This is a genomic window from Pseudophaeobacter sp. A-200-2 (genome assembly GCF_041008815.1).
GTDB classification, from domain to species: domain Bacteria; phylum Pseudomonadota; class Alphaproteobacteria; order Rhodobacterales; family Rhodobacteraceae; genus Phycobacter; species Phycobacter gallaeciensis_A.
The window spans coordinates 57170-113420 of record NZ_JAXGFU010000005.1 but is presented as its reverse complement, the minus strand read 5'-3'; the positions used below and the strand labels follow the sequence as shown (position 1 = coordinate 113420).

Sequence of the window (56251 nt, the reverse complement as noted above, 5' to 3'; positions counted from 1 at the left end):
TGCCTTGCAACAGTCGCGGCAGATCGCCGGTCAGCCCGGCGGCTTCGCGCATGAAGCCGCGGCGCAGGCCCGGGACGGCGCCTGCCAGACCCATGCCGATATCGCGACCAAGCCGCAGCAGCGGGTTGTCGTTCGAGAACAGCTTGTTGAAGGTATCCGTCGCCAGCGCCAGCGTTGCGGTGTCAAAGCGGCGCCACTGCTGATAGCGGTCCAGCACCAGCGATGATCCGATATCCTCGCCGCGCCGAGTGGCCTCGGTCAACACCTCGGCGAGGGCGCCAACATCGCGCAGCCCGGCGTTGAGACCCTGACCAGCAATTGGATGCATGCCGTGGGCCGCATCGCCGATCAGCGCCATACGGTCCCCGATAAAACTGTTGGCGAGCGTCAGGTTCAGCGGATAGGTAAAGCGCTTGCCCGCAAGAGAAATCTCACCCAGGAAATCGCCAAACCGGGGTTTCAGTGCGGCGATGTAATCGGCGTCGTTCAGGCCCTGAATGGCTTCAGCGGTCTCAGTCTTTTCACTCCAGACGATGGAGGAGCGGTTGCCGGGCAGGGGCAGGATGGCCAGCGGCCCCGCTGGCATGAAGAACTGATGCGCGATGCCGTGGTGGGGTTTTTCGTGGTCGATGGCGCAGACCAGCGCGGTCTGGCCGTAGTCCCAGCCGGTGCGTTTGATCCCGGCGCGGGCGGCGGTGCCGCTTTTGCGTCCGTCCGAGCCGACCAGCATGCGACCGCGCAGCTCGGCGCCATCATCCAGCGTCAGGGTGACGCCGCTTTGATCCGGTGCCTGCGCCACCACGCGGCGGCCATTCAGCGTGGTGATCCGGGGCGCGTCCTCCATCGCCTGCTGAAAGGCGCGGCGCAGAAAGCGATCCTCGACCATATAGCCCATCGGCCCGTCTTCGATCTCGGTATGGTCGAAATGGATGAAGAACGGCGCGGGCCCCTCTCCGGCGTGTCCGTCGGAGGCCTTGATCTCCAGCATCGGCTGCGCATTGTCCGCGACGTGTTGCCAAACGCCGATCCGGTCGAGCAGACGTTTGGAGGCCAGCGCCAGCGCATAGCCGCGCCCATCGAAGCCTTCGTCCTTCAGGGCGACCTTGGGCAGCGCATCAATGACGGTGACGCTGTGGCCAGTCTGGGCCAGCGCCAGGGCCAGGGCAGGGCCGTTCAGCCCGCCGCCGACAATCAGGATATCGGAGCTGTTCTTCATGCCCTGCAATATGCGCCTTGCATTCGGAATGTCCATCGCATTGTCCGGTCTTGCAGGTGCGCGGGATTGTCCCTCAGCGCTGCTGCCGTTACCGTCCCCGGCAAAACATATGGAACACGCGACGGGAGACTTTGCGGATGCAGGACTGGCTGAAGATGACGGCTGCGGATCTGGGGCGCGGCATTGGGGCAGGGGAGATCGATCCTGTTGCGCTGACCAAATGCTACCTGGAGGCCATTGACGCGCATCCGCTGCGCGACCGGATCTATACCGTGGTTACGCATGAGCGCGCCCTGGCCGAAGCGGAAGCCGCGGCCGAGCGGGCGCGGATGGATTTGCGGCGCTCGCCGCTGGATGGGGTGCCGATCAGCTGGAAAGACCTGTTCGACAGTGCCGGAACCGGTACCGAGGCGGGATCGGACCTGCTCAAAGGCCGGGTGCCGGATCAGGACGCACGGGTTCTGGCCAATGCCACCGCCATGGGCACCGTCTGCCTGGGCAAAACTCACATGAGCGAGCTGGCCTTCTCCGGGCTGGGACTGAACCCGGTTAAGGAAACCCCGCCCTGCGTCAATGATGAGGGCGCGGCGCCGGGGGGATCGTCCTCTGGCGCGGCGGCTTCGGTGGCCTTTGGTCTGGCGGCCTGCGGTATTGGCTCGGACACCGGCGGTTCGGTGCGCATCCCTTCGGCCTGGAACAACCTTGTGGGGCTTAAGACCACGGCAGGTCGGATCAGCCTAGAGGGCGTGGTGCCACTGTGCCTGAAGTTCGACACTGTCGGTCCGCTGGCGCGTTCGGTCGAAGATGCGGGCCTGATGCTGGGGCTGCTGGAGGGCACGGGGGGCCCGGACCTGCGCAACCCAGCGTCGCTGCAGGGGCGCCGCTTTGCCGATCTGCGCACCGTGGCGCGCGATGATCTGGAGCCTGAAGTCGCCGCTGCCCATGTGGAGTGTCTGGGCAAGCTGAAGGCAGCCGGCGCTGAGATCGTACCGCTGGAGGTGCCGGAGCTGCAGGACGCCATGGATCTGAGCGGAATTCTTTATACCACAGAGGCTTATGGTCTGTGGAAGGATGTGATCGAGGCGAGCCCGGATCTGATGTTTGCCGAAATCCTGGAGCGGTTCCGCGCTGGCGGCCAGCACAGTGGTCCCGATTATGTGGCCGCCTGGGCCAAGCTGGAACAATGCCGGATGGTCTGGGATCAGGCGGTGGCGGGCTTTGACGCGGTGCTGACGCCCTCCTGCCCGATTCTGCCGCCGAACATGGTACAACTGCAAAGCGATCATGTCTATTACGTCCGGGCCAATCTTCTGACCCTGCGCAATACCCGGATCGGCAACCTGATGGGGCTTTGCGCGCTGTCCTTGCCCACGAGTAAACCCAGCTGCGGCTTGCAGCTATTGGGGCAACCGGATTGCGAAGAGGCACTGTTGCGGATCGGGGCCAGCGTCGAGGCGGCGCTGTGTTGATCTGACGGCTGCTGCACGTTGTTGCAAAAGCACAACTGGACCGTGGGTGCCCTATGCGGCTGGACGCAGGCGCCCACGCTCTGTACCTTATCTGCAAACGGGGCACGAATGATCCCGAAACTGAGGCAATTGTGATGAACTTCCCAGAGCGGTTTTCGAACCTGCCGCCCTATGCGTTTCCGCGTCTGCGGGCGCTGCTTGACCACCATACGCCCGGCGGGGATGTGGTGCATATGACCATTGGTGAGCCGAAACACACCTTTCCCGCCTGGGTCACGGATGTGATTGCGGAGAACGCGGCCGGGTTTAACAACTACCCGCCAAACGAAGGCTCCGAGGAACTGCGCGGCGCAATGTCTGACTGGATCGCGCGCCGCTATGGCGTGAAGATGGATGCGGACCGGCAGGTGATGGCGCTGAACGGCACCCGCGAAGGGCTCTACAATGCGGCGATGGCCCTGTGCCCGGAAACCAAGAACGGCGCCCGTCCGGCGGTGCTTATACCGAATCCCTTCTATCAGGTTTACATGGTGGCGACGATTTCCGTCGGCGCCGAGCCGGTGTTCGTGCCTGCCACGGCCGAAACCGGCCATCTGCCCGATTACGCCAGCCTGCCCACCGAGGTGCTGGACCGCACAGCGGTGGCCTATATCTGCTCGCCTGCCAACCCGCAGGGCGCAGTGACCACGCGCGACTACTGGGCCGATCTGATCCGGCTGGCGGAAAAACACGATTTCCGCATTTTTGCGGATGAATGCTATTCCGAAATCTACCGCGATGCTGCGCCCGTAGGCGCGCTGACCGTAGCGCAGGAACTGGGCGCCGATCCCGAACGTGTGGTGCTGTTCAACTCCCTGTCGAAACGTTCGAATCTGCCCGGGCTGCGTGCCGGTCTGATCGCGGGCGGCCCCGAATGCATTGCCCGCATCAAGCAGCTGCGCGCCTATAGCGGCGCACCGATGCCCGGCCCGTTGCAGGCTGCGGCAGCGCGTGTCTGGGCCGATGAGGCGCACGTAGAGGAAAACCGTGCGCTCTATCAGGAGAAATACCAGATCGCCGATCAGGTGTTTGACGGTCTGGATGGCTACATGTCCCCCGAAGCGGGGTTCTTCCTGTGGCTGCCGGTCAAGGACGGCGGCGAGGCGGCAGCGCTGAAGCTCTGGAAAGAGACGGGCGTGCGGGTGCTGCCAGGCGCCTATCTGGCGCAAGGCGCGCCGGGGCAGAACCCGGGCGAAGGATATATCCGCGTGGCGCTGGTCGCCCCGGCGGAGGCAACACAGACGGCGCTGACCACCCTGCGCAGTTGTCTGTACTGATACGACTGCCACGCGGCCCCGGCTGGGGGCGCGCGGCCAAAATCAATAGACCACCGGATGCCAGGATCCCGCGGCACAAGCGGGGCAGGCGCCGAAAAATGGAACCGAGGTAGGCATGGCATTTCAAACCCGCAGCCGCGATCCGTTGCTTGACAGCAACATGCAGGCAGCCATCGAAAAGCGCGGTAAGGAACTGATCGGGATCGCTCTTCTGGGGCTGGGCCTGATGGCAGCCGCGATGATCGGCTCTTATACGCCGGATGATCCCAACTGGATGGTCTCCACCGATGCGCCGGTTCAGAACTGGATGGGCCGGATGGGGGCTTCTGTGGCGGCGCCGCTGTTCATGGTTGTCGGTTGGGGCGGCGTGGCCCTTGCGGTGACGCTGCTGGCCTGGGGTGTTCGCTTCCTGCTGCATCAGGGTGCCGAGCGGGTCATCGGGCGGATTGTCTTTGCACCGGTTCTGATCGCCGTGGGCTCGGTCTATGCAGCGACGCTGGTGCCGGGCGCAGAATGGCGCGCCACTCATAGTTTTGGCCTTGGAGGTCTGTTTGGCGATACCGTGATGGGGGCGCTTCTGACGCTGGTGCCGATCAGTTCGCATTTCGCGGTCAAGCTGATGTCGCTGCTGATGGCCATTGGCATGCTGGCGCTTGGCACGTTTGTCTGCGGCTTTTCGCGTGCGGAACTGCAGCGGGCCGGACGGTTCCTGCTGGTCGGTCTTATCCTGGCCTATGGCACGCTTGCCAGCCTTCTGGGCCGTGGCGCCTCCAGCGGTGTCCAGGCGGCGCTGTCCTATCGTGAAAAACGCGCTGCCGCCGCAGAACAGGCAAGGGCCGCCGAAGATGATACGGCCTGGTTCGGACAGGAGGAGGAAGAGCCTCAGATGTTCGAAACCGATGTGACTGCGCCTCCGCCGATCGAGGTCGCAGCGCCTGCCGCACCGACAAAAACCGGATTGTTCTCTCGGGTGCCCAATCTGATCCGCCGCGCTGATCCCGATTTGGCTAATGCGCCGATGCCGCAGCCCGAGTTGGTCGAGAGCGCACCGCAGATCAGTGATGAGGATCTGCCGGGTGATGACCGGATTTCGCAGAAGATCGCAAATGCCGTGCGTGTGCGTCGCGCTGCTGGGCAGCCGCCGGAACCCGATCCGAACCTGCCCCTGACCAAGGGGCGCGGTCGCCGTCCTGAGCCGCTGGTCTTCAATCCCGATCCCGCGCCCCATGCGGGGCTGCCGCCCGAACCACCACTGACCGCAGCGCATGCCCCTGCTGCTCCGGCAGAATTCAGTGCCGAGGCGCCTGCCGCCCCCGGGCTGTCGCAGGTTCCGCCCGCGCCGACCGTTGGGGCGCCTGCAGCAGACACCGGATATGGCGCCGATCTGGAGCCCGATCGGGTCCCAGCCGAGGAGTTGCCGACCTACGCGCCTGCTGAAGCCGCTGAGCCCGCGATCACGGCTCGCGCAGAGCAACCCGCCGAGGGCCTGACCATCCCGGTGGCAGAGCCGCGCAAGGTGGTTGTGGAGCAGCCCCAGCGCCGCGCGCCGGAGCCATCGACCCGCGCCAAGGCGGAAGCCCAGCCGCGGCTGGCCTTTGAAGAGAACGATTCTAGTGATTTCGACCTGCCGCCGCTGTCGCTGTTGGCCAATCCTGCGGCGGTCGAGCGTCATCATCTGAGCGATGAGGCGCTGGAAGAGAACGCGCGGATGCTGGAATCGGTGCTCGATGACTATGGCGTCAAGGGGGAGATCGTCTCGGTCCGTCCCGGCCCCGTCGTCACCATGTACGAACTGGAACCAGCGCCGGGCCTGAAGGCCAGTCGGGTGATCGGTCTGGCGGATGATATCGCCCGCTCCATGTCGGCCCTGTCGGCGCGTGTTTCGACCGTGCCGGGACGTTCGGTGATCGGCATCGAATTGCCCAATGAAAAACGGGAAATGGTCAGCTTCCGCGAAATCCTGTCGAGCCGCGATTATGGCGATGGCACCCAGAACCTGCCGCTGGCGCTGGGCAAGGATATCGGTGGCGACGCCATGGTGGCGGACCTTTCGAAGATGCCGCACCTATTGATCGCGGGTACCACCGGGTCCGGTAAATCGGTGGCGATCAACACCATGATCCTGTCGCTGCTGTACAAGCTGACACCGGATGAATGCCGCCTGATCATGATCGACCCCAAGATGTTGGAACTCTCTGTCTATGATGGCATTCCGCATCTTCTGTCGCCCGTTGTGACCGATCCGAAAAAGGCGGTCGTCGCCCTGAAATGGGTCGTGGGCGAGATGGAAGACCGCTATCGCAAGATGTCCAAGATGGGCGTGCGCAATATCGCAGGCTACAATGGTCGCGTGAAAGAGGCGCTTGCCAAGGGTGAGATGTTCTCCCGCACGGTGCAGACCGGGTTTGACGATGACACGGGCGAGCCAGTGTTCGAGACCGAAGAGTTCGCACCCGAGGCACTGCCCTATATCGTTGTGATCGTCGACGAGATGGCCGACCTGATGATGGTGGCTGGCAAGGAAATCGAAGCCTGCATTCAGCGTCTGGCGCAGATGGCGAGGGCCTCGGGCATTCACCTGATCATGGCCACTCAGCGTCCCTCGGTCGATGTGATCACCGGTACCATCAAGGCGAACTTCCCCACCCGGATTTCCTTCCAGGTGACAGGTAAGATCGACAGCCGCACCATCCTTGGCGAAATGGGTGCAGAGCAGCTGCTGGGGATGGGTGATATGCTCTATATGGCGGGCGGCGCCAAGATCACCCGCTGCCACGGTCCCTTCGTGTCGGACGAAGAGGTCGAGGAAGTCGTCACCCATCTGAAGCAATTCGGCCCGCCTGCCTATGTGGGCACGGTTCTGGATGGCCCGGATGACGAGAAGGCCGACGACATCGACGCGGTTCTGGGGCTGTCCACCGGCGGCAATACCACGGGCGAGGATGCGCTGTATGACTCCGCCGTGCAGATCGTGATCAAGGACCGCAAGTGCTCTACCTCTTACATCCAGCGCAAACTGGCGATTGGCTATAACAAGGCCGCGCGTCTGGTTGAGCAGATGGAAGACGAAGGGCTGGTGTCTCCGGCGAACCACGTCGGCAAACGGGAAATCCTGGTCCCCGAACAGTAGATCGGCGGATGGGTGCGCAGGGTCTCCCGCAGCGGCGGGTGGCTCTTCCTTTTCCACAGTCAGGGCTTATCTAAGGGTCATGAAACAGATTGCACTTGTCGCGGCGCTGATCCTGTGTGCCCCTGCTGCCTGGGCGGCAGAGAAGCTGAGCCTGTCGGAACTGTCGGCTTACCTGAACGCCCTGACCACGGCCGAGGCCAGTTTTACCCAGATCAACGATGATGGCACGCTGTCCACCGGCAAGCTGTATATCCATCGGCCGGGCCGGATGCGGTTCGAATATGATGGCGAAAATGGCGCCACGGTGGTGGCCGGGGCCGGGTCGGTGGTGATCCATGATCCGAAATCGAACCAGCCGCCGGAGACTTATCCGCTGAAGCGTACGCCGCTGTCGATCATCCTGGCCAAAACTGTTGATCTGGGGCAAGCCGATATGGTTGTGGGCCACCAGTTCGACGGAACGACAACGATCCTGCAGGCGCAGGACCCGGAGAACCCCGAATACGGCGGGCTGGAGCTGATGTTCACCGATGACCCGGTCGAATTGCGCAAATGGGTTGTGCATGACAGCGCCGGGGGCCGCACGACGGTGGTTCTGGGCGCTCTGGAAACCGGGGGCAAGCTATCCTCCTTCCTCTTCACTACGGGCGCAGGCAGCGGATCCCGCTGACTACTGTCGAGCCTGACCTTGTCTGTAGGTAGGCCGTCAATCATACAGCTGAAGGCTCCCGCCCCCGCAGGTGCCCGGGCTTTGCCCGAACCCCTTGGCGGTGTTGGGCCGGGCGCCACGCCAGGGCGTGGCGCGCTCGGTTATATCTGAACATTCTGTGGAGCACTGGCGCCCGTGGCGCGGGTCGCACCGCCGTCAGGCGGTGCCGGGCCCAACGGGGGAGGACCCTTCACAGAAGGGTTCGAGACTGGCGGGAGTGCCCCCCCTTAAGCGTTTCCCTGGGGCAGCCCGGAAGGGAACCAATTCGTTGTGGCACGTGCCTGGGGGGTCAGCGGAACTTACGGCAGGTGGCCAGCTGCGCCTGATACATCAAGGAGCGAGATTCCACCTTGCTCGCCACCCGCATCAGCCAGGATTTCGCACGATAGCTGCCGCGGGCATAGCCGCTGTGCCCTTCGTGATAGGCGAGATACTGATTGCGCGCGTCATAAAGCGCGATGCCGTTCTTTTCGCGGCTCTTGTTCATGTACCAGCCCATGAAATCCGCGGCATCCTTGATCCGGTCGCGCTTGGCCCGACGGCGTCCTGTGTCGCGCCGGTAATCGTCCCAGGTGCCGTCCAGGGCTTGGCTGTAGCCATAGGCGCTGGACTGGCGGCCCATCGGGATGACGCCCAGAAGATAGTTGTGCGGCGTGCGGGCATCGCCGTCAAAACGGCTCTCGTGATAGATTGTGGCCATCTGCACGTGCACGGGAACACCCCAGCGCCGTTCGGTCGCGCGGAAGGCTTTCAGGTATTCAGGCCGCTGTTTGATAATGCTGCAGGCATTATCAAGATTGCGCGGCGGGGACTTGTACCCACCCCCACAGGAGGCAACCGCCAACAGGAGGATCAGGGCGACGATGATTCTGCTCATTGCCTCTGCCTTTTTTATTTTGGCGGCAGTCTAGCGAATTGCGCCTGTGGATGAAATCACATTTCCAGAAGCAGGGACAGCAGGAGAGGCAGAGCTGCAACGGACATCAGCGTGGAAACCACCACCATGCCAGCAACCGCCTGCGCATCGGCTTCGAATTTCTCGGCCAGCAGGTAAGACGTCACCGCCACGGGCGTTGCCAGCTGCAGCACCAGAACGCCGAATGCCGTGTAATCGAGCCCGAATGCCAGCCCCAGCCCCCAGCCGATGGCCGCGCTGAGCGTCACCTTGATCAGCGACAGCAACACGGCCAGGCCGGTCTTGCCCGGTGTCAGCCGCGCCACCGCAACGCCAAGGGTGATCAGCATCAGTGGAATTGCCATTTGCCCAATCAGATCCAGCGCATTGGTCAGGAATTGCGGCGTCTGCCAGCCCTGCCACAGAAAGAGCGCGCCCAGAAGCGTGGCCCAGACCATCGGTTCACGCAGCGCCTTGCTGCCGCCGCCTTCACCGGCGACCAGATAGATGCCAAAGGTGAAGGACAGCACTGCAGAAACCGCGAGCATCGCTACCGCATAGCCAAGGCCCGCCTCGCCAAAGGCAAAGAGCGACAGCGGAATGCCAAGGTTGCCAGTATTGCCGAAAATGAAGGGCGCCAGATAGCTGCGCCGCTCCAGCTGCATCACGCGCACCAGTGCTGCGCCTGCCAATGCCAGCAGCGCATGCCCGGCAAGGGCAGCCAGCACGAACCAACCGATCGCGGCCTTGTCCAGCTCGGTTTTCATCAGCGCTGTGAAGATCAGGCAGGGCACCGCCAGCGTCATGGCCAGACGGGTAACAAATTGAATCCGATACTCAAATCCAAGCCGCACCCAAGCGAACCCGACCCCGGCAAGCAGGAAGACGGGAGCCACGATTTCAAGCACTGTCAGAGCAAGGTTCACAGTCTGTTTCCTCGAAAATTTGCCTCAAGAGTTGGACATCTGCCGCGCATCCGCGTTAGTAACAAAAGACGGGGGCAGCAAGACCATGTTGAGAACGCGCGCAAAATATAACCTGGGCCAGGTCGTCCGCCACCGGAAGCATCCCTTCCGCGGGGTGGTGTTTGACGTCGATCCAGCCTTTGCAAATACCGAGGAATGGTACGAATCCATTCCCGAAGAAAGCAGGCCGGTGAAGGATCAACCCTTCTATCATCTGCTGGCCGAAAACGATCAGACCTACTACGTGGCCTATGTGTCCGAGCAGAATCTGGTTGCCGATTATTCCGGCGAACCGATCAGCCATCCGGATCTTTCGGAAATGTTCGGCAAATTCGACGGCGCGGCCTATTCCCTGCAATACCAGCTGAACTAGCCACCGGATCGCGTCCGGTGCCCCGCTGCGCCTTTGCTGCAGCGAAGCACCGGTGAGGCCGGATCAGTAGCCGAGCGCGCAGCCATCCTTGCGCGGGTCGCTGGCGCCTTCCAGCAGATCGCCATCGTGGATGCGGATGCCCTGCGAGCCGCCAATCGCCGTTTCGGGGATCTCCACCTTGTGGCCCATCTCGGTCAGCTCCTGACGCACCTTGTCGGAATAGCCACGCTCGACCTTCATGACACCTGCGTCCGAGAAGCTACGCGGTGCGTCCATGGCGGCCTGCGGCTCCATGCCGAAATCAGTAAGGTTGGAGACGAAACGCGCGTGGCCATTGGGCTGATAGGCACCGCCCATCACACCGAAAGGCATCGTCACACGCCCGTTCTGGCGCAGCATGCCGGGGATGATCGTATGCATCGGCCGTTTGCCACCGCCCAATTCGTTGGCGTGGCCTTCTTCCAGGGTGAAACCGGCGCCCCGGTTCTGCAGCAGGATGCCGAATTTGTCTGAGGCGATGCCCGAGCCAAAGCCATGGAAGATCGAGTAGATCAGCGACACGGCCATGCGGTCCTTATCGACCACGGTGATATAGATCGTATCCTTGTGCACGGCCTCGCTCAGCGGGGCGGCGGCGGCCATGGCGCGTTTCGGATCGATCAGTGCGGCCAGTTTGGCCGCGGTTTCGGGCGCCAGCATGTGGTCCAGCCGGGTGGTATGATCGGCATCGGCGATGAAGCGGTTGCGGGCATCATAGGCCAGCTTGGCGGCTTCGGCCTCGATATGGGCGCGTTCGGCGCCAAAGGGGTCCATGCCCGCGATGTCGAAATGTTTCAGGATATTCAGCATCAGGATGGCGGTCGCGCCCTGACCGTTCGGCGGATGCTCGACCAGATCGGTGCCTTTGTAATCGCCGGAAACCGGCGTCACCGACATGCAGGCGGTAGCGGCGAAATCATCAACCGTGTGCACGCCGCCAAGCGCGTTGAGCGCGGCAACCATGTCTTCGGCGATTTCACCGGTGTAAAAGGCATCGCGACCGTCCTTGGCGATCCGGCGCAGAACTTCGGCCTGGCCCGGGGCGCGGAAGATCTGCCCAACGGTCGGGACCTTGCCCCCGATCAGATAGCTGTCGCGGGCCGCGCCTTGCAGGGTGTCCGCGTCATTGGCCCAGTCAAAGGCAACACGCGGCGCTACCGGAACGCCGGTTTCGGCATAGTGGATTGCGGGGGACAGGATCGCATCAAGGCCCAGTTTGCCTTCGGTCTGCGACAGGTGGCAAAAGGCGTCGATGGCGCCCGGCACGGTAACCGCATGCGGGCTGCGCAGCGGCACGGCGCTCAGCCCTTCGGCGCGCAGATCTGCGGCATTGGCGGCGGCAGGTGCCCGGCCGGACCCGTTCAGCGCGTGGATTTCATCGCTGCCAGGACGCGTATATAGCACAAAGCAATCGCCGCCGATCCCGGTCATCTGCGGCTCGCAAATGCCGAGCAGAACCGCCCCGGCGATGGCCGCATCCATGGCGTTGCCGCCGCGTTTCAGAATGTCGATGGCAGCGCCGGCCGCAAGGGGGTGCGATGTGGCGCAGATACCGTTCTGTGCAAAGACCGCAGAGCGTCCGGGTTGTTGAAAATCGCGCATATGCCTCTCCCTCTTGAATAGCAGCGAAACACTAGTGGCTTCGCCGCCGAAGGCAATGCGAAAGGCATCCATGCTTGTCGCGTGTTCGGCGTAACAAAAGACGGCCATTTCCGGTAGCGGTGCAAAACCGTGGCCGAGATTTCCATGCATGCAGTGGAAGGGGAGAGGATGTTCCCCGGCGCAACATGCACGATGGGGGCAGTGGAACGTAGCGCCAGGGACAGCTATCAAAAGCTTCTGATGTAACAGAAAGCACATATTTCAGGCGATTTGGGGGTAAATGTGTGGCGCAATTGAGGCGAAGTCCGGAGCCACCCCTGCGGCGCACTCGGCGTGTTATTGGCAGGACGCTTTAGAACATACGGGTTTGGAGCAATAAAAGCTCTGCGGCTGGTACAGCGACAGGCCGGTACCAGATCAAAACAGGGGGCCGGAAAATGGGATCAGGCCCGGGTCACCTGAATTTCGAAACACAAGGACAGCTGGTTGTTGCCGGCGCTGCGTTCATAGTGGATGTCGCTTGTCAGCTCCCGGATCAGAAACCAGCCAAAGCCACCTTCGGGGAGATCTTCCGGCGCCACATCCAGATTTGCAGGCTTGCCTTCGGGCAGTTCGCCTTCGGGGAAGGGGGCGCCGGCATCGGTGATATTGATCCACAGACGCTCAGGTTCCAGGGAACAGCGGATCCGCACGTCTCCCGGGGTCTTGCCCGCATAAGCGTGCTCGACCACATTGTTCACGGCTTCGGCCAGCGCGATCTGGACTTCATCGACCCGCAACTCGGGGATGCCCAGTCCGCGCAGCCGTTTCACAACCTGCGTAATGCCGGACCGGGCATCAAGCTCTGTTGCCGTGAACGAGCAGGCAAAGGTTTCAACCATTCGTTTCTCGCTTTGCGCGGAGGATCATATACGGAATCACGTGCCGACTTTGGGTTCAGACATCGCTTCGGTCAGCGAGCCATATAGATCGAAAATCGTGTCCATCCGGGTGAGGCGGAAAACCTTTTCCACCATCGGGGTCGGGCCAGCCAGATCAAGGCGGCGACCGCTGCCAAGCTGTTTCATGGCTGCGACTATGGCGCCAAGACCGCTGGAATCGATGAACTGGACCTCGGACAGGTCCAGAATCACGCGGTCGGGTCCGCTTTCGGTGGCAGAGCGCATGTCTTCCTTGAACCGAATCGCGATGGCCGCGTCGATCCGCTCCGCATTCACTGTGACGATCTGCGCACCGTCCGTTACCGTACTGGATAAGCTCATGTTTGTTCCCCGAGGGTCTCTCTGTACTTCACACTGACTCTAGACCTCAAACCTTAGCATTCTGTATGGATAATTTCGACGATTGGAGGAAAATTTCATGAAACACGTTGTAATTGCCGGAGCGGCGCGCACCCCCATGGGTGGGTTCCAGGGCGTTTTCGATGGCGTGACTGCTGCCGAACTGGGTGGCGCCGCGATCAAGGCAGCGCTCGCCGGGGCCGGAACCGACACCGTCGATGAGGTTCTGATGGGCTGCGTTCTGCCCGCGGGGCAGGGGCAGGCGCCCGCGCGGCAAGCTGGTTTTGCAGGCGGTCTGGGCGAAGAGGTCCCGGCCACGACGCTCAACAAGATGTGCGGATCGGGCATGAAGGCGGCGATGATTGCCTTTGATCAGATCGCTCTTGGCCACACCGACACGATGATCGCGGGCGGTATGGAGAGCATGAGCAATGCGCCCTATCTGCTGCCCAAGATGCGCGGGGGTGCGCGGATCGGTCACGGGCAGGTCATTGACCACATGTTCCTCGATGGTCTGGAGGACGCCTATGACAAGGGTCGTCTGATGGGCACCTTCGCCGAGGATTGCGCCGAGAAGTTCCAGTTCACCCGCGAAGCGCAGGATCAATACGCGCTGGCCTCGTTGTCGAACGCGCTGGACGCCGAACGCACCGGTGCTTTTGCGGATGAGATCACCTCGGTCACGCTGCACACCCGCAGCGGTGAACAGGTCATCACCACCGATGAGCAACCCCAGTCGGCCCGCCCGGAAAAGATTCCGAACCTGAAACCGGCCTTCCGCAAGGATGGCACTGTGACCGCAGCGAATGCCTCGTCGATTTCGGACGGGGCGGCGGCGCTGGTGTTGGCCTCGGAAGAGGCGGCAGAAGCCAAGGGTCTGACGGTGCGGGCGCGGATCATGGGCCACGCCAGCCACGCGCAGGCACCAGGATGGTTCACCACCGCACCGGTTCCGGCGGCCCAGAAACTGCTGAAACAGATCGGCTGGTCGGTCGAGGATGTGGATCTGTGGGAAGTGAACGAGGCCTTCGCCGTCGTGCCCATGGCCTTCATGCACGAGCTGGGCATTTCCCGCGACAAGGTGAATGTGAACGGCGGCGCCTGCGCGCTGGGTCACCCGATCGGTGCCTCGGGCGCGCGGATCATGGTGACGCTGCTGAACGCGCTAGAGAAACGCGGGCTGAAACGCGGTGTTGCGGCGATCTGCATCGGTGGCGGCGAAGGCACCGCCATCGCTATCGAACGGGTCTGATCGCGGATCAGTGAGTGAAGGGCAGAGGGGGCGACCTCTCTGCCCTTTTATGTGCCTGCAACCTGCCGTGGCTTGCGCGGTTGCCCTCTCCTCCGCAGAGTAGCCCTGTCTCCGCCGTGAATTCTGGCGGGGTGCAGGTGATTTTGAGCGCGGGGGATTTCCAATGAAGAAAGTGAAGTTGATCTGGGCCTTGCTGCGGGTGCTGCTGCCCGAGAGCGCGGTGCGCCTGCTTTATGGTGGGGCCTTGCCTGTGGTCGATGGGCGGCAGGCCGATCCCAAGGCGCAGGCGGTTGCGGATCTGGTTGGTCTGGTGCGCGATCCCGCAGTCCAGCCGACGGTTGAGGATAGCCGGGTGCAACTGGCCGGTTTCGTGGAAAAATTCGATGCCCCATGCCGGGAGCCGGTTACGCGCAACGACATGACCCTGCCGGGGGGCGATGGTCCCCGGCCTGCGCGTGTCTATGTCCCCGGCGGATGCGACGGGGCGCACAGCCTTCCGACGCTGATCTATCTGCATGGTGGCGGCTGGATACAGGGCAGTATCGACACCCATGATGCGCTGTGTGCGAAACTGGCGGCGCGGGCCGGAGTGCGGGTTGTTTCAGTCAGCTACCGTTTGGCACCGGAACACCCCTTTCCGGCGGCGGCGCATGATGTGCTGGCCTCCTATCTGGCCTTGCTAGAGCGGGCGGAGGATCTTGGCATCGATCCGGCGCGCATTGCTGTCGGGGGCGACAGCGCGGGGGCGAATCTGACGGCCAGCCTGATGCACAGCCTGTCGGAAGCGGGCAAACCTCTGCCCCGGGCGCAGCTCTTGATCTATCCGGCTGTGGATGCGCGGCTCACCTCGGCCTCGGTGCAGGCCTTGCAGGATCACCCGCTGCTGTCGCTGCCGCGGATGCAGTGGTACATGGATCAGTATATTCCCCAAGGTCAGGACCGTCTGGCGCCCGAGATATCGCCGCTGATGTCGACCCATCTGGCCGGGCAGCCGCAGGGATTCGTGCTGGTGGCGGGGCATGATCCCCTGTGGGACGATGGCCTGTCCTATGCGGCAGCGCTGGAGCAGGCAGGCGTGCCCGTCACGGTGAAGCGGTATCCGGGGCAGATCCACGGCTTCCTGAACCTGACCAAGGTGATCCCGCAGGCGGATAAAGCCATATCCGATGCCGCAGAGTGGCTGCGGGGCGCGATGAACACCGCCGCGTGAAGGGGGCCTTGCGTCGCCTGCGCCTGCGCGGGATACAGCAGCACCAGAACAGACCGACCCGGGAGCCGACCAGATGAGCCTCGATTACACCACTTTGGCAAAGACCATCGTCGCCCTGACCGAGGGCGAAACCGATGAGGTCGCCCTGATGGCCACCGTCGCCTGCGAGGTGCATCACAGCGATGACCGGTTCGACTGGACCGGGTTTTATCGCGTGGTGGCGCCCGAGCTGCTGAAAATCGGCCCCTACCAGGGCGGACACGGCTGTCTGCAGATCCCGTTCTCGCGCGGCGTTTGCGGCGCGGCGGCGCGCAGCGGAGAAGTGCAGCTGGTGCCGGATGTCGAGGCCTTCCCCGGCCATATCGCCTGTGCCTCCTCCACCCGGTCTGAACTGGTGCTGCCTGTCTGGAACAAGGCGGGCGAGGTAATCGGCGTCTTTGACATCGACAGCGACCAGCCCGATGCCTTCACCCAGGAAGATGCGGATCAGCTGGGCGCCATCCTCAAACAGGTCTTTGCCGCCTGACAGGCTTTCTGCGGCTTTCGTGAAAAAATGCTTTGAAATTTCATGCAATATGAGTCAGCGTGAAAAAGAGGTTTATTTTTTCACGAAGCGGAACCGGCATTGAGTGATCTATCCCCACAGACAGCGACCCTTGGCGCGGATATCCGCGCCCTGCGCAAGGCGCGCGGGCTGACGCTGTCCGATATCGCGGCGCGGCTGAACCGGTCGGTGGGCTGGCTCAGCCAGGTTGAGCGGGACCTGTCCGAACCGTCGATTTCCGATCTGCGCCAGATCGCGCAATGTCTGGGCGTGCCCATGTCCATGCTATTCGCCCATTCCAACGTGCCTGCGGACGAACAGGGCTATGTGGTGCGTGCAGGTGCCCGCCGCCCGATGGGATCGGGCGAAGAAGGTCTGATCGAGGAGCTGCTGTCGCCGGACCTGACCGATGATTTTGAGATGGTGCATTCCACCTTTGCGCCGCAATCCCGCATGCAGACCCCGGCCAACCGCCCCACTCAAGAGGTTGGCTACATGATTTCGGGGCAGCTGGATCTGGTGATCGGCGGGCATGCCTTTACCGTCGGTCCCGGCGACAGTTTCCGCATCCGCCACGAACCCTACCAATGGGCCAACCCATATGACGCGCCCGCCGTGGCGGTCTGGGTCATTGCCCCGCCCGTTTATTGATGAGCAAAGGCGCCTTCATATCAATTCTGGTTGCGGGATTTTTGGTGTTCTGGATCTTTGGAATGGTTACGTCACTGGCTTCGAGTTCTTGCGTCAATGGGCTGACAACGCCGGAGCGAACTGACAAGGCGTGTTGGCTAAGTGAACACGGGTTGGCGGTGCACTGGAGAATTGGACAGCCAAGAAAGCCGAGTGATGCCCGCTTGTTCATAGGATATGCGGTGGCGAGCCTACGTGCGGGAGATATGGACCGAGCCGAAGAGAAGTTTCGGATCGCCTATGAGTGGGGCAGCAAGTCGCGGCGCAAGATTGAACTGAAGTCCGGCTACAAGATCCCCGACGCTCTGCTCAACGCGGTTGCGCGCATCCACATGGATCAGGTGCCAAAAGAGGCAAGGGCCATGTGGTGGGAGATCGTCTCGGAAAACGATCCTGATCTGGTGACGGCATTTGCAGCGCACGTGACGGCGGCGCAGGAAGAGGACACATTATGAGTTTTGAAGCCTGGACCCTGTTTGCCCTGTTCTGGGTGGTCTTTGTCACCACGCCCGGCCCCAATGCAGTGAATTGCATTTCGAACGGCATGACGCTGGGCCTGCCCAAGGCGATGCTGGGGGTGCTGGCGATCCTGACGCAGGCCAGCGCCTTTCTGATCCTGTCGGCGCTGGGGGTGACGGCGCTGATCGCGGCCTCGCCCACCGGGTTCTTCGTGGCCAAGGTGATCGGGGCGGGCTTCCTTATCTTTCTTGGCGTGCGTGGTTGGATCAACGCAACGCGCCCTACGCCCGCAGTGGAACGCCCTGCACGCCATGTTTACCTGCACGCGCTGGCGGTCGCCACGATCAACCCCAAAAGCGTTGCCGGATACCTTGCCGCCTTTTCCCAGTTCGTGCAGCCCGGCGTGCCTATCTGGGAGCAGATGTCGGTGATCATGCCGACCGCGCTGGTGCTGACGACGCTCAGCTATACGGGGTTCACCCTATTGGGTGTGTTGATGGGCAAAGCGGCGCTGAAGGCGGTGTTCAACGTCTGGATCCGCCGCCTGCTGGCGGTCTGTTTCATCGTCTATGGCGTGCTTCTGGGCGCCAGCAGCACGCCGCAGCTGGAGGGCGTGCAATGATCCGGGGATCCTGCCTGTGCGGTGATATCCGCTTTCAAACCGCCGCCGCGCCGCAAGGGCCGTCGATGTGTCATTGCAGCCAGTGCCGCAAGCAATCGGGCGGTGTCTGGGCCTCGGCCTATGTGCCAGAGACCGAGTTGATCCTTCACGGCCCGGTCAGCTGGTACGCGGCCAGCACGGGGGCCGAACGGGGCTTTTGCGCGCGCTGCGGCTCCTTTCTGTTCTGGAAGGCCCATGACGAGGACACGATCAGCTTTGCCCTTGGCGCGGTCGAGGACCCCAGCGGGCTGAAGATCGAAAAGCACATCTTTTGCGCCAGCAAGGGCGATTACTACGAGATCGCCGACGGGCTGCCGCAGAAACCATAACACCCGCAGCAACAGGGAGCGGATATGTCTGATTTTCCATCAAAGGCCCGCGTGGTCATCATTGGCGGCGGCGTTGTCGGCTGCTCGTCCCTGTATCATCTGGCCAAACGCGGCTGGAGCGATTGCGTGCTGCTGGAAAAGAATGAGCTGACCGCGGGATCGACCTGGCACGCGGCGGGCAATGTGCCGACCTTTTCGACCTCCTGGTCGATCATGAACATGCAGCGCTACTCGACCGAGTTGTACGCACGTCTGGGCGATGAGGTCGATTATCCGATGAACTACCACCAGACCGGATCAATCCGTCTGGCGCATACGAAGGAGCGTATGCAGGAGTTCGAGCGTGCTGCCGCCATGGGCCGCTATCAGGGGATGGGGATGGAGATCCTGACCCCGGAAGAGGCCAAGGCGCGCTATCCCTTCCTGGAAACGCATGATCTGGCCGGGGCGCTTTATGATCCCAATGACGGCGACATCGACCCGGCGCAGGTGACGCAGGCCCTGGCCAAGGGCGCGCGTGATCTGGGCGCCAAGATCCTGCGTTTCTGCCCGGCGACAGGCGTCACGCAAACAGACGATGGCTGGATTGTTCACACCGACAAGGGCGATATCGCCTGCGATTACGTGGTCAACGCCGCCGGATATTACGCGCAGCGGGTGGGGGAATGGTTCAAACCCTACGGCGGGCGCACCGTGCCGATGATGGTGATGAGCCACCAGTACCTCCTGTCCGAGGAAATCCCCGAGATCGAGGCCCATACCAAGGAGACCGGTAAGAAACTGCCGCTCCTGCGCGATGTGGATGTGTCCTACTACCTGCGGCAGGAAAAACATGGTTTCAACCTTGGACCCTACGAGCCGAACTGCCGCGCCCATTGGGATACCGACGCCGATCCCATGCCCGAGGATTTCTCCTTCCAGCTGTGGAACGACGATCTGGACCGGATCGAGGAAATCGTCACCGACGCCATGGAGCGGGTGCCTGCGCTGGCGACCTCGGGCGTGTCCCGTGTAATCAACGGGCCGATCCCCTATGCACCCGACGGGCTGCCGCTGCTTGGCCCCATGCCGGGCGTGAAGAACGCCTTTGAGGCCTGCGTCTTTACCTTTGGCATCGCGCAGGGCGGCGGCGCGGGCAAGGTGCTGGCGGAATGGATTGTCGATGGGCAGACCGAATGGGACATGTGGTCCTGTGATCCGCGCCGCTACACCGATTACACCGACCATCAGTACTGCGTCGACAAGGGCATGGAGGTCTACGGCCACGAATACGCCATGCACTTCCCCCGCCACGAATGGCCTGCCGGACGCGACCGGAAACTGTCGCCGGTTCATGAGCGGGTCAAGGCGCTGGGCGGTCAGATGGGCGCCTATAACGGCTGGGAGCGTGCCAACTGGTTCGCGAAAGACGACGATGACACCTCCGAGGAGGCGACACGCACCTGGGGCCGTTCCGGTCCCTGGGAGGCGCGCATCCGCGAGGAATGCGAGGCGGTGCGCGATCATTGTGGTGTGCTCGATCTGCCCGGATTTTCCCGGTTCGAGGTCAAGGGTCCCGGCGCGCGCGACTGGCTGCTCGGCAAGATCCCCGGCGGCCTGCCCGGACCGGGGCGCATGGGGCTGGCCTATTTCACCGATACACGCGGCCGTATCCTGACCGAGATGAGCGTGATGTGGCATGGCGAGGATCACTATATGCTGATCACCGCCGCCACGGCGCAATGGCATGATTACGATGTGCTCGCCCATGACCTGCCGGAATGGATCACCCTCAGCGACCGGACGAAAGATTTCTCGACCCTGATCGTCACTGGCCCCGCCGCGCGCGAGATCTTCACCGTCATCGGGACCGAGGCGGATCTGTCGCTGCCGTGGCTTTCAGTGCAGAGCGCGCGGGTTTCCGGGCGCGACTGCGGGTTGGCGCGGGTGTCCTTTGCCGGGGAGTTGGGCTGGGAAATCCACGCCGCGCCAGATGATATTCCCGCGCTTTATGAGGCGGTTCTGGAGGCAGGCGCGAAACCCTTTGGCATGTACGCGTTGAATTCCCTGCGGATCGAGAAGGGGTACCGCGCGTGGAAGGGCGACCTGTCCACCGATTATTCGGTCATCGAAGGGGGCCTCGACCGGTTCATTCGACTGAACAAGCCGCATGATTTCCCCGGCAAGGCGGTACTGGCGGCAGAGGCGCAGGATGGCCCGGCCAAACGGTTTGTCACTCTGATTGTCGAGGCGGGTGAGGCGGACGCGCCCTACATGTCCTGCATCTGGAAGGATGGCGAGATCGTGGGCGAGACCACCTCGGGCGATTGGGGATACCGTGTCGGAGCCTCGATCGCGCTGGGCATGGTGCGCAGTGATCTAGCCACGCCCGGCACCGAGTTGGAGGTGGAGATCTACGGACAAATGCACCGGGCCGTGGTCCAGAAGGATGAACCGCTCTGGGATCCGGAAAACGCGCGCCTGCGGGCCTAACGTCCTGTTTGAATGAGGGTACACGGAGTGGATCAGAAGGGTTCGGATCTGAAAGAGGCCTCGCAAGGCTGGCATTTCGACATTCTCGTCTGCGATGGGTTCGTACTGACGGAAATGGCCGCAGTCACCGACACGCTGCGCATTACCAATCGGGTGCTGGCGCGCCCTCTGTTCGACTGGACGGTGCGCTCTGCCTCTGGCGGGCAGATCAGCTGCCGCTCGGGGTTGAGCGTTGACACCCAGTGTTTCGCCGCAAAGCCAGAGGCCGATTTTGCCTTTGTCCTTGGCAATTCCGATCCGGCACATCCGGGCCTGTCGCTGGGCCGGGTGATCCAAAGCTACACCAGCCGCGGCGCGCAGGTCTATCTGCTGGCCGAGGCCGCCGCCCGCCATATCCGCAGCCAGTCCGGAGGAGCAGGGGCGCATACCACCCATTGGGAGAACTCGGACCTGCTGCGTGAACAGCTTGGGCTGGATCTTGGTGCCCATGCGTTGGCCCGTCAGGATGGTCTGGTGGTGACCTGTGCCGGCATGGGCGCCACCACCGATGTGGTTCTGGCCCTTGTTGGGCAGCTGACCTCGGCGGCGGCGCAGGTCACGGTGGCCAATATCCTGCTGCACGACCACATCCGCGATTTTGCCTCGCTGCAACCCTTTGCGGGTCATGCGCCGACCACGTCAGGCGACCGGGATCTGGACGATTGCATCCGCCTGATGCAGGCCAATATCGAAGAGCCGATGCCGATCCGCAGTATCGTCACCGAACTGGGCCTGTCCAACCGCTCGCTAGAGCGCAAGTTCCGGACGTTTTTCGGCACCACGCCAAACGGGTTCTACCGGGAAATGCGGCTCAGCAAGGCGAACAACCTGCTGCTGAACACCACGCTCAGCGTGCGTGAGATCGGCTTGGCCTGCGGATTTCCCAACGGGTTTTCCTCGCTCTACAAATCCGTCTTTGGAATCACCCCCTTTGCCCTGCGCAAACAGCGCCGCACCCGCCCGGTGTCTGAAACCGTCCACAGTGCGCATTCTGGGGCGCCAACGCCGGTTTGAAAAAACGGGTCGGGGATAAGACATTCCCGCGTTTGACGTTTTTGATGCATTTTCTGACGCAAGTCTGTGCCACTCTGATCCGTAAATCGGTTCGGAGAGCATGAGATGAGCGATCTTCCAAAGTCGGCCCGCGTGGTCATCATCGGCGGCGGCGTGGTGGGCTGTTCGGTGGCCTATCACCTGACGAAACTCGGCTGGCAGGATGTGGTCCTGCTGGAGCGCAAACAGCTGACCTCTGGCACCACATGGCATGCGGCCGGGCTGATCGGGCAGTTGCGGGCATCCTCCAACATGACGAAGCTGGCGCGCTATTCCGCCGATCTGTACCTCGGGCTGGAGGAAGAAACCGGCGTTGCCACCGGTATGCGGCAGGTGGGTTCGGTCTCGGTCGCGCTGACCGATGAACGGCTGGAGGAGCTGTACCGAAATGCCGCCATGGCGCGTGCCTTTGGCGTGCCGGTCGAGGAGCTCTCCCCGACCGAAGTGAAAGCGCGCTACGACCATATCAACCTCGATGGCGTCACCGGCGGTGTCTGGCTGCCGACCGACGGTCAGGCGGATCCGGGGAATATCGCGCTCGCCCTGGCCAAGGGTGCCCGCCAGCGCGGTGCGCTGGTCAAGGAGAGGATCAAGGTCACCGGCATTGCCCGCGAAGGACGCCGGGTGACGGGGGTCGATTGGGTCTCCGATTCAGGCTCTGATACAGGGCATATCGCTTGTGACATGGTGGTGAACTGCGCTGGCATGTGGGGGCATGAGGTGGGCCGTATGGCGGGCGTCAACGTACCGCTGCATGCCTGCGAGCATTTCTACATCGTCTCGGAAACGATCCAGGGGCTCAGCCAGATGCCGGTGCTGCGGGTGCCGGATGAATGCGCCTATTACAAGGAAGACGCGGGCAAGATCATGCTGGGCGCCTTTGAACCCAAGGCGAAACCCTGGGGGATGAAGGGCATTCCCGACAGTTTCGAATTCGACCAGCTGCCCGAGGATTTCGATCACTTCGAGCCCATCCTGGAGGCCGCCTGCAACCGGATGCCGATGCTGGCCGATGCCGGGATTCATACCTTCTTCAACGGGCCCGAAAGCTTTACGCCCGACGATGCCTATCACCTGGGACTGGCGCCCGAGATGGACAACGTCTGGGTCGCTGCGGGGTTCAATTCGATCGGGATCCAGTCGGCGGGTGGCGCGGGCATGGCGCTGGCGCAATGGATGCAGGATGGCGAAAAGCCCTTTGACCTGGGCGATGTGGATATCACCCGCATGCATCCCTTTCAGGGCAACAAACACTACCTGTTCGAACGCTCCAAGGAAACGCTGGGCCTGCTTTATGCCGATCACTTCCCCTACCGGCAAAAGGCAACCGCGCGCGGGGTGCGGCGGTCTCCCTTCCATTACCAGCTTGCCGAGGCGGGCGCGGTCTTTGGCGAACTGGCGGGCTGGGAGCGCGCCAACTGGTTTGCCGAGGCGGGGCAGGAACGGGAATACCGCTATAGCTGGAAGCGGCAGAACTGGTTCCAGAACTCCGCCGCTGAACACCGTGCGGTGCGCGAAAACGTTGGCATGTACGATATGTCCTCCTTCGGGAAAATCCGTGTGGAAGGGCCGGATGCCGAGGTCTTCCTGAACCAAATCTGCGGGGCAAATATGTCGGTGCCGGTGGGCAAGATCGTCTATACCCAGTTCCTGAACGCGCGTGGCGGGATCGAGGCGGATGTGACAGTCACACGCCTGTCAGAAACTGTATACTTGGTTGTGACGCCTGCCCTGACCCGGCTGGCGGATGAGACCCGCATGCGGCGGCTGGTCGGGGATTACCGCGTGACCATTACCGATGTGACCGCAGGGGAGGGCGTCCTGGCGGTCATGGGGCCACGCTCGCGCGAGTTGCTGCAGAAGGTCTCTCCCAATGATTTCACCAACTCGGTGAACCCTTTTGGCACCGCGCAGGAGATCGAGATCGGCATGGGGCTGGCCCGCGCGCATCGGGTGTCCTATGTCGGTGAACTCGGCTGGGAGATCTATGTTTCGTCCGATATGGCAGGGCACGTTTTCGAGGTGTTGCAGGATGCCGGGCGGGACATGGATCTGAAGCTCTGCGGCATGCATATGATGGACAGCTGCCGGATCGAGAAGGGCTTTCGCCACTTCGGCCATGACATCACCTGCGAGGATCACGTGATCGACGCGGGGCTGGGATTCGCAGTAGACCTGAACAAACCCGATTTTATCGGCAAGGCGGCCGTTGCCGCGCGCAAGGAGAGCGGCCCAAAGGCCCGGATGCTGCAATTCCGTCTGACTGACCCTGAACCGCTGCTTTATCACAACGAACCCCTGCTGCGCGATGGAGAGATCGTCGGCTATCTCTCTTCGGGTGCCTATGGTCATACGTTGGGTGCTGCCATCGGCATGGGCTATGTGCCCAGTGAAGGGGAAAGCGCTGCCGAGGTTCTGGCCTCTTCTTACGAGATCGACGTGATGGGGACACGGGTGCAGGCAGAGGCTTCTTTAAAGCCGATGTATGACCCGAAATCGGAGCGGGTGAAGGTCTGAATCAGGCTCTAATATGGGCTAATTTGTCATATTCCGGTCTGACGAGCCATGCAGGTGATGGTGCGGCGTGATCTGTTTCGTGATCAATTCCTGTGCGTTTTGGGCATTCCCTTCGCCTGCAAAGCTGCCATAAAGGCCGCGTAGGAGAGCTGCCATGACCACCCATACGCGCGAGAACGTCGACACCCCTCAGGGGTTGGCCTTTGCCGTTACGGCCTATCTGCTGTGGGGGTTCCTGCCGCTCTACATGAAGGCGGTGTCGCACATCCCCGCGGCCGAGGTGGTGGCCCATCGGGTGATCTGGTCGGTGCCTTTGGCGGGGGCGCTGCTGATCGTTCTGCGCCGCACCGGCGATCTGCGCGCGGCCCTGCGCAGCCCGCGCACCCTGCTGATGGCCTGCATCACGGCGGTACTGATTTCGGTGAACTGGGGCATCTATGTCTGGTCCATCGCCACCGATCACGCGCTGGATGCAGCACTTGGATATTACATAAACCCCTTGTTTAGTGTCGCATTGGGCGCCCTTTTGTTGGGGGAGCGGCCGAGTCGCACTCAGATGTTGGCGATCGCCTTGGCGGCGGCCGCGGTTGTGGTTCTGACCGTGGAAACCGGCAGCCTGCCCTGGGCTGCGGTCGGTCTGACGTTCAGCTGGGGGTTTTATGCCTTCTTCAAGAAATGGTTGCCGGTCGGCCCCAATCAGGGGTTCCTTCTGGAGGTCCTGATCCTGTCGGTACCCGCGCTGGCCTATCTGTCCTATCTGACCGCCACAGGCACGGGCAGCTTTGGCATCAGCTGGGGGCAAAGCCTGCTGCTGATGGGGTGCGGCGTGGTGACGGCGGTGCCGCTGATCATCTACGCCAATGGTGCCAAGCTGCTGCGGCTATCGACCATCGGTATCCTGCAATATATCGCGCCGACGCTGATCTTTCTGGTCGCCGTCTTTGTCTTTGGTGAGGAGTTCGGCCACGCCCGCATGATCGCCTTCCCGATGATCTGGGCGGCGCTGGTGATCTATTCCATTCCCCTGATCCGTCAGATGCGGCGCAAGCCGAAGGTGCAGAAGGTCACCTGAATCAGGTTCTGATCAAGGGGTTTCCGATCTCTTTCGCCAGCCGTTCCGCCCAAAGCGCATAGGCGTGCGGGTTCGGGTGATAGCCATCCTCGGCGGCCAGCGCCGGGTCACTGGGCAATTCAAACGGCAGATGGTGAAACCCGTCGATCTGCCCGGAGAGGTCTGCAAGCCTGCGATCCAACCGCCGTGCCTGACACCCCAGCGCCCAGGCAAGCGGCTGCGGCAGGGCGGGGAAATGCTCCATCTGTGGCACCCCGCAGACGAGGGTTCTTTGCACGCCAAAGCAATCCGTTAAAAGCCGCGCCAGATCGCGCTGCTGCCGTTCAAACCGCCCCTGCGGGACGGCTCCGGTCACATCGTTCACCCCCAGCGCCAGAACCACTACGTCAAAGGGCTGCGCGGGCAGGGCCTTCAGGCGCTGCAACGTATCTGCCGTGCGATGCCCGGTGGTGGCCTCAAGGCGCCAGTGAACCTGCCACCGGGGCGCCAGCCGCTGCACCAGTTGACCGGTAAGCGCCTGCTCCTGATGCGCAGCGCCCACACCGGCGGCGGAACTGTCCCCCGCAATCAGCAGCCGCAGCGGCGCACCGGATCCCGCAGTTCCCTGTCGGTCCCCCTCTGGCTCTGGCAGCCGCAACGCCTTGCGCCGGACGCGCAGCCCCTGCGCAATCAACAGCGGGAGCAGCGGCAGGCGCAGGATCTGGTCGGCTGCGATCATGGGTTATCTGCCAATATGTGGCTCTAATATCGGGGATTTCAGCTGAGTGCCTCACGGAATTTCAGGAAGCGCGCATCGGTCTGAACCCGTGCATTCATCGCATCGCGCAGGGCGCCGACGGATTTATAGGGGCGCATGACCACCTCGAAGGTCTCGATCAGCCCGTCATCACCCAGAGTGATCAGATCTACGCCCACGGCGTCGAATTCGCCGATCTTGCACTGGAACTCCAGCGCCCAGTCGTTGCCCTCTCCCATGATCCTGCGATAGCGGAAGTCCGAGAACACTTGCCCCACATGGCCCAGCACCGCCGCCACCGGCGCGCGGCCGGTCCAGGTTTTCCAATAGGTGGGGGGCAGGAATTTCACGTCTTCGGACAGAAGCTCTGCGATCAGCGTCTCATCGCCCTTGGCGACGACCTCCTGCATGCGGGTGATGGTTGGATGCATGGTCTCTCTCCCTTTGTTGATGCGATCCTGCCCTTGCGGCGGTGGGCCGGGCAAGACGGACGTGGCGGGAACTTGCTCCGGCGGCAGCAAGGCAGTAGGCAGGCGGCCATGACGGTATCGAGCGATTACACCCCGCCGCAGGACCCGCTGGAGATCCTGCATCATGATGCGCAGATCCTTGCGGTGAACAAACCTGCGGGATTGCTGAGCGTGCCGGGCCGGGGTGAACATCTCGCCGATTGCCTGTTGGCGCGGGTGCAGCTTGCCTTTCCCGAGGCGCTGCTTGTGCATCGGCTGGACCGCGATACCTCGGGGGTGATGGTCTTTGCGCTGACGCCCCATGCGCAGCGGCACCTGTCAATGCAGTTCGAGAAACGCAGCACGCGCAAGGTCTATGTGGCCCGCGTCACCGGGCGGCTGGAGCCGAAGGCGGGCACGGTGGATCTGCCGTTGATCGTCGACTGGCCGAACCGTCCGCGCCAGATGGTCTGCCATGAGACGGGTAAACCTGCGGTGACCGACTGGCGGGTGATGAAATACGGCGACGGGGAGACTCGTGTGCGGCTGACGCCCAAGACGGGCCGGTCGCACCAGTTGCGGGTGCATATGCTGTCGCTGGGGCACGCCATTCTGGGCGATCCGCTGTATGCCGAAGGCGCGGCGCGGGATTTCCCCCGCATGATGCTGCATTCCGAAGAGCTGCGGATCAAACACCCCGACAGCGAGCAGTCGATGAAGTTCCGGGCCAAGGCGCCCTTCTGATCAGGCGTCGATCCGGTGCCAGCTATCCGGCAGGATATCGGGGTTGTGGAGTTTCGGATCTCCGAACCACTGCGCCGGACCGGTGACGCGTTTCTCCGGGTTCTGGTTCAGCCAGGCCGCCCACCAGGAAAATGAACTGTTGGCGATGATATTGTGCTGGCACAGGGTCATCAGCCGCATGTCCTCGAAATCGGTGTCCGGGCCGTTGAAATCCACCACCACCTTTTCGCAGGGCAGGGGCAGGTTTTCCTTGGCCCAGTCCGGATCGTCGGAGAAGACAAAGACGGTTGGCGTACCCTCCAGCCCCTCCAGAACGCGGGCGAGGGCGGCTTCGTAATAGGCCTGATCGCAAAGCACATGGGCGGCAAGCGCCACGTAATCACCGCGCCGCACGTGCAGTGAGATGGCATTGCTACCTTGGATACGGGCGGCCATGTCGGCGTTCTGCGTGTTGGTGAACTCCGGGAAGCTGAAATCGGCCTGGATGCGGTCGGCGATCGCGGCAAAGTATTTCTCGCTTTGCCAGTAGCCATGCAGATAGCTGTCATCGCCCCAGGTCGCAAAATCGGCGTTGTAGCCAAGGCCGCGTTCGCGCCGGAAAGTTGGAGCGGAGCCAAAGGCGCGCCACAGGGCATAGCGCAGCGGTGCTTCCTTTTTCAGCGGCGGCAGTGGTGCGGGGTCGGTCAGATCGAGATCAAAGACCCGGGTCAGCACGCCTTCGCCGCGCCGCACCGCTTCGCGGCTATCGAGAGCGACAGCCACGCCAAGGCGCTCGGCCAGCGCGCGGGCGGCGGCGTATTGAAACATCTGATTGCCAAGGCGGCCGTGCAGGCGGGCGGTGATCATCGCGGCTGTCTGTCCTTGCAAGGGGATCTGTTGCTCCCTGCATATCGGTGCCGCAGCCACATTGGAAGGTCGATAGGGGTAGGATGATCCGATGCGGGGTCGGCGATGCGGCGTCCTCCCGCCCGTCGGTTGCCTTTCTGGCGAAAGGCTGCCTTCTGTTGGGCCCGGCGCCGCGCCTTGCGCGGCGCCGGGCCCAAGGCCGCAAAGGGTGTCGTGGCACGGCCACGGCATCCTTCGGGCGCGGGAGGTTCTGTCTTTAAGAGGTCAGATAAAGCTTTGGATGGTCTTCAGCGCGCCGTCCAGAGCCTCGCCCTTTTCGTCCTGCAGGGCCGCTTCGCGCAGGCGGGCGACCCATTCGGGACCGTCGTCGCGGGTTTCGACCAGTCGCGCGCCGTCCAGAACCCGGTCGAATTTCGACAGGCCCCGTGTGTGGGTGTCGGAATAGCCCTTGATCAGGCGCCGACAGCGCAGCACTTCCACCGCCATGTCATAGCTGCTGGGCAGATAGCTGATCGCGCGGTTCAACCAGTCGTCCAGATGCGCCTGTTCCAGCGCGTGGCGGCGGCTCTTGCGGCGCCAGCCGCGCAGGCCGCCCATCACATAAAGCAGGGCAAAGCCACGGAAGCGGTCGGTGCGGATGCGGCGGCCCTTGTTGAACAGCCGGTCGAGACGTTTCATCCAGACCGGGCTGGCCTCGATCCGGGCGCCAAGCCCCGCAGGCAGCAAACCTGCGATCTCTTCGGCGCGCGGGTGTAGATAATCGGTTAGGGTCATCAGCTTGTCAGCACTGCCAACCTGATCTTCGATCCGGTCGAACCGGCTGGCGCGGGTTTTCAGATCCGCCACCCGGATCACATCGTCATAGGCCATGGCATTGGCGATGTATTTCGCGGCCTCGCGCGACAGCACATACCCCCGGTCCGCGCTGTCGCGGCCCAGGATGCCTTCGAGCCGGTCCAGATATTCGGCGCCATAGGCGATGTCCTGAAAATCCACCACCTTGCGCAGGCCCGGCAGCGCCAGTTTCTGCACCGCAGCTGGCAGTGCGTTGATCCGGTCCAACAGCGCGCCATAGGCCCGTAGCTTTCCAGAGGATCCCGCCGGTTTCGGCGCTTCGGCGGGGGTGGAGGCGGCTGCAGCCGGGGCCTCTTTCCCGCCCTGGGCCAGATCATATCCGGCGGCAAAGGCACGCAGGCTAGCCTCGACGCCCTTGCCCCCGGCCCGGATTGCGTCCTCGAAGGCAGCGCGTTTGAACGGCAGGGCGCCGGATCCGGCCAGTGCACCGAACAGCGACGCGGAGATCACTGAGCCGACACCGACAGCGGCCTGCTCCATATCGGCCATGACCAGCTGCCGCGCGGCGGTTTCGGCGGCGGCGCGCACTTCGGCGGCATCGGCCATGCCGTCACCCGGCACCATTTTCTCAGAGACTGCCAGCGCCCGGTGGGTCGATGCGATCAGAGTGGTACGATCCGGGGTGACAAAGCCGCGCATGATGGCGCGCCCGGCTTCCATCATTTCGGCGGCAATCATCACGTCGATGTCGCCCTGCGCCGGTGCGAGGGAGAAGACAGGCGTTGGCACCGATGCAGGCGCCATTTCGATGTAATAGATGGTGGCGCCGGTACGCTGCGCCACGCCCGCGACGCTGGTCGCCTGCGCGGAATAGCCTTCGGCGCGGGCCAGGGATTCGATCCAGTTGGTCAGGACGCCGCCGCCCTGTCCGCCCACGGCAAGGATCGCGACCTTGATGACGCCGTCCAGATGGGTGGCGCCTCCGCCAGATGCGATTGGCAGTTCGATGGACATCACGCGGCTCCTTCGCTCAGGTCGGTGGAAAAGGTCAGGCGTCGCGCTGCGCGGCGGTTCTGCAGCCAGGAGATCATCCGGTTGCGCAATCCTGCGGTCCAGCGTTCAAAACCGGTCGGGTTGTGCACCACGCGGGCCTCGTAGAAGGACGGGCAGAGGATCGCAGCATCAGCGACCTCGCCGCAGTTGCCGCAGCCGACGCAGGTCTGGTCGATATGGGCGACAGGATCGTCGCGCAGCGGGTCGTCCAGTTTCTTCAGCGACAGTGAGGGGCAGCCGGACAGGCGGATACAGGCGTGATCGCCGGTGCAGATATCCTCATCAACGCCAAAGCGGGGCACCTCGACGCGGGTACCGTCCTTGATCGCGGCATTGCGCTGGGGTTTCTCCCGCCGCTGCCGGTTCAGCATGCATTCCGAGGAGGCCACGATCACCTTTGGCCCATCGTAATCGGTGGTCAGCGCCTCGCGGATGGTGGCGCGCATCTGGGTGACATCATAGGTGCGGTCGATCTGCCGGATCCATTTGACGCCAGCACCCTCCAGCGCCTTGGTGATCGGGTTGTTGGTCGCCTTGCTGGGGTTCTTGGCGCGGCTGGATGGGATGTCCTGCCCGCCAGTCGCTGCGGAATAGTAGTTGTCGACGATGATCGCGACGCTGTCCGATTTATTGAACACCATGTTGCCGATCGAAGAGCTGAGGCCGTTGTGCCAGAAGCCCCCGTCGCCAAGGATCGAGATCGCGCGTTTCTCGCCGCCGCCGTCAAAGGCCGCGTTGGAGGCCGGACCAAGGCCATAGCCCATGGTCTGCCCGCCGATTTCGAAGGGCGGCAAGGCTGCAAACAGGTGACAGCCGATATCGGCCGAGATCTGATGCTTGCCCAGCTCCTGCTCCACCAGTTTCATCGAGGCAAAGATGGGGCGTTCCGGGCAGCCGGTGCAGAACCCCGGCGGGCGGATCGGTACGGTCCGGCTGAGGTCGGGAATTTCGGGTGCTGGCTCGTTCGGGGCCAGAACCTGTCCGGGCAGCAGGTGCGCGGCATAGGTGCGCAGGAAATCGTCGATGCCGTCCTTCATCACCTGGCCGGTGTATTCGCCTGCCTTGGGGAAGGTGCCCTTGCCTTCAAGCTTGGTGCTGCTGCCTGCCTTGTAAAGCATGGCGCCAATCTGCTGTTCGATGAACTCGGGCTGGCCTTCCTCGATCATCAGGACGGCGTCCTTGTCCTCGCAGAAATCCAGAAGGTCGCTTTGCACCAGCGGGTAGGTCACGTTCATCACGTAAAGCGGCACGTCGGTGTTGCCCGACAGATCCGCAAGGCCAAGGCGTTGCAGGGCGCGGATGACGCTGTTGTACATGCCGCCCAGGCAGATCAACCCGACCTTGCCTTCCTTCGGGCCAAAGCGTTCGTTCAGACCATTGTCGAGGATGTATTTCTCGGCGGCGGGCCAGCGATTGTCGATCTTGTCGTGTTCATGCTGATAGGACATCGGCGGCAGCACAACGCGGGAGAAATCCCGCTGCGGGTTGGCCAGCGCATCGCGCACGGTCAGATCGGGCCGCTGGTTGTCGCGGCATTCAAAGGTGCCGGTCACGTGGCAGGATCGGATCCGCACCATCAGCATCACCGGCGTGTTCGACGCCTCCGACAGGCCAAAGCCATCGCCCACAGATTTCACGATGGAAGGCAGGTTGGGGCGCGGGTCCAAGAGCCAGAACTGCGATTTCATCGCAAAGGCATAAGACCGCTCCTGCATGATCGAGGAGCCTTCGCCGTAATCCTCACCCACCACCACAAGAGCGCCGCCGGTAACGCCCGAGGAGGCGAGGTTGGCCAGCGCATCCGAGGCCACGTTGACCCCGACTGACCCCTTGAAGGTGACCGCGCCGCGGATGGGATAATGGACCGAGGCTGCCAGCATCGCCGCCGCTGCCGCTTCGGAGGCGTTTGCCTCGTAGCGCACGCCAAGTTCGCCGAGCAGGTCCTCGGCATCGGCCAGCACGTCCATCAGGTGCGAGATCGGCGCGCCCTGATAACCGCCGACATAGCCGACTCCGTTTTCCAGCAGGGCCTTTGTGATGGCCAGAATGCCTTCGCCGGTAAAGCTGGTCCCGGCACCTTTGCGCAGGTGCTCTACTTCTGCCTTGAACGACCTTTCGGCCATTGGCGCCTCCTTGGATATCGTTCTGGGGGACCGTCGTGGAAGACGGTCAGGTTAAATCTGGTGTACGCGCACGTTGCGCAGGATGGTTTGCAGGGTGGTCACGAACTGACGCTGCTCCTCGGCGCTGATGCCGGTGAACATCTGGGCATAGGCTTCGGCGATATGCGGCCAGAGCTTTTCCTGCGTCTCTCGGCCCTTGGGGGCCATGAAGATCCGGGTGGCGCGGCTGTCGTCGGGGTCGGGACGGCGGATGATCAGCTCGTCCTGTTCCAGCTTGTCCAGCGACCGGCTGAGCGTGGATTGTTCGACCACCGCATAGACGGCGAGTTCACGGATCAGCAGCCCGTCGAGCACCGACAGCACGGCGAGGGCGCGCATCTTGGCCGTGTTGAGGCCGAGCGCCGCCATCTCTTCGCGCAAGGACGCGTTGTAGCGGCCCATGATGCGGTTCATCAGGTAGGGGGGGAAGTTTTCCAGCCCGATTTCACCCAGACGGGGCAGCGGCGTGTCCGCTTCCTGTTGGTCTGCCGTGGCCGTGGTGGTGTCGTCCGTGCTCATGCGCCCATCCTTTTTGCAAGGTTGTAGCCGGACCCTCCGCCCAGACCAGGTCCGGGGTGGGTCGCGGCCCCAATCAGATGCAGGTCCTTCACTGCGGTGGCGTTATTGACCGATTGCGGGAAGGGGCGCCAGACAAAGAACTGGTCCAGCGTGCAGGATCCGCCATAGGGATCGCCGCCCACCAGGTTCATGTTCAGATCCTGAAGATCGGCAGGGGAATAGGCACGGCGGGCCAGTTTGATCTTGTCGAAATCCTTGATGTGGCGGGACAGGATCGCCTCGATCCGGTCGGCAAAGGCTTCGCGGGTCGGTTCATCCCACTCGGGTCCACTGTCGATCTCTTTTGCGGCGTCGCCTTTGATAACGCGGGGGGCGTCGGGGATCTGCAGCCACAGGATTGCCTTGCCATCGGGGCATCGGCTGGGATCCATGCGGTGGGGCTGGCCCACGCAGATCGTGGGCGTTTCCGGCAGCATGCCGCGTTCGGCCTCGTTGGCGGATTTCGAAACGCTGTCGACCCCGTCCGAAAGATGGATCAGGGCGACGTCTTCCAACCCCTCGCTCAGCCATTCAGGGACGGCATCCAGCGCATAGTGCAGCTGGAAATTGCCACGCCCATGGCGGTAGTTCTTCGCGGCCTCCGGCGCCGTTTCCTGCGGCAGCAGGCGGCCATAGAGTTGCGACGGCGTGACCGAAGCGATGACCGAGGCGCCGCGGATGACCTCTCCGTCGGCGGTTTCGATGCCGGTGGCGCGGCCATTTTCGGTAAGGATACGCGTCACATCAGTGCCGGTGCGAATCTCGCCGCCATTGGCGGTGATCAGCCGTTCAAAGGCTTCGGCGGCAGCCCCGGCGCCACCTTTGACCACCGGCGCCCCGGCGGCCTCCAGCGCAAAGGCAATGACGCGGCCCATCTGCCCGGAATAAGTGCTTTCGGGGGTGAGGCCGCAATGCAGCACCCAGGGTGCCCAAAGCGCCTGAAGGTCTTCGGAGTCATAAGAGCTCTCCAGCCAGCCGCGTGCCGGTTGCAGCGCTGCGCCGACCCAGGATTTGAGCCCGTTAAGGCCGCGTTTCCAGGCCTGTTTTGCCAGCAGTTTCGCGGTTCCAGCAGACCAGAGCGGTCCGCCCAGCAAGGCGAAAAGGAATTCGGCATCCGCCTCGATCCCGCCCACATCGCGGCCATGTTGCGCCCCGTCGCCGGGGCTAAGCGCGTCAAAGGCAGCGATATTGGTGGCGCGGTCCATGGTTAGCACGGTGGCGCGGCCATCGGGGCGCAGGACCGCCGTGGGGCGGTCCGTGTGACAGAACTCAAGCCCGTGTTCCGCCAGATCGCCCGCCAGTTCTGCATAGGCGGGCGAGGTGAGGAACAGGACGAAGGTCGCCGCCATCACATCATGGGAATACCCGGGCAGCGTGATCTCATCGGTGCGCAGGCAGCCTCCGATGCGGTCCGAGCGTTCGAGCATCAGAACCGGTTTGCCCTTGCGGGACAACAGCGCTGCGGCGACCAGTGAATTGATCCCGGTGCCGATGATGATGTGAGGGGCGGCGGCCATCTGCTCTTATCCCTTGGGGACCAGCGCCAGCGCGCGGATCGGGCTGCCGGTGCCGCGCTGAATCTTCAGCGGGGCGGCAATCAGGATGGCGCCCTTTGCGGGCAGCTTGTCCAGGTTGGCAAGCGAGGCCAGGCCAAAGCGGTTGTTGGCATGCAAGAGGTTGTGCGCCGGGAAGGGCGGGGTCATGCCGCCAGCCATGCCTGCGTCGGTGCCGATGCACTGGCTGCCCCAGCCGACGATGCCCTTGTCGACCAGATACTGGATCACCTCGGCGGTCGGTCCGGGAGTATGCGGTCCGGTTTCATCGGCGTTGAGGAACTTGGCCTCGTCGTCGGCGTATTGATCCCAGTCGCTGCGCAGGACGACCCATTCACCGGCCTTGATCTCGCCGTGCTCGGCCTCCCAGGCCTTCACGTGGTCGATGGTCAGCAGGAAGTCGGAATCTTCGCCGCACTCCTTGGAGAAGTCGAGCACGTTCACCGGCGCGATCAGGCGCTGCACGTCCAGCGTGTCGGTGTAGCCTTCTTCGAAATCCTTGCCGGTGATCCAGTGATGCGGTGCATCAAAGTGGGTGCCGGTGTGTTCGCCCAGCTTCATCCAGTTCCAGGCAAAGAAGGGGCCGTCTTCGTCGTATTCGCTGATCTTGTGGATTTCGACCTTGGGTGTGTTTTTCGCGAAATCTTCCGGCAGCTGCAGGATCGGAGTGTTCGGCCCCAGAACCCCGGTGCAGTCCACCACTTCGATTTCCCCGGTCAAAAGCTTGGCGCCAAGCCCGTCCAATGCGGTTGTTGCGGTCATTATCGCCTCCCGTGTTGTGCGCGGTCTGAAGGTGCCGCTTTTTGCGATGACAAATCCATGCTAGACATAATTACATGCATTTGCAAATATCAATATGTAAAGGATAAAGGAATCTGCCCATGTCAGCGGCGCCGGACGCAGTCATTATCGGAAGCGGTCACAACTCTTTGGCCTGTGCTGCGCATCTGGCGGCAAAGGGCTGGAGTGTGGCCGTATACGAGCGCGCCGAAACGCCCGGCGGGGCAGTAAAAACCGGAGAATATACGCTTCCGGGCTTTCGCCATGACTGGGCCGCGATGAATATGTCGCTCTTTGCAGGGTCCGCCTTTCATCAGAAATATGCCGAGGAATTGGCCGGGCACGGGCTTGGATTCGCCCCCGCGGCGGATTGTTTTGCCTCGGTTTTTCCGGATCAGACTTGGTTGGGTATCGGTAATGATGCGGCGGCCAATGTGGCGCGAATCGCAGCTGAAAATGCCACGGATGCAAAAGCCTGGGAGGCGTTGAGCGCCGCGTTTCCAGAGCGTGCTGAAACTTTGTTCGCTTTGCTGGGCAGTCCGATCAATAAACGTGCATTTGCATCTTTAGGCTGGAAGTCCTGGCGCAAGATGGGCGCTGCCGGGCTGATGGATCTCGGGCAGTTTCTGGCGTCTTCGCCGCGCAGCTGGCTGGAAGAGACATTCGAATCGTCAAAGGTCCGTGCCCTTCTGGCGGCCTGGGGCATGCATCTGGATTTTGCCCCGGACATCGCGGGCGGTGCGCTGTTTCCTTACTTAGAAGGACAGGTGAACCAGGCGTTTGGCATGGTACTGGGGCAGGGCGGCGCCGATGGCATCATCAAGGCCATGATCGCCATGATCGAGGCGCGCGGCGGATCGGTAACCTGCGGCGCCGAGGTATCGCGGATTCTGCATACGGGCGGGCGCGCCACGGGAATCGAGCTGTCGGATGGCACCAAAGTCGAGGCAAAACGGGCAGTGATCGCCAATGTCGCCCCTGCCGCGATGCTGCGGCTGACCGGGGGCACAGCCGACAAACGGTATGATCGCGGGATGGAGAAATTTTCTCACGCGCCGGGGACCATGATGATCCATCTGGCGATGGAGGATCTGCCGGACTGGGCGGCGGGGGACGATCTGAAACGCTTTGCCTATGTGCATATGGCACCCGAGCTTGACCAGATGGCGCGCACCTATGCGCAGGCCAAGGCGGGGCTGTTGCCGGATGAGCCGGTGATCGTCTGTGGTCAGCCCACCGTCATCGACCCCAGTCGCGCGCCCGAGGGCAAACATGTTCTATGGTTGCAGGTGCGCATGGTGCCCGGTCAGATCAAGGGCGATGCCGCCGGGCAGATCACCGCCACCGACTGGACAGAGGCAGCGCAGCCCATGGCAGAGCGCGCGCTCGATATCCTTGAAACCTATGCGCCCGGTACAAGGGCAAAGATCCTTGGCCAGCATATCGTGACGCCCACCATGCTGGAGGCCGATAACCCCAACCTTGTGGGCGGGGATCAGGTCTGTGGCGGTCACCAGCTCAACCAGCATTTCATGTTCCGGCCCCTGCGCGGGTTTGCGGATGGCTCCACCCCGATCCGTGATCTTTATCACACCGGGGCGGCTGTCTGGCCCGGAGCGGGAACCGGAGCCGGGGCGGGATACCTCCTCGGGCAAAAACTGGCCGGCACCTAATCACAACAACATGTCGGCCTTCCAACCAACAGGGAAAAGCAAAATGAAATTGACAAGACGCACTTTACTTCAGAGCACCGCCGCCAGCGTGGCGCTTGCCGGGGCCAGCCTGCCCAGCTTTGCCGCCGGGATCGAAGAGTTGGTGATCGCCTATAACGTCAACCTGCCCAGCTGGGACCCGACCGTCGGTCCCTCGGCGGTTAACCCCACGATCCAGGGCATCTATCAATCGGTGTTTGATCTGTTCATCCCGCAGAACCCGGATCTGTCATTCGGCTCGGGGATTATCACTGATTATGGTTGGAACGATGACAAGACAAAGGTCTGGATGGATGTGCGCGAAGGCGTCACCTGGCACAATGGCGATCCGCTGACACCCGAAGACGTGGTCTGGTCGCTGGAACGCGCGGGCAACCCCGAGACCGGCAACCCGATCCAGTTCATTTGGGGCAAGATCGGCAATTTCTCCATCGAGGGGAACCGCGTCACCGCCGATGTGCTGGCCTATGAGCCGACGATCTTCAAATGGATGAGCTTCCTGACCGGCTATATCCTGCCCAAGAAATACTACGAGGAAGTCGGCGCCGATGGCTTTGAGGCCGCGCCTGTGGGCACCGGTCCTTATATGGTCGAAAAGTTCGAGCGCAACGCATTCGTGCGCCTGAAGGCGAACGAGAATTACTGGGGCGGCGCGCCCGAGTTCAAATCGGTCACCATCAAGTTCGTGACCGATGCCGCCAGCCGCGTGGCCGAGGTGGAATCGGGCAACGCCCATGTGACGCTGGAAATGCCCTATGAGGAATTCGACCGCCTGAAGGAAAAATCGGGCATCATGGGCACTGCCGCACCGGTGTCGGATATCGGCATGATCTTCATCAACGATATCGAAGTGATGACCGATCCCAACGTGCGCATGGCCATGGCCCATGCCATCGACAAGCAGCTGATCATCGACCGGCTGCTGTCCGGCTATGGCGTGGCGATCGACACGCTGCAGACGCCCGATTACGTGGGCTATGACGAGACGATCAAGGTCGCCTATGATCCGGAGAAGTCCAAGGAGCTGCTGGCGGCCTCTGGCTATGGTCCCGACAATCCGGTGAAATTTACCATCCAGACCACCCGCGGGTTCAAACCCAAGGATTACGAGATCATCCAGGCCATCGTCGGTCTGTGGCGCCGGGTCGGTATCGAGGCCGAGATCGAAGTCTACGAGATTGCCAAACACTACGAGCTGCGCGCGGCGGATACATTGGCGCCCGCGGCCTTCTACAACTGGGGCAACTCGATTGGTGATCCCACCACTTCGACCGGCTTTGCCATGTTCGGCCCCTCGCCGCATTCGGTCTGGGACGGTGAGGAGCTGATGCAGAAGATCCTGCCGCTCTGGGGTGAATCGGACGAGGACAAGCGGATCGCGGGCTGGAAGGACGTGGACCGTTTCATCGCCGAGAACGCGCTGGTGATCCCGCTGCTGCAATATGTTCAGCCGATCCTGCACAGCGATCAGGTAAAGGTGGTGCCGCATGCCTCGGGCGCGCTGTTGCCGCATCTGATGACACGGGCCTGATCCCTCTCTCCCTTGGTTGCGGGGCATCGGTCTGATTGTGCCGGTGCCCCGCGGCCCTTTTTCACGACCTCACAGAACGAAGGTAGACAATGCAGATCCTGCGCAGAATGATCGCGCGGCTCGCGGCCACTATGGTGACGCTGGTCGGGGTGGCGATCATCGTCTTTGTGGTTATCCGCGTGGTGCCGGGCAATCCGATTGCCATGATGCTGCCGCCGGGGGCCACCGATGCGGATATCCAGCGACTTCAGGCGCTTTACGGGTTCGACAAATCGATCCCCGAACAATTCCTGATCTGGGCCTCTGGTGTGCTTCAAGGGGATTTCGGAACCTCGATTTCCCTGCGCCAGCCGGTGTCCGAACTGGTGCTGGGCCGTCTGCCCGCCACGTTGGAACTATCAGTAATGGCGCTGGTAATCGCGGTGATCCTTGGCGGCACCATGGCTTTGACCGCGACGCTTTACCGGGGCACGCGCGTCGAAGGTGCGATCGATGTGGCCGGGGGCATGGCCCTGTCGGTGCCCGACTTCCTGTGGGGGCTGGTGCTGATCCTGCTGTTTGGCGTGCTTTGGCCGCTGTTTCATATTTCGGGCCGGGTGTCGCCCTCGCTGGGGTTCGAGTTCCAGTCGAATTTCTATCTCTGGGAAAGTTTCATCCGACTGAGGTTCGATGTCTGGGCCGATATCGTCGCCCATATGTTCATGCCCGCGCTGGCGCTGGCGATCCCGCTGGCGGCGATCATCTCGCAGCTGCTGAAACAGTCGCTGAAGGAAACCATGCATCTGGATTACGTGACCTTGGCGCGCACCAAGGGCTACGCCGAGACCAGCATCATCACCCGCGAGGCGTTGCCCAATGCGATCCTGCCGACGCTGACTCTGGTTGGCGTGCAGTTCACCTTCCTGATTGGCGGCACGGTCATCGTGGAGCGGCTGTTTTCTTACGAGGGGCTGGGTAACATGGCCATTGATGCGGTGATCAACCGCGATCTGCCACTGATCCAGGGCATCGTGATCCTGTTCGCCCTGATTTTCACCGTGGTCAATCTGGTCGTCGACATGACCTATGCCGCCCTGAACCCCAGGCTCCGCCATGCGTGATACCCGAGCACATACCCGCAAACCGGGCCTGCGCCTGTGGCTGTCCGGGGGCTGGATCAGCCTCCTGGTGCTAGCCGCCCTGCTGGCGCCCTGGATCAGCCCGCACGACCCACTGGCGCAGGATCTGTTCGCAGGCCGAATGCCGCCCTTCTGGGAGACGGGCGCCGATCCAAATTACTGGCTGGGTACCGATTCCCTGGGCCGCGATGTCCTGAGCCGCATTCTGCACGGCGCCCGTCTGGCGCTGAGCGTCGCGCTGATCGCCGGGGTGCTGACCTGTCTGATTGGGGCCACGCTGGGGCTGATCGCTGGCTATTATGGCGGCTGGGCGGATCTGTTGATCTCACGCCTTGTGGACATCTGGATGGCCTTCCCGCCGGTTCTGTTCGCGATCTTGCTGATCGCGGTTCTGGGCACTGGCATGACTTCGATTATCATCGCCATCGTGGTGATTGACTGGACCCGTTTTGCCCGGGTGATCCGGGCCGAAGCGATGAGCCAGGGCAAGATGGATTACGTCGCCTCGGCACAGGTTGTGGGGCGCACCCGGTTCGGCACCGCGCTGACGGAAATCCTGCCCAACGTGCTGCCGACCATCGTGGCGCTGCTGACGCTGGAGATGGGCATCGCGATCATCGTCGAGGCGATCCTCAGTTTTGTGAACCTGTCGATCTCCACCGATGCGCCCACCTGGGGCGGGATGATCGCCGAGGGGCGCACCTCGGTCCATCAGGCCTGGTGGGTTCTGGTCTTCCCGCTGGTCGCCCTGTTTTTCACCGTTCTCAGCTTCTCGCAGCTTGGCGAGGGTCTGAAGGACCATTTCGATCCGGTGCTGCGATGAGCTTTCTGTCCATTCAAGACCTGACCGTGCGCCTCAGGGGCAATGTGCCGATCTTGCGGCGTGTGTCGCTCGATGTGGCGGCGGGTGAATCCCGCGCCCTTGTCGGCGAAAGCGGCGCAGGCAAATCCATGATCGGCAAATCGGTGCTGGGCACCCTGCCGCAGGCGCTGGGAATCACCGGCGGGCAGATCATCTTGGAAGGCGAGGATCTGGGCCAGCTGTCACCGCGCGCGCGCCGCCAGAGGATTGGCGCCAAGGTCGCCCTGATCCCACAGGATCCGCTGACCGCGCTGAACCCTTCGCGCCGGGTGGGGCCGCAGATCACCAACCGGCTGGTGGATATCCTTGGCTGGTCGCGCAAGGCGGCCGAGGCCCGGGCGCTGGAGCTTTTGGAAGAGGTGCATATTCCCGATCCCGCCCGCGTCATGCGCGCCTATCCGCACGAGCTGTCCGGCGGTATGCGCCAGCGGATCCTCATCGCCTCCGCCTTTGCGGCAGAGCCGAAGCTGATCATCGCGGATGAGCCGACGACCGCGCTGGATGTCACCGTGCAGAAGCAGATTCTGCGGCTGATCTCGGACATGCAGCAACGCCATGGCACCGCGCTGTTGTTCGTAACCCATGATCTGGGCGTGGTCTCCAAGGTCTGCCAGACCATGACCGTGCTCTACTCCGGCAAGGTGGTCGAGGACACCAAGGTGCGTGATTTCTTCGCCAACCCGGGGCATCCCTATTCGGCGGCCTTATTGGCGGCGACGCCGAAATACACCGATCCGGACGGCAGTCTGACCCCGGTCCCCGATGCGGTGATCCGCGCGGTGGAGGAAGAGGTTGCGGCCTTTGACCGACAGATGGAGGGCTCGGCATGAGTGATGTGATCTATGATGTGAAGGATCTGCGGCTCAGCTTTCCGGATATGTCGCGCAAGCCACTGCTGGGTCCCGCGCCCCGGATCGAGATCCTCAAGGGGCTGACCTTCCAGATCCCCAAGGGTGAGGTTTTGGGCATCGTCGGTGGCTCCGGCTCGGGCAAATCCACGCTGGGGCGGGCGCTGATCCGGTTGATTGAACCGGACAGTGGTCAGATTTCGTTTGAGGGGACAGACATCACCCATATGTCAGAGGAGGCCCTGCGCCCCCTGCGGCGGCGGTTCCAGATGATCTTTCAGGATCCCCTGTCCTCGCTTAACCCGCGCCGCCGGGTGGGGGGGATCATCGCCGGTCCCTTGCGCCTGCATGGGTTGGAGGGGATCGACGCCCGCGTAAATGAGGCGCTGGATATGGTGGGCCTGCCACGCAGCTTTGCCAGCCGCTATCCGCATGAATTGTCCGGTGGGCAGCGTCAGCGCGTCGGTATCGCCCGCGCCATCGCCCTGCGCCCCGATTTCATCCTCGCGGATGAGATCGTCTCGGGGCTGGATGTCTCCAGTCAGGCGCAGGTGCTGAACCTGCTCGAAGAATTGGTGCGCGAGCTGGGCCTGACGCTGGCCTTCATCAGCCACGATCTGTCGGTGATCCGCCGCCTGTGCAGCCGCATTCTGGTGCTCTATCAGGGTGAGATCGTTGAAAACGCCGCCACGGCGGACCTGTTCGCTGCGCCGACTGCGCCCTACACGCAAGACCTGCTGTCTGCGATCCCGCTGCCCGATCCCGATCAAGTTTGGGCGTAACGGGGAGCTGCAAGACCCTGTGCACCGCACAGGCAAAAGAAAAGCCGCCCCGGGTAGGAGCGGCTTTTTTAATTTTATAGAGGTTGAAAATCAGTCGGTGGACCAGCCGCCGACGGCCTTGATTTCCAGGAAATCCTCAATCCCGAAGATACCGCCTTCACGGCCGTTGCCGGACTGCTTCATGCCACCAAAGGGCGCACCGGGAGAGCGGGACTGGCCGTTCATTTCCACCATACCTGAGCGCAGCACACGGGCCATGCGGTTGGCTTTGGCGCCGTCCTGGGTCTGCACATAGTTGGTCAGACCATAGGGCGTGTCGTTGGCGATCTCGACGGCTTCTTCCTCGGTTTCGAAGGGGATGATCGACAGGACCGGGCCAAAGATCTCTTCACGGGCGATGGTCATCTGGTTGTTCACATCGGCAAAGACGGTCGGTTTGACGTAAAAGCCCTTGTTGAAGCCTTCAGGGCGCCCGGTGCCACCGGCGATAAGGCGCGCGCCTTCGTCGATGCCCTTCTGGATCAGATCCTGAATCTTGTTCCACTGGGTTTCATTGACCACGGGGCCGATGTGGCGACCTTCCTCGGACGCCGGGCCGACGGTGACCTTGGCGGCGACTTCGGCAGCAGTGGCAACGGCCTGATCGTAGATGCCTTTCTGAACCAGCATCCGCGAGGGCGCGTTGCAGCTTTGGCCGGTGTTGTTCATCATGTGCAGCACGCCGCGCTTGACCGCTTTTTCGTCGGCATCGTCAAAGATCACGTTGGCGCCTTTGCCGCCCAGTTCCAGATGCACCTTCTTCAGGGTGTCAGCAGCCGCCTTGGAGATCGCGGTGCCTGCGCGGGTCGAGCCGGTGAAGGATACCATGTCCACATCCGGGTGCGCCGACAGCTGCGAGCCGACGCCGACGCCATCGCCGTTCACCAGGTTGAAGACGCCGGCGGGGAAACCTGCCTCGTCCATCAGCTCGGCAAAGATCATCGCATCCAGCGGGCTTTCCTCGGAAGGCTTCAGAACCATGGTGCAGCCCGCGATGGCTGCCGCGCCGACCTTGAGTGTGATCTGGTTCATCGGCCAGTTCCAGGGCGTGATCAGGGCAGCAACACCGACGGCTTCGTAGATGATGCGGTCGTTCTGGAAGCGGTCGCTCAGGGGGCGTTCAAATTCAAACGCCTTGGCCGCGCGGACAAAATTCTTCAGGTGGAAGATGCCGGCGCCGACCTGTTGGGTGCGGGACATCTCGATCGGGGCGCCCATCTCGGTGGACATGGCCTGGGCCAGATCTTCGCCGCGGGCCTGGTAGACCTCGATCAGCTTTTCCACCAGCGCGATCCGCTCTTCTACCGGGGTCGCCATCCAGCCGGGCAGGGCGGCCTTGGCAGCGGCAACGGCGGCATTGGTATCGGCTTCGGATCCCAGGGAAATCACTGCACAGGGTTCTTCGGTGGAAGGATCGATGACATTGTGATCCTTGGCTGCCGCAGGAGCAACCCATTGGCCATTGATGTAAAAGTCGCGTTTCTCGATCATGTCCAGATCTCCCAAATCAGACGTTTCGCCAGTTTGTACCGACGCTTTCGCGCGCCACTGTGTCACTGCCTTGACCCTTGGGCAAGACCACATTCACATAATTTGATCAAATTATGTGAGGCGGATTTTCGCGGATAAACCCAGGGTTTTCCGTTTTGTCGCAGGTGATTGGCACTTTTGTGCTGGTCTTGACGCCGCAGGGGTTTAACCTGCGCTGCGATTGATTACCTTGCGTAGCAAGATACGTATTGAAAACTGAATGTGAACGCAGAGAGGAGACCGTCATGGGTTTGCGCATCAACGATGTGGTTCCGAATTTCACCGCCGAGACCGATCAGGGCACCATCACCTTCCACGACTGGATCGGGGACAGCTGGGCGATCCTGTTTTCCCACCCCAAGGATTTCACCCCGGTCTGCACCACTGAATTTGGTGCCGTGGCGCAGCTGTCCGAGGAATGGGCCAAGCGCAACACCAAGGTGATCGGCGTGTCCGTTGACGGTGTCGAGGACCACAAGAAATGGAAAGGCGACATTGAAAGCTATGCCAAAACTCCGGCAGGCTTCCCGATCATCGCGGACGAAGGGCTTGCCGTGTCCAAGGCCTTTGACATGCTGCCCGCCGAAGCCTACCTGCCCGACGGCCGCACCCCGGCCGACAGCGCCACCGTGCGCTCGGTCTTCATCATCGGCCCGGACAAGCAGCTGAAACTGTCGATGACCTACCCGATGTCGGTGGGCCGCAACTTTGCCGAGATCCTGCGCGCGCTGGACGGTCTGCAGATGACCACCGGCCACGGCGTTGCCACCCCTGCCGACTGGGTGCCGGGTCAGGATGTGATCATCCCGCCGACCGTGTCGAACGAAGACGCCAAGGCCAAGTTCGGTGAGTTCGAAACCATCTTCCCCTACCTGCGCAAGACCAAAGCGCCGGAATAAGTCGGAAGACCATTTTGAAGTTCAGCAAGGGGGCCGTTTGGCCCCTTTGTCATGTTCGGGTCATGTCTGGGGCGCGTCGGCAGTGTTCTCGTGAAATACAAGGTTGAACCCTTCTTGCGGCGTGGGCAGCGTAAAGTGCCGTGAGAACTGGTGAAACTGTTCTTCGCTGGCGGCAAAAGGGTGGTCACCTTTGGCGTTGCGGACCCGCAGGCGGGCAAGGCAAAGCTCATCCGGAATATCCAGCACATGCAGTTGATGGGCCGCGTTTGTAGTGTCGAGAATACCGCGCATCCAGGCGCGCTGCTGGACCGTGTTCGCGGCGAAATCCAGCACCACGGAAACCCCTGCGTTGAGCAGGTTACACACATGGGGCGCCACGGTCTGGCGTAGCCGCCCGGTACAACGCAGGTAATCGGCCCCGGACGTGACCTCTCCGGGGTAAAGCGTGTTCAGCCATTCGTCCTCGGCAATGCACACGGCCTTGTCTTCGCGCGTCAGGTGGTCGGCGAGGGTGGATTTTCCAGAGGCGATCTTGCCGCACAGCATGTGCAGCGTCGGAGGTGTTTGAGACATTTCAGAAACCCTTGAAGGCGCGCGCAGGTTCTATGTGGCGCGCATGTATTGTTCAGCGTTCGACCACCCGGCCCGACGATCAGGCCGGGACGGTAATTCGTGCTTGGCGCGGCAGGGGGAATGTCTGAACGAAGGCTTTCATGATGCGGTTCCTGGCATAGTCCCGGGCTTGGGTCCAGTCTGCGGGTCTAACCGGCCGTCTGCGGGCGGGCCGCGACCTGGGCCCGATAGAGCGTCCGCTTGAATTCACGCGCCAGCTTGTTGCCGCTTTTCTTTTTCTGGATGGTCGATCCGCCCAGTGCCTCGGTCAGCTCGCTGACGCCATTGGGCAGGATGGTCTGGATCTGTTGCCCGTGGATCCAGTGCATCTGCAGGAAGGTATCGACGGGCCGGTCGATGGTGGTGCTGGCAGCCAGAAGGTTCGCCGCCGCGTTGCGCCCCACCACCTGCGCGACGGTCTGAAGGCCGATCACGCGGGGCAGGAACAGCTTGCTGTCGCCCGCCTGATCGATGATGGCAGCGGGGCTTTCGCGCCGTTTGGCGGGCAGGCGGATGAAGCTGTCCGCATCCGCGTGTGTCTCGACCAGCGACAGCGCCACCTGCCAGAGATCCGGATCAACAGAGAGGTCATCCTCGACGATCAGCGCATATTCCCAGCCCTCATCCAGGATTCGCTGCCAGCAGTTTCGGTGTGACAGGAAGCAGCCGACCTCTCCGGGGGACAGCGGGAACGGGTAGCGCGGATCATGCACATCCCCATGGCGGGTCGGGTGGACGTGATGGCTCACCGCCTCGCGTCCGTTCACCGCTTCGGCCACCTCGGCATTCGGCAGTGTATAAAGCAGATGTTCGACATTTGCGCCGCGTTTGCTGTTGCCGGACATGTGGATGATCAGGGTGTGCATGGTCAAATCCATATCGGGGAACGCGTTGAGGGGGAAGGCCGCAGTTCCTTGAACGGCGCTGACAGAAAAGGCCCCGCCGTTGCCAGCGGGGCCTTTCTTGTTCGAAGCGAGGCTGCGGATCAGTCCGCGGCTTCTTCTTTCTTTTCAGGTGCGGCGGGTTCGCCGGTTTCCTGATCGACGACTTTCATCGACAGGCGCACCTTGCCGCGGTCGTCAAAGCCCAGCAGTTTGACCCAGACTTCCTGACCTTCCTTCAGAACATCCGACGGATGGTTCAGGCGGCGGTTCTCGATCTGGCTGACGTGCACCAGGCCGTCGCGCTTGCCAAAGAAGTTCACGAAGGCGCCGAAATCGACAATCTTCACGACCTTGCCTTTGTAGATGGCGCCTTCTTCCGGCTCTGCCACGATCGCGTGGATCATGTCATAGGCCTTCTGGATCGCGTCACCGTTGGAGGAAGCGATCTTGATCACGCCGTCGTCGTTGATGTCGACCTTGGCACCGGAGGTTTCCACGATTTCGCGGATGACCTTGCCGCCCGAACCGATCACTTCACGGATCTTGTCGGTCGGGATGTTCATGGTCTCGATGCGCGGCGCGTGGACGGAGAACGCGTTGGTTTCCGACAGGGCCTTGGACATCTCACCAAGGATGTGCATCCGGCCGTCCTTGGCCTGGGCCAGGGCTTTTTCCATGATCTCGGGCGTGATGCCTGCGACCTTGATGTCCATCTGCAGCGAGGTGATGCCGTTCTCGGTACCCGCAACCTTGAAGTCCATGTCGCCGAGGTGGTCTTCGTCACCCAGGATGTCGGACAGGATTGCGTAGGAGCCGTCGTCTTCGAGGATCAGGCCCATGGCCACACCGGCGACCGGTGCTTTCAGCGGAACGCCTGCGTCCATCATCGACAGCGAGCCACCGCAGACCGACGCCATCGAGGAGGAGCCGTTCGATTCGGTGATTTCGGACACCACGCGGATGGTGTAGGGGAAGTCGGTTGCCGCGGGCAGAACCGCCTGCAGCGCGCGCCATGCCAGCTTGCCGTGACCGATTTCGCGGCGGCCGGGGCCACCCACGCGGCCAACTTCACCAACCGAGTAGGGCGGGAAGTTGTAGTGCAGCAGGAAGTTGGATTTGAAGTTGCCGTGCAGGGCGTCGATGAACTGTTCATCATCGCCGGTGCCCAGCGTGGTCACGACCAGACCCTGGGTTTCACCACGGGTGAACAGGGCAGAACCGTGGGTCCGCGGCAGCAGGCCGGTTTCCGAAACGATGTCGCGGATCTCGTCGGTCTTGCGGCCGTCGATACGCTTGCCGGTTTTGACAACGTCACCGCGCAGAATGCCGGCTTCCAGTTTCTTCAGAGCAGAGCCGAGGTTGGAATCTTCCAGCTGCTCTTCGCTCAGCGCTTCCTTGATGGCTTCGCGCGCGGCGGCAACAGCGGCGGTGCGCTCCTGCTTGTCCGAGATCGCAAAGGCGGCGCGCATCTGCTCTTCTCCAGCGGCTTTGACCGCTTCATACAACTCGGAGTAATCCGGTGCGGCAAAGTCAAACGGCTCTTTGGCGGCTTCTTCGGCCAGCGAGATGATCAGGTCCAGAACCGGCTGGATCTGCTCGTGGGCAAAGTTCACGGCGCCCAGCATTTCTGCTTCGGACAGCTCGTAAGCTTCGGATTCCACCATCATCACGGCGTTCTTGGTGCCGGCAACAACCAGGTCCAGGCGCTGATCGGGGTTCAGGCGCAGGTCCTGCATGTCGTCCACGGTCGGGTTCAGGACGTATTCGCCGTCTTCGAAACCAACGCGGCAGCCGGCGATCGGGCCCATGAAGGGGGCGCCAGAAATGGTCAGCGCAGCCGAGGCAGCGATCATTGCGACGATGTCGGGGTCATTGACCAGATCGTGGGACAGCACGGTGCACATCACCAGAACTTCGTTCTTGAAGCCGGGGACGAACAGCGGGCGGATCGGACGGTCGATCAGACGGGCGGTCAGGGTTTCCTTCTCGGTGGGGCGGGCCTCACGCTTGAAGAAGCCGCCGGGCACTTTACCCGCGGCGTAGTATTTTTCCTGGTAGTGCACGGTCAGGGGAAAGAAGTCCTGGCCGGGCTTTTGCTGGCGGGCAAAGGTGACGTTTGCCATAACCGAGGTTTCGCCGAGGGTGGCAATCACAGAGCCATCTGCCTGGCGGGCAACCTTGCCGGTTTCCAGTGTGAGCGTTTCCTCGCCCCACTGCATTGATTTCTTCGTAACGTTGAACATGTCAGCATCCTAAGTGGGAGCACTCCCAGGCGTATCCCGGGTCTCCCGTTGTCATGGCGGCCCCATTGCCGCCGACCCCCTCCATCTTTCTTTCGAGCGCCGGGGCCATGGCGCAACGTCTCAGATGCCCGGCCTATACATCACTTTGGCCCGGAATGAAAGAAAAACAGCTCGTGGAGACCTACAGGAAGGAGGTTCACGCCTCTGCGGCGCGTTTCAGCATTGCGGCCTCAACAGCGGCAAGGCGTGCAATGGCCTGCCGGTCGGTTCCTCCATCCTGTTTCACCTTCATCCAGATGCTGCGGCAAGAGCGCGGCGACCACGGCAGGGCGGCCTCTTGCATCCAGGCCCGCAGGCTGGGCGGTAAGCGGTCATACTCCGTCATCGCATTTCCGTTACGTTTGCGGATGGGCAGGCCGGTGGCGCCCAGATTGCGGCGTCGCGGGTGTGGCATAGGTGTCCTTCGAAATGCTGCTTCGGTATGTAATAACATATCAAATTGAAGCGGCAAGCTGCCGGTACTTCGGGACCCGGATCGCGCCCTTTCCTTGCCGGTGGGGCCATCGGGCGGTTAGCTTCGCCTGATGAGCAAAGACACGGACGACATTGAAATCAGCGACGCGATGGTCGGCGATATCCTTGCGACCGAGGTGCCGCAATGGGCTGGCCTTCCGCGGAGTCGCATCGAATCGTCTGGGACGGACAATTGCATGCTCCGTATCGGGGAGCAGATGGTTCTGAGGGTCCCGCGCCGGTGGTCGGCGACTCAGTATCTGGCCAAGGAGTTGGACTGGCTGCCGCGCCTACAAGGTCTGCCGCTTGCGGTTCCGGTGCTGCGGCACCGCGGCTGTCTGCGGGATGATCTGCCCTTTGGCATATTCGACTGGATCGAAGGGGATCTCGCAAACCCCGCAAAGATTGCGGACCCGGTTGCGGCGGCGCAAAGCCTTGCGGATTTTCTGACGGCGCTGCACCGGACCGACACGGAGGGCGCACCCGTTGCGGGGGATGGCAACAATAGGCGTGGCGTCGCGCTGCAGGACCTGACCCACGTGGTGCATCCGGCCATCGATATCCTCAAAGATGAGATCGACGCATCGCGCGCACGTTGCCTGTGGGACGCGGCCTGCGATGCCGGGTTTCAGGACCGACCCGTCTGGCTGCACGGGGATCTGAAGGCGGACAATCTGATTGCCCGGAATGGTACCTTACGGGGGGTGATCGATTGGGGCCTGTCGGCAGTTGGCGATCCCGCCGTCGATTATGCGGCGGCCTGGACCTGGGTGGACCCTGCCGCCCGCACCGCGTTTCGCGACCGTCTGGAACTGCAGGACCGCGCGTGGGTACGGGCTAGCGGCTGGGCGCTCTATTGTGCGGTCGTTGCCCTCAGTTTCTATCGTGGCGGCAAGAATGAGGCGCTGTGCCGACAATCACGGCTGACCCTGTCCCGGCTGGATCTACTGCGCTAGGTGAATGGAGAGGATCGGTTAGCCGGGAAGCCCATCGATGGTTTCCACAGTCTCAATCGCATCGGTCCAGGCCGCGCGGCTGGCGTAGCAGATGCGGGCCGTGGGCCGGATAGGGATCTCACTGTCCAGCGCACCTACGGGCACGACCAGCAGGGCGCCATCCATCTGCAGCGTCGGCAGCGCTGATCCGCAATCCGTGCAAAAGCTTTTGACGTGCTGCGTGTCAGGCAACTGGAAACTCTTGACCCTGTCCCGCCCGGTTAGCCATTCAATCTCTGCCTGGGTGGAAAACAGATTGGCCGCATGCGCGGACCCGCTGTCCTTGCGGCAGCGCGCGCAGTGGCACAGGAAGAAGCTTTCAAATGCGCCGTGGATGTGAAACCGGACAGCTCCGCACAGACAACTTCCCGAGCAGCTTCCCGAGGTCAGGTGTTCCATATTTCTGCTCTTTCATTGTCTGAGCTGGGAAAGCGCGCTTCACACGCAGTAAAACCCTACATCATGTGTCGGCAGCCGGTAAACGAGGGCTGGTGATGGGCCAACCACATCCCATCCGGTTCCCGCCAATAAAAAACGCCCGCTCCTTTCGGAACGGGCGCATGCATCGAAATGCAAATGTCGCGCTTAGCGGCGGATGCCCAGGCGCTTGATCAGGTCCTGGTAACGGGCCTCATCCTTGCCTTTGGTGTAGTCCAGCAGCTTACGACGCTGAGCAACCATCTTCAGCAGACCACGACGACCGTGGTTGTCTTTCTTGTGGGTCTTGAAGTGCTCGGTCAGGGTGTTGATGCGCGAGGTCAGAATGGCAACCTGGACTTCGGGCGAACCGGTGTCGCCTTCTTTGGTTGCGAATTCTTTCATCAGGCGTGCTTTTTCTTCAGCAGTAATCGACATCGGGGTCTCCTTTGAAAAGGTTAGAGAAATGGCGCAGGCCGGGATGTCGTCCAGCACAGGCCCATGGAGAAGTCCGCCGCGATTCCACGGCAGATGCGGGCGTATAGGCGGTTTTGCGGCAAAAAGCAAAGGAGATGTTGCTGCCTCCCGGTTTTCCGCCTTTGACGCTCAGGCCCGGCGCCAGCGCGGGAAGGGGTCGGGCAGATCCGCCAGTCCTGCCAGCGCGTCCGCATCGGGGACCGTCATCAGGCAGGTCTCCAGCTGCGCCTTCAGGCGCGGCCAGTCGATCCCGCTGCCGATGAATACCAGTTCCTGCCTGCGATCACCAAAGGGGTCCTGCCAATGTGCCTGCAGGTATTCCTGCGCCTGGGCATGAGTGGGCCTGCGTTCTTCGGGAACTGTGGCCCACCATGTCCCCAGCGGCGCAACGCTGGACAGGGCACCGGCAAGCGAGAATTCCGCCACCCAATCGGGGCGGGTGGCAATCCAGAAATGCCCCTTGGCGCGGATCACGCCGGGCAGATCCGCATTCAGAACCCGGTGGATCGCCACCGGATCAAAGGGCGCGCGGGCGCGGAAGACGAAGGACTGGATATTATATTCATCGCTTTCGGGCGTGTGGTCGGCAAAACCATAGAGTTCCTTGGCCCACATCGGGTGCTCATGCGCGGTTTCAAAATCGAACAGGTGGGTATCGAGGATATCGTCGGGCGCGACCTGGCTGTGATCCACCTCGATAATGCGGGCATCGGCGTTGAGGCTGCGGATGATCTTGCGCGCGGCATCGGTGCGGGCTGGGCCTGCGTCGGACACCTTGTTGAGGATCACCACATCGGCAAATTCCATCTGATCGGTCAGCAGGTGGACAAGGCTGCGGGTATCCGCTTCGCCCATCGTCTCACCCCGGTCGCCAAGCTGATCGTGGCTGGAGAAGTCATCCGGCAGGTTCACCGCATCGACCACGGTGACCATGGTATCCAGCCGCGCAACGTCGGACAGGCTGACGCCAGCCTCATCGCGGAAGTCAAAGGTCGTCGCCACCGGCAGCGGTTCGGATATGCCGGTGGATTCGATCAGCAGATAGTCGAACCGGCCGGTTTCAGCGAGGCGGCGCACCTCGGTCAGAAGATCGTCGCGCAGGGTGCAGCAGATGCAGCCGTTGGACAGTTCCACGAGGTTTTCTTCGGTCTTGCTCAGCTCGGGCGTATTGGCGCGCACCAGATCGGCGTCGATGTTCACCTCTGACATATCGTTGACAATCACGGCGACGCGGCGCCCGTCGCGGTTGTTCAGCACCCGGTTCAGCAAGGTGGTTTTGCCCGCACCGAGAAATCCGGACAGCACTGTGACGGGAAGGCGAGAATCCTGCATGGTTTGCTCCAAATGTTATGTTATGACATAACAATCACGAGAGAAGCAAAGGCGCAACCCTGCAAGCCGTCTATCCGTGCCGGTTCAGGCCGCAATCGGATCGGTCAGCTGGGCAGCAGGTCGGCGAAGGTCGGATCGTTCACATCGACCAGTTGAATGTCCGAGGCCGATAGCGGCGCGGCACCACTCACGCGCAAGGCCTCGGTGCCGTTCACGCGGATTACCTGCTCATCCGGGGCATCGGGATCCTGTTCCACGGTGATCTCCGGTTCCGGTTCGCTGCCGGGGGACCAGAAAACCATGAGCTGGTCCTCTTCGGGATCATAATCGACCAGTTCGACAGGGGGCTGGTCGCCATCCGGGGCTCCGTCGATATCTCCGGCCATGATCAGATCGGCGCCGCTGCCCGCAGTGACGATATCCCCGGCTCCGGCAACCAATGTGTCGTCGCCATCGCCCCCGTTCAGGAAATCGCTGGTGTCATCGTCATCGGCGCCCCAGACCAGATCGTTGCCCCGGCCACCGAACAGCGTGTCGTTCTGGGTGCCGCCGCTCAGCGTGTCATTGCCATCGTTGCCATGCAGCGCGTCGCTGCCTTCGCCGCCGCTCAGCACGTCGTGACCCTGTCCGCCGTGGGCCACATCCTCGGCCCCGCCGCCGGTCAGGGTGTCATTGCCGAAGTGACCATACAGCGTGTCATCGCCATCCTCGCCAGCAATGTGATCGTCGCCGTCTTCACCATGCAGCAGATCACGTCCCCAGCCACCCGCAAGCGTGTCATCGCCGTCGCCACCGTGCAGGACGTCATGGCCGCCGTCGCCAGACAGGGAGTCGTCGCCTTCGTTGCCGTCCAGCTGGTCATCGCCATCGCCACCGAACAGAATATCGGCCCAATCGCTGCCGGTCAGCAGTTCGGGTTCATCGGTGCCGGACAGGTTGAGCCCATCCGTGGCACTGTCGGTGCCGTCACCGGTTTCGCCATCGGTGGTCGTCCCGGTGTCGCCGCTGCCACTGGCAGAGCCGTCATCTGTAGCGGTGCTGTCCGGGTCGTCGGGGTTCAGAAATTCGGAAGGCGGCACGATGACGGCTCCGGTGTCCTCACCGGAGCCTTCGCCCGCTGCCTCATCCGAGTCGTCGGTGTCGTTCAGATCGTCGTCACCGCCGCTGAAATCCACAAACATGGCCCCGCCAACAGCCACAAGACCAAAAAGGCCGGCCAACCAGAGCATCGGCCCCACTCCTTACGCAACAAATTTCTATCCCTGAGTATACTCTCGCACAATTAAGGATTTGCCTCAAAACAAACCGGGAACATCGGTTAACGAAACAATACCGGGGTCGGCGCCTTTGGGATCATGCCCAGGGTTGCGGCTGCTGGCTGTAGGCGATGTAAAGCGGGTGTTTCGGATGGCCGTGTTTGCTGAGGCCAAGGTGAAACAGAGGCTGTCCGGTCGCCCTTAACGCATTCTCAATGCGGGGACCTTGATCGCGGTGGGCGCCATGGGTGCCCCAGGCGCAGATGATCTGATCGGCCCACTCTGCGCCGGATAGGATCGCGGCCTCATTCTCCGGCCCTTCGGGATCCTTGGCGGCGCGCATCACCCGCGGGTCGGTGGCGCGGATGGCAAAGATATTGGTGGCCCGGAAGCCGCCAAACCCCAACGTGCGCGCCCGTCTTTCGCAGCGTTCGATGGTCGGGTCGTTCTGTACCTCGGTCGCGGTCGAGGGGTTCAGCATCACGAACATTACCTTTGCCCCCTTTGGATCCCAGACGCGGGTCAGGCTATAGCGATAGGTCTCGCAATCCGAATAGACGGCGGTGGAGGGCGCATCGCCCTTGGTATGGCTGCGGGTGATCATGGGGCAGGGATGCCACGCTGCCCCCGGAGGGGCAAGCGCGGGCGTTACTGGTTGAAGACGCGGCTCGGGTGCAGCTCACCCGCCTTGTAGATGCCGACGGCGACGGCCTTTCCGTCAATCGAGGCCCAGGCCTCGTCGCCGTACTCCACGTCGGAGGCCAGCACCATGCCCGGGTTGCCGTTGCGTAGGCGTGTGGCACCTTCGGGCGTGCATTTCAGCTCGGGGAGGTCAGCCAGACCTTCCTCCAGCGGGCGCAGATGGGTGTCGAGTTCCGGCGTGCGCTGCATCCGTTCGATCTCTTCCAGCGACAGCCCATCGGCAGCATCGAAGGGGCCGGACCAGATCCGGCGCAACTCCTTCACATGGCCATGACAGCCAAGCGCGGCACCCAGATCGCGCGCGATGGAGCGGACATAGCCCCCCTTGCCGCAGGTCATTTCCAGCACCACGTGATCGGCATCCGGACGGTCGATCAGTACCAGCTCCTCGACCCACAGGGGACGGGCGGCGATCTCGAAATCCTCGTCGCCATCGCGGGCAAGTTTATAGGCACGCTGCCCGTCGATCTTCACGGCGGAGAATTTCGGCGGCACCTGCATGATCTCACCGATGAACTGACCCAGCGCGGCCTTGATCTCGTCGTCGGAAGGGCGCGCATCGCTCTGGGCGATCACCTCGCCTTCGGCATCGTCGGTGTTGGTCGCCTGCCCCAGCCGCACGGTGAAGGTATAGGCCTTCAGCGCGTCGGTGATATAGGGAACCGTCTTCGTTGCCTCACCCAGGGCCACCGCCAGAACACCCGTCGCCTCGGGATCAAGCGTGCCCGCATGGCCGGCCTTCTTGGCCTCAAGCGCCCAGCGCACCTTGTTCACGACAGCGGTCGAGGTCAGCCCCGCGGGCTTGTCCACCACCAGCCAGCCGGAAATATCGCGCCCCTTGCGTTTGCGTGCCATGCCTGTTCCTCGATGATGCTGAAAGAGGCGCGCGGGGTAGCGCAGCCAGAACAGCCTGTCAATTGTGCCGGGTCTGTTGTGGCGCCATTTCTATGCCCCGTCTATGCTCAGGCGGGCTGCACGGCGGCTATTCGACGACGCCCACCACTGGCCCCATCGAGAAACCGGCATCCGACCGGCCCAGCTCAGGCGCGTGCAGGCGCGAGATATTGCCATCAAAATAGAGTGCATTGGGCAGATTCAGGTAATCGCGGAACAGGCTGCCGAACTGGTGGAATGTCACCGCGTTGCGCGAAATGACAAAGACCGCGCGCTGCCCGTCTGCCGAGGTGCCGACACCGTTGCGCACGTAGTAGGAGGTCGAATCCGGCAGGAAGCGCGGGTGCAGCTCCCCGTCGATCACCAGCATCGGCCCCGACTGGGTGGCATCGCGGCAGCTGGCGCCGCTGTCACGGAACTTCAGCGTTTCGATCACATCGGCGCGGTTATCGTTGATGCAGAAGACACCATTGGGCAGCAGGCCGAAATTGCCGGGGCCCGCATTGGGGACAAGCCGCATTTCCTGCTGGCCATCCTCGACATAAAGCCCGACCGGAGAGCGGTCGGCGTGATACATTCCGGCATTGGTGGCAAAGGAGAGGGACTTTCCCTCTTTGCCAAGGTCGGCATCGATGGCGGCAAAATGGCCGTAGGGTTTCCCCTCTGCGTTCCGCAGGAACAGCCGCAACTCTTCCTTGCCCGCGTCGACTTCGCAGATGGTGTAGCGGCTGCCATCATAAGAGGCGTCACGGCATTCGACGGCTGCGGCGACAGAGGCCGACAACCCCAGGCAAAAGGCGGCAAGCGCAACTGCCGCCCGCAGGATCAATCGTCGATATCGCGGCGCACCGCGTCCTGGTTCAACATCCGGCGGGTGTCATCCATCTGATCAAAGGTCTGATCCAGCTGGAACCGCAGATCCGGCGCGTATTTGAGGCCGAGCTTCTTGCCCGCCATGCGGCGCAGCTCACCCTTGTTGCGGGCCAGCAGCTTCAGCACCTCGTCCTGCCCCTTGCCGCCGAGCGGCAGCACATAGGCGGTGGCGATCTTCAGGTCGGGTGAAATGCGCACCTCGCCCACCGTGATCGACATGCGGTTGAGTTCGGGGTCATGCACATCACCGCGCGCCAGCACCTCGGACAGGGTGCGGCGGATCAGTTCGCCGACGCGCAGCTGACGTTGAGAGGGGCCGGGGCCATCGTGGAATTTGTTCTTTGCCATATCTTCGATCTATGCCGAAAGCTGCCCTTTGCCAAGACGTGCGCAAGACGGTAGGACAAAACCAGCAAAAGAACGAAGCGCCAGCCAGCGAAAAGGATCGGGCCAATGACTCATAAACCGGGGATCGTGATTACCGGAGCATCCGGTCGTATGGGGCAGATGCTGATCAAGACGGTTCTGGACAGCGACAAGGCGACCCTTGTCGGTGCGGTGGAACGCGGCGGTCACGATTGGGTCGGCCGCGACGTGGGTGAGGCGATGGGCGGCGTGCCTGTGGGTGTCACCGTCACCGATGATGCGCTTGAGGCTTTTTCCAAGGCGCAGGCGGTGATCGATTTCACCGCGCCTGAGGCCACGCTGGAATTTGCCGCCCTTGCTGCGCAGGCCCGCGCCGTGCATGTGATCGGCACCACCGG

Annotated in this window: 53 protein-coding genes (2 of these 53 cut by a window edge); 26 read left to right on the top strand and 27 right to left on the bottom strand. The window is 62.5% G+C overall.

Annotation, left to right across the window (positions count from 1 at the left end; genetic code table 11):
• Positions 1 to 1216, bottom strand: the 5' portion of a protein-coding gene (locus SM766_RS09320; RefSeq protein WP_368947604.1) for a UbiH/UbiF/VisC/COQ6 family ubiquinone biosynthesis hydroxylase. 11 nt of this gene lie to the left of the window's left edge; only the first 1216 of its 1227 coding nucleotides appear in the window; the start codon lies at positions 1214 to 1216; its stop codon lies off the left edge, out of view.
• Between the two features lie 137 nt (positions 1217 to 1353).
• Here SM766_RS09320 and SM766_RS09315 point away from each other — a divergent pair, with 137 nt between their 5' ends.
• The 4 genes from SM766_RS09315 (at position 1354) to SM766_RS09300 (ending at position 7801) form a co-directional block, all read left to right on the top strand.
• Positions 1354 to 2685, top strand: a complete 1332-nt coding sequence (locus tag SM766_RS09315) for an amidase (protein ID WP_368947603.1) — start codon at positions 1354 to 1356, stop codon at positions 2683 to 2685.
• 134 nt (positions 2686 to 2819) lie between these two features.
• Positions 2820 to 4001 (top strand): aminotransferase class I/II-fold pyridoxal phosphate-dependent enzyme, encoded by a 1182-nt coding sequence (locus SM766_RS09310; RefSeq protein ID WP_368947602.1) that lies wholly within the window; start codon positions 2820 to 2822, stop codon positions 3999 to 4001.
• A 115-nt stretch (positions 4002 to 4116) separates the two neighbouring features.
• A complete protein-coding gene (locus tag SM766_RS09305; protein WP_368947601.1) occupies positions 4117 to 7131 on the top strand; it encodes a DNA translocase FtsK 4TM domain-containing protein in 3015 nt (1004 codons plus the stop codon).
• A gap of 79 nt (positions 7132 to 7210) precedes the next feature.
• On the top strand, positions 7211 to 7801 hold the full coding sequence (locus SM766_RS09300; protein ID WP_274833083.1) for a LolA family protein: 591 nt from the start codon (positions 7211 to 7213) through the stop codon (positions 7799 to 7801).
• Positions 7802 to 8129: 328 nt separating this feature from the next.
• Here SM766_RS09300 and SM766_RS09295 read toward each other — a convergent pair whose 3' ends face one another.
• Together SM766_RS09295 and SM766_RS09290 are read right to left on the bottom strand one after the other, a co-directional pair.
• Positions 8130 to 8717 (bottom strand): transglycosylase SLT domain-containing protein, encoded by a 588-nt coding sequence (locus SM766_RS09295; RefSeq protein WP_065271853.1) that lies wholly within the window; start codon positions 8715 to 8717, stop codon positions 8130 to 8132.
• A gap of 56 nt (positions 8718 to 8773) precedes the next feature.
• On the bottom strand, positions 8774 to 9661 hold the full coding sequence (locus tag SM766_RS09290; RefSeq protein WP_368947600.1) for an AEC family transporter: 888 nt from the start codon (positions 9659 to 9661) through the stop codon (positions 8774 to 8776).
• An 85-nt stretch (positions 9662 to 9746) separates the two neighbouring features.
• Between SM766_RS09290 and hspQ the strand changes: the two genes are divergently transcribed.
• On the top strand, positions 9747 to 10073 hold the full coding sequence (gene hspQ / locus SM766_RS09285) for a heat shock protein HspQ (protein WP_065271851.1): 327 nt from the start codon (positions 9747 to 9749) through the stop codon (positions 10071 to 10073).
• A gap of 63 nt (positions 10074 to 10136) precedes the next feature.
• Here hspQ and SM766_RS09280 read toward each other — a convergent pair whose 3' ends face one another.
• From SM766_RS09280 to SM766_RS09270, 3 genes are all read right to left on the bottom strand, one after another.
• Entirely contained in the window at positions 10137 to 11714 is a 1578-nt protein-coding gene (locus SM766_RS09280; RefSeq protein ID WP_065273627.1) for a gamma-glutamyltransferase family protein, read from the bottom strand.
• A 443-nt stretch (positions 11715 to 12157) separates the two neighbouring features.
• The gene (locus SM766_RS09275; RefSeq protein ID WP_065271850.1) at positions 12158 to 12595 is read right to left on the bottom strand and encodes an ATP-binding protein; all 438 of its coding nucleotides are present in this window, start codon (positions 12593 to 12595) and stop codon (positions 12158 to 12160) included.
• A gap of 36 nt (positions 12596 to 12631) precedes the next feature.
• A complete protein-coding gene (locus tag SM766_RS09270) occupies positions 12632 to 12976 on the bottom strand; it encodes an STAS domain-containing protein (RefSeq protein WP_065271849.1) in 345 nt (114 codons plus the stop codon).
• 97 nt (positions 12977 to 13073) lie between these two features.
• On the opposite strand from SM766_RS09270, the gene SM766_RS09265 reads away from it, so the two are divergent.
• The 11 genes from SM766_RS09265 to rarD all read left to right on the top strand — a co-directional run bounded on the left by SM766_RS09265 (position 13074) and on the right by rarD (position 25292).
• The gene (locus SM766_RS09265) at positions 13074 to 14246 is read left to right on the top strand and encodes a thiolase family protein (protein ID WP_065273626.1); all 1173 of its coding nucleotides are present in this window, start codon (positions 13074 to 13076) and stop codon (positions 14244 to 14246) included.
• A 163-nt stretch (positions 14247 to 14409) separates the two neighbouring features.
• A complete protein-coding gene (locus SM766_RS09260) occupies positions 14410 to 15456 on the top strand; it encodes an alpha/beta hydrolase (RefSeq protein WP_368947599.1) in 1047 nt (348 codons plus the stop codon).
• A gap of 73 nt (positions 15457 to 15529) precedes the next feature.
• The gene (locus tag SM766_RS09255) at positions 15530 to 15982 is read left to right on the top strand and encodes a GAF domain-containing protein (protein ID WP_368947598.1); all 453 of its coding nucleotides are present in this window, start codon (positions 15530 to 15532) and stop codon (positions 15980 to 15982) included.
• Between the two features lie 99 nt (positions 15983 to 16081).
• Positions 16082 to 16651 (top strand): helix-turn-helix domain-containing protein, encoded by a 570-nt coding sequence (locus SM766_RS09250; protein ID WP_065271846.1) that lies wholly within the window; start codon positions 16082 to 16084, stop codon positions 16649 to 16651.
• A gap of 221 nt (positions 16652 to 16872) precedes the next feature.
• Positions 16873 to 17145: a hypothetical protein gene (locus SM766_RS09245; RefSeq protein WP_368947597.1), complete on the top strand. Its 273-nt coding sequence runs from the start codon at positions 16873 to 16875 to the stop codon at positions 17143 to 17145.
• Complete coding sequence (locus SM766_RS09240; RefSeq protein WP_065271844.1) at positions 17142 to 17771, top strand: LysE family translocator; 630 nt, start codon at positions 17142 to 17144, stop codon at positions 17769 to 17771. Before SM766_RS09245 ends, SM766_RS09240 begins: the two co-directional genes overlap by 4 nt.
• The gene (locus tag SM766_RS09235; protein WP_274838126.1) at positions 17768 to 18139 is read left to right on the top strand and encodes a GFA family protein; all 372 of its coding nucleotides are present in this window, start codon (positions 17768 to 17770) and stop codon (positions 18137 to 18139) included. Before SM766_RS09240 ends, SM766_RS09235 begins: the two co-directional genes overlap by 4 nt.
• Positions 18140 to 18163: 24 nt before the next feature.
• Positions 18164 to 20611: a GcvT family protein gene (locus SM766_RS09230; protein WP_368947596.1), complete on the top strand. Its 2448-nt coding sequence runs from the start codon at positions 18164 to 18166 to the stop codon at positions 20609 to 20611.
• A gap of 114 nt (positions 20612 to 20725) precedes the next feature.
• A complete protein-coding gene (locus SM766_RS09225; protein ID WP_368947706.1) occupies positions 20726 to 21664 on the top strand; it encodes a GlxA family transcriptional regulator in 939 nt (312 codons plus the stop codon).
• A 105-nt stretch (positions 21665 to 21769) separates the two neighbouring features.
• Positions 21770 to 24220, top strand: a complete 2451-nt coding sequence (locus SM766_RS09220) for a GcvT family protein (RefSeq protein WP_368947595.1) — start codon at positions 21770 to 21772, stop codon at positions 24218 to 24220.
• A 154-nt stretch (positions 24221 to 24374) separates the two neighbouring features.
• Positions 24375 to 25292 carry an EamA family transporter RarD gene (rarD, locus tag SM766_RS09215; RefSeq protein WP_368947594.1) on the top strand — a complete coding sequence of 306 codons (918 nt, stop codon included), beginning with the start codon at positions 24375 to 24377 and terminating at the stop codon, positions 25290 to 25292.
• Position 25293: 1 nt separating this feature from the next.
• On the opposite strand, the gene SM766_RS09210 is transcribed toward rarD, so the two are convergent.
• Together SM766_RS09210 and SM766_RS09205 are read right to left on the bottom strand one after the other, a co-directional pair.
• On the bottom strand, positions 25294 to 26010 hold the full coding sequence (locus SM766_RS09210; protein ID WP_368947593.1) for an SGNH/GDSL hydrolase family protein: 717 nt from the start codon (positions 26008 to 26010) through the stop codon (positions 25294 to 25296).
• Between the two features lie 38 nt (positions 26011 to 26048).
• Positions 26049 to 26459 (bottom strand): nuclear transport factor 2 family protein, encoded by a 411-nt coding sequence (locus tag SM766_RS09205; RefSeq protein ID WP_368947592.1) that lies wholly within the window; start codon positions 26457 to 26459, stop codon positions 26049 to 26051.
• A 108-nt stretch (positions 26460 to 26567) separates the two neighbouring features.
• On the opposite strand from SM766_RS09205, the gene SM766_RS09200 reads away from it, so the two are divergent.
• The gene (locus SM766_RS09200; RefSeq protein WP_368947591.1) at positions 26568 to 27221 is read left to right on the top strand and encodes an RluA family pseudouridine synthase; all 654 of its coding nucleotides are present in this window, start codon (positions 26568 to 26570) and stop codon (positions 27219 to 27221) included.
• Here SM766_RS09200 and SM766_RS09195 read toward each other — a convergent pair whose 3' ends face one another.
• The 6 genes from SM766_RS09195 to SM766_RS09170 form a co-directional block, all read right to left on the bottom strand.
• Positions 27222 to 28067 carry an alpha-1,2-fucosyltransferase gene (locus SM766_RS09195; RefSeq protein WP_368947590.1) on the bottom strand — a complete coding sequence of 282 codons (846 nt, stop codon included), beginning with the start codon at positions 28065 to 28067 and terminating at the stop codon, positions 27222 to 27224.
• 264 nt (positions 28068 to 28331) lie between these two features.
• Positions 28332 to 29876 carry an indolepyruvate oxidoreductase subunit beta family protein gene (locus SM766_RS09190; RefSeq protein ID WP_368947589.1) on the bottom strand — a complete coding sequence of 515 codons (1545 nt, stop codon included), beginning with the start codon at positions 29874 to 29876 and terminating at the stop codon, positions 28332 to 28334.
• Entirely contained in the window at positions 29876 to 32038 is a 2163-nt protein-coding gene (locus tag SM766_RS09185) for a thiamine pyrophosphate-dependent enzyme (RefSeq protein ID WP_368947588.1), read from the bottom strand. Before SM766_RS09185 ends, SM766_RS09190 begins: the two co-directional genes overlap by 1 nt.
• 51 nt (positions 32039 to 32089) lie before the next feature.
• Positions 32090 to 32596 (bottom strand): MarR family winged helix-turn-helix transcriptional regulator, encoded by a 507-nt coding sequence (locus SM766_RS09180; protein ID WP_274829864.1) that lies wholly within the window; start codon positions 32594 to 32596, stop codon positions 32090 to 32092.
• Complete coding sequence (locus SM766_RS09175; RefSeq protein ID WP_368947587.1) at positions 32593 to 34152, bottom strand: phytoene desaturase family protein; 1560 nt, start codon at positions 34150 to 34152, stop codon at positions 32593 to 32595. Before SM766_RS09175 ends, SM766_RS09180 begins: the two co-directional genes overlap by 4 nt.
• 6 nt (positions 34153 to 34158) lie before the next feature.
• Complete coding sequence (locus SM766_RS09170; RefSeq protein WP_065271831.1) at positions 34159 to 34950, bottom strand: cyclase family protein; 792 nt, start codon at positions 34948 to 34950, stop codon at positions 34159 to 34161.
• Positions 34951 to 35069: 119 nt separating this feature from the next.
• Between SM766_RS09170 and SM766_RS09165 the strand changes: the two genes are divergently transcribed.
• The 6 genes from SM766_RS09165 (at position 35070) to SM766_RS09140 (ending at position 41821) form a co-directional block, all read left to right on the top strand.
• Positions 35070 to 36641, top strand: a complete 1572-nt coding sequence (locus SM766_RS09165; protein ID WP_368947586.1) for a phytoene desaturase family protein — start codon at positions 35070 to 35072, stop codon at positions 36639 to 36641.
• 43 nt (positions 36642 to 36684) lie between these two features.
• Positions 36685 to 38211 carry an ABC transporter substrate-binding protein gene (locus SM766_RS09160; protein WP_274829860.1) on the top strand — a complete coding sequence of 509 codons (1527 nt, stop codon included), beginning with the start codon at positions 36685 to 36687 and terminating at the stop codon, positions 38209 to 38211.
• An 89-nt stretch (positions 38212 to 38300) separates the two neighbouring features.
• Positions 38301 to 39311, top strand: a complete 1011-nt coding sequence (locus tag SM766_RS09155; RefSeq protein WP_274829859.1) for an ABC transporter permease — start codon at positions 38301 to 38303, stop codon at positions 39309 to 39311.
• A complete protein-coding gene (locus SM766_RS09150) occupies positions 39304 to 40152 on the top strand; it encodes an ABC transporter permease (protein ID WP_368947585.1) in 849 nt (282 codons plus the stop codon). The genes SM766_RS09155 and SM766_RS09150 overlap by 8 nt, the downstream gene beginning before the upstream one ends.
• Positions 40149 to 41021 carry an ABC transporter ATP-binding protein gene (locus tag SM766_RS09145; protein WP_274835273.1) on the top strand — a complete coding sequence of 291 codons (873 nt, stop codon included), beginning with the start codon at positions 40149 to 40151 and terminating at the stop codon, positions 41019 to 41021. The genes SM766_RS09150 and SM766_RS09145 overlap by 4 nt, the downstream gene beginning before the upstream one ends.
• Positions 41018 to 41821, top strand: a complete 804-nt coding sequence (locus SM766_RS09140; protein WP_368947584.1) for an ATP-binding cassette domain-containing protein — start codon at positions 41018 to 41020, stop codon at positions 41819 to 41821. The genes SM766_RS09145 and SM766_RS09140 overlap by 4 nt, the downstream gene beginning before the upstream one ends.
• A 90-nt stretch (positions 41822 to 41911) precedes the next feature.
• Here SM766_RS09140 and SM766_RS09135 read toward each other — a convergent pair whose 3' ends face one another.
• On the bottom strand, positions 41912 to 43351 hold the full coding sequence (locus SM766_RS09135; RefSeq protein WP_368947583.1) for an aldehyde dehydrogenase family protein: 1440 nt from the start codon (positions 43349 to 43351) through the stop codon (positions 41912 to 41914).
• A 284-nt stretch (positions 43352 to 43635) separates the two neighbouring features.
• Here SM766_RS09135 and SM766_RS09130 point away from each other — a divergent pair, with 284 nt between their 5' ends.
• Positions 43636 to 44289, top strand: a complete 654-nt coding sequence (locus SM766_RS09130; protein ID WP_065271823.1) for a peroxiredoxin — start codon at positions 43636 to 43638, stop codon at positions 44287 to 44289.
• A 60-nt stretch (positions 44290 to 44349) separates the two neighbouring features.
• Here SM766_RS09130 and SM766_RS09125 read toward each other — a convergent pair whose 3' ends face one another.
• From SM766_RS09125 to SM766_RS09110, 4 genes are all read right to left on the bottom strand, one after another.
• On the bottom strand, positions 44350 to 44862 hold the full coding sequence (locus SM766_RS09125; protein ID WP_368947582.1) for a P-loop nucleotide/nucleoside kinase family protein: 513 nt from the start codon (positions 44860 to 44862) through the stop codon (positions 44350 to 44352).
• 188 nt (positions 44863 to 45050) lie between these two features.
• Entirely contained in the window at positions 45051 to 45767 is a 717-nt protein-coding gene (locus SM766_RS09120; RefSeq protein WP_368947581.1) for a glycosyltransferase family 25 protein, read from the bottom strand.
• 119 nt (positions 45768 to 45886) lie between these two features.
• Positions 45887 to 48028 (bottom strand): polyribonucleotide nucleotidyltransferase, encoded by a 2142-nt coding sequence (pnp, locus tag SM766_RS09115; RefSeq protein ID WP_065271821.1) that lies wholly within the window; start codon positions 48026 to 48028, stop codon positions 45887 to 45889.
• Positions 48029 to 48224: 196 nt separating this feature from the next.
• Positions 48225 to 48482, bottom strand: coding sequence for a DUF6525 family protein (locus SM766_RS09110; protein WP_368947580.1), 258 nt, complete (start codon positions 48480 to 48482; stop codon positions 48225 to 48227).
• A 130-nt stretch (positions 48483 to 48612) separates the two neighbouring features.
• Between SM766_RS09110 and SM766_RS09105 the strand changes: the two genes are divergently transcribed.
• Positions 48613 to 49497: an aminoglycoside phosphotransferase family protein gene (locus SM766_RS09105; protein ID WP_368947579.1), complete on the top strand. Its 885-nt coding sequence runs from the start codon at positions 48613 to 48615 to the stop codon at positions 49495 to 49497.
• A gap of 18 nt (positions 49498 to 49515) precedes the next feature.
• On the opposite strand, the gene SM766_RS09100 is transcribed toward SM766_RS09105, so the two are convergent.
• The 8 genes from SM766_RS09100 to rbfA all read right to left on the bottom strand — a co-directional run bounded on the left by SM766_RS09100 (position 49516) and on the right by rbfA (position 55835).
• Positions 49516 to 49935 (bottom strand): GFA family protein, encoded by a 420-nt coding sequence (locus SM766_RS09100; RefSeq protein WP_368947578.1) that lies wholly within the window; start codon positions 49933 to 49935, stop codon positions 49516 to 49518.
• A gap of 186 nt (positions 49936 to 50121) precedes the next feature.
• Positions 50122 to 50391 carry a 30S ribosomal protein S15 gene (rpsO, locus tag SM766_RS09095; RefSeq protein ID WP_019295116.1) on the bottom strand — a complete coding sequence of 90 codons (270 nt, stop codon included), beginning with the start codon at positions 50389 to 50391 and terminating at the stop codon, positions 50122 to 50124.
• A gap of 168 nt (positions 50392 to 50559) precedes the next feature.
• A complete protein-coding gene (locus SM766_RS09090; RefSeq protein ID WP_368947577.1) occupies positions 50560 to 51762 on the bottom strand; it encodes a GTP-binding protein in 1203 nt (400 codons plus the stop codon).
• 104 nt (positions 51763 to 51866) lie between these two features.
• The gene (locus SM766_RS09085) at positions 51867 to 52991 is read right to left on the bottom strand and encodes a calcium-binding protein (protein ID WP_368947576.1); all 1125 of its coding nucleotides are present in this window, start codon (positions 52989 to 52991) and stop codon (positions 51867 to 51869) included.
• 124 nt (positions 52992 to 53115) lie between these two features.
• Positions 53116 to 53622: a DUF1643 domain-containing protein gene (locus tag SM766_RS09080; RefSeq protein ID WP_368947575.1), complete on the bottom strand. Its 507-nt coding sequence runs from the start codon at positions 53620 to 53622 to the stop codon at positions 53116 to 53118.
• A gap of 44 nt (positions 53623 to 53666) precedes the next feature.
• Positions 53667 to 54575 carry a tRNA pseudouridine(55) synthase TruB gene (gene truB, locus SM766_RS09075; protein ID WP_368947574.1) on the bottom strand — a complete coding sequence of 303 codons (909 nt, stop codon included), beginning with the start codon at positions 54573 to 54575 and terminating at the stop codon, positions 53667 to 53669.
• Positions 54576 to 54702: 127 nt separating this feature from the next.
• A complete protein-coding gene (locus SM766_RS09070) occupies positions 54703 to 55443 on the bottom strand; it encodes a phosphodiester glycosidase family protein (protein WP_490363075.1) in 741 nt (246 codons plus the stop codon).
• A complete protein-coding gene (gene rbfA / locus SM766_RS09065) occupies positions 55440 to 55835 on the bottom strand; it encodes a 30S ribosome-binding factor RbfA (protein ID WP_065271812.1) in 396 nt (131 codons plus the stop codon). The genes SM766_RS09070 and rbfA overlap by 4 nt, the downstream gene beginning before the upstream one ends.
• A 105-nt stretch (positions 55836 to 55940) precedes the next feature.
• Here rbfA and dapB point away from each other — a divergent pair, with 105 nt between their 5' ends.
• Positions 55941 to 56251, top strand: partial view of a 4-hydroxy-tetrahydrodipicolinate reductase gene (gene dapB, locus SM766_RS09060; RefSeq protein ID WP_274833053.1) — the 5' portion only. Its footprint extends 499 nt past the window's final position; 311 of the gene's 810 nt are visible here — the first part of the coding sequence; it begins with the start codon at positions 55941 to 55943; the stop codon falls past the right edge of the window.

What these genes read in the sequence shown, in the direction of transcription:
- SM766_RS09190 (WP_368947589.1), bottom strand. Translation starts at nt 29,876, where the DNA reads ATGTCCATCGAACTGCCAATCGCATCTGGCGGAGGCGCCACCCATCTG.
- SM766_RS09135 (WP_368947583.1), bottom strand. Translation starts at nt 43,351, where the DNA reads ATGATCGAGAAACGCGACTTTTACATCAATGGCCAATGGGTTGCTCCT.
- SM766_RS09275 (WP_065271850.1), bottom strand. Translation starts at nt 12,595, where the DNA reads ATGGTTGAAACCTTTGCCTGCTCGTTCACGGCAACAGAGCTTGATGCC.
- SM766_RS09270 (WP_065271849.1), bottom strand. Translation starts at nt 12,976, where the DNA reads ATGAGCTTATCCAGTACGGTAACGGACGGTGCGCAGATCGTCACAGTG.
- SM766_RS09260 (WP_368947599.1), top strand. Translation starts at nt 14,410, where the DNA reads ATGAAGAAAGTGAAGTTGATCTGGGCCTTGCTGCGGGTGCTGCTGCCC.
- SM766_RS09180 (WP_274829864.1), bottom strand. Translation starts at nt 32,596, where the DNA reads ATGAGCACGGACGACACCACCACGGCCACGGCAGACCAACAGGAAGCG.
- SM766_RS09185 (WP_368947588.1), bottom strand. Translation starts at nt 32,038, where the DNA reads ATGGCCGAAAGGTCGTTCAAGGCAGAAGTAGAGCACCTGCGCAAAGGT.
- SM766_RS09125 (WP_368947582.1), bottom strand. Translation starts at nt 44,862, where the DNA reads ATGTCTCAAACACCTCCGACGCTGCACATGCTGTGCGGCAAGATCGCC.
- SM766_RS09300 (WP_274833083.1), top strand. Translation starts at nt 7,211, where the DNA reads ATGAAACAGATTGCACTTGTCGCGGCGCTGATCCTGTGTGCCCCTGCT.
- pnp (WP_065271821.1), bottom strand. Translation starts at nt 48,028, where the DNA reads ATGTTCAACGTTACGAAGAAATCAATGCAGTGGGGCGAGGAAACGCTC.
- SM766_RS09175 (WP_368947587.1), bottom strand. Translation starts at nt 34,152, where the DNA reads ATGGCCGCCGCCCCTCACATCATCATCGGCACCGGGATCAATTCACTG.
- SM766_RS09130 (WP_065271823.1), top strand. Translation starts at nt 43,636, where the DNA reads ATGGGTTTGCGCATCAACGATGTGGTTCCGAATTTCACCGCCGAGACC.
- SM766_RS09195 (WP_368947590.1), bottom strand. Translation starts at nt 28,067, where the DNA reads ATGATCACCGCCCGCCTGCACGGCCGCCTTGGCAATCAGATGTTTCAA.
- SM766_RS09310 (WP_368947602.1), top strand. Translation starts at nt 2,820, where the DNA reads ATGAACTTCCCAGAGCGGTTTTCGAACCTGCCGCCCTATGCGTTTCCG.
- SM766_RS09225 (WP_368947706.1), top strand. Translation starts at nt 20,726, where the DNA reads ATGGCCGCAGTCACCGACACGCTGCGCATTACCAATCGGGTGCTGGCG.
- SM766_RS09150 (WP_368947585.1), top strand. Translation starts at nt 39,304, where the DNA reads ATGCGTGATACCCGAGCACATACCCGCAAACCGGGCCTGCGCCTGTGG.
- SM766_RS09120 (WP_368947581.1), bottom strand. Translation starts at nt 45,767, where the DNA reads ATGCACACCCTGATCATCCACATGTCCGGCAACAGCAAACGCGGCGCA.
- SM766_RS09170 (WP_065271831.1), bottom strand. Translation starts at nt 34,950, where the DNA reads ATGACCGCAACAACCGCATTGGACGGGCTTGGCGCCAAGCTTTTGACC.
- SM766_RS09145 (WP_274835273.1), top strand. Translation starts at nt 40,149, where the DNA reads ATGAGCTTTCTGTCCATTCAAGACCTGACCGTGCGCCTCAGGGGCAAT.
- SM766_RS09305 (WP_368947601.1), top strand. Translation starts at nt 4,117, where the DNA reads ATGGCATTTCAAACCCGCAGCCGCGATCCGTTGCTTGACAGCAACATG.
- rarD (WP_368947594.1), top strand. Translation starts at nt 24,375, where the DNA reads ATGACCACCCATACGCGCGAGAACGTCGACACCCCTCAGGGGTTGGCC.
- SM766_RS09235 (WP_274838126.1), top strand. Translation starts at nt 17,768, where the DNA reads ATGATCCGGGGATCCTGCCTGTGCGGTGATATCCGCTTTCAAACCGCC.
- rpsO (WP_019295116.1), bottom strand. Translation starts at nt 50,391, where the DNA reads ATGTCGATTACTGCTGAAGAAAAAGCACGCCTGATGAAAGAATTCGCA.
- SM766_RS09200 (WP_368947591.1), top strand. Translation starts at nt 26,568, where the DNA reads ATGACGGTATCGAGCGATTACACCCCGCCGCAGGACCCGCTGGAGATC.
- SM766_RS09155 (WP_274829859.1), top strand. Translation starts at nt 38,301, where the DNA reads ATGCAGATCCTGCGCAGAATGATCGCGCGGCTCGCGGCCACTATGGTG.
- SM766_RS09280 (WP_065273627.1), bottom strand. Translation starts at nt 11,714, where the DNA reads ATGCGCGATTTTCAACAACCCGGACGCTCTGCGGTCTTTGCACAGAAC.
- SM766_RS09100 (WP_368947578.1), bottom strand. Translation starts at nt 49,935, where the DNA reads ATGGAACACCTGACCTCGGGAAGCTGCTCGGGAAGTTGTCTGTGCGGA.
- SM766_RS09160 (WP_274829860.1), top strand. Translation starts at nt 36,685, where the DNA reads ATGAAATTGACAAGACGCACTTTACTTCAGAGCACCGCCGCCAGCGTG.
- SM766_RS09295 (WP_065271853.1), bottom strand. Translation starts at nt 8,717, where the DNA reads ATGAGCAGAATCATCGTCGCCCTGATCCTCCTGTTGGCGGTTGCCTCC.
- SM766_RS09255 (WP_368947598.1), top strand. Translation starts at nt 15,530, where the DNA reads ATGAGCCTCGATTACACCACTTTGGCAAAGACCATCGTCGCCCTGACC.
- truB (WP_368947574.1), bottom strand. Translation starts at nt 54,575, where the DNA reads ATGGCACGCAAACGCAAGGGGCGCGATATTTCCGGCTGGCTGGTGGTG.
- SM766_RS09315 (WP_368947603.1), top strand. Translation starts at nt 1,354, where the DNA reads ATGCAGGACTGGCTGAAGATGACGGCTGCGGATCTGGGGCGCGGCATT.
- SM766_RS09165 (WP_368947586.1), top strand. Translation starts at nt 35,070, where the DNA reads ATGTCAGCGGCGCCGGACGCAGTCATTATCGGAAGCGGTCACAACTCT.
- SM766_RS09210 (WP_368947593.1), bottom strand. Translation starts at nt 26,010, where the DNA reads ATGATCGCAGCCGACCAGATCCTGCGCCTGCCGCTGCTCCCGCTGTTG.
- hspQ (WP_065271851.1), top strand. Translation starts at nt 9,747, where the DNA reads ATGTTGAGAACGCGCGCAAAATATAACCTGGGCCAGGTCGTCCGCCAC.
- SM766_RS09085 (WP_368947576.1), bottom strand. Translation starts at nt 52,991, where the DNA reads ATGCTCTGGTTGGCCGGCCTTTTTGGTCTTGTGGCTGTTGGCGGGGCC.
- SM766_RS09220 (WP_368947595.1), top strand. Translation starts at nt 21,770, where the DNA reads ATGAGCGATCTTCCAAAGTCGGCCCGCGTGGTCATCATCGGCGGCGGC.
- SM766_RS09105 (WP_368947579.1), top strand. Translation starts at nt 48,613, where the DNA reads ATGAGCAAAGACACGGACGACATTGAAATCAGCGACGCGATGGTCGGC.
- SM766_RS09080 (WP_368947575.1), bottom strand. Translation starts at nt 53,622, where the DNA reads ATGATCACCCGCAGCCATACCAAGGGCGATGCGCCCTCCACCGCCGTC.
- SM766_RS09230 (WP_368947596.1), top strand. Translation starts at nt 18,164, where the DNA reads ATGTCTGATTTTCCATCAAAGGCCCGCGTGGTCATCATTGGCGGCGGC.
- SM766_RS09090 (WP_368947577.1), bottom strand. Translation starts at nt 51,762, where the DNA reads ATGCAGGATTCTCGCCTTCCCGTCACAGTGCTGTCCGGATTTCTCGGT.
- SM766_RS09140 (WP_368947584.1), top strand. Translation starts at nt 41,018, where the DNA reads ATGAGTGATGTGATCTATGATGTGAAGGATCTGCGGCTCAGCTTTCCG.
- SM766_RS09110 (WP_368947580.1), bottom strand. Translation starts at nt 48,482, where the DNA reads ATGCCACACCCGCGACGCCGCAATCTGGGCGCCACCGGCCTGCCCATC.
- SM766_RS09205 (WP_368947592.1), bottom strand. Translation starts at nt 26,459, where the DNA reads ATGCATCCAACCATCACCCGCATGCAGGAGGTCGTCGCCAAGGGCGAT.
- SM766_RS09265 (WP_065273626.1), top strand. Translation starts at nt 13,074, where the DNA reads ATGAAACACGTTGTAATTGCCGGAGCGGCGCGCACCCCCATGGGTGGG.
- SM766_RS09240 (WP_065271844.1), top strand. Translation starts at nt 17,142, where the DNA reads ATGAGTTTTGAAGCCTGGACCCTGTTTGCCCTGTTCTGGGTGGTCTTT.
- rbfA (WP_065271812.1), bottom strand. Translation starts at nt 55,835, where the DNA reads ATGGCAAAGAACAAATTCCACGATGGCCCCGGCCCCTCTCAACGTCAG.